At 41.0% G+C, this 57,671-nt stretch carries 51 protein-coding genes, 1 tRNA gene and 1 pseudogene (1 of these 53 running past the window's edge); 25 read left to right on the top strand and 28 right to left on the bottom strand.

What is annotated here, in order from left to right; translation table 11 throughout:
* The coding region (locus tag PN447_RS09570; RefSeq protein WP_271762653.1) for a helix-turn-helix domain-containing protein at window positions 1–392 on the bottom strand (392 nt) is incomplete at its 3' end.
* A gap of 224 nt (window positions 393–616) precedes the next feature.
* Here PN447_RS09570 and PN447_RS09575 point away from each other — a divergent pair.
* The 3 genes from PN447_RS09575 (at window position 617) to PN447_RS09585 (ending at window position 4,088) form a co-directional block, all read left to right on the top strand.
* Complete coding sequence (locus tag PN447_RS09575; RefSeq protein WP_271762655.1) at window positions 617–2,344, top strand: succinate dehydrogenase/fumarate reductase flavoprotein subunit; 1,728 nt, start codon at window positions 617–619, stop codon at window positions 2,342–2,344.
* A gap of 310 nt (window positions 2,345–2,654) precedes the next feature.
* A complete protein-coding gene (locus tag PN447_RS09580) occupies window positions 2,655–3,158 on the top strand; it encodes an SgcJ/EcaC family oxidoreductase (RefSeq protein ID WP_271762656.1) in 504 nt (167 codons plus the stop codon).
* Window positions 3,159–3,470: 312 nt separating this feature from the next.
* The gene (locus tag PN447_RS09585) at window positions 3,471–4,088 is read left to right on the top strand and encodes a TMEM165/GDT1 family protein (RefSeq protein ID WP_271762657.1); all 618 of its coding nucleotides are present in this window, start codon (window positions 3,471–3,473) and stop codon (window positions 4,086–4,088) included.
* Between the two features lie 6 nt (window positions 4,089–4,094).
* On the opposite strand, the gene PN447_RS09590 is transcribed toward PN447_RS09585, so the two are convergent.
* On the bottom strand, window positions 4,095–4,934 hold the full coding sequence (locus tag PN447_RS09590) for a tetratricopeptide repeat protein (protein WP_271762659.1): 840 nt from the start codon (window positions 4,932–4,934) through the stop codon (window positions 4,095–4,097).
* A gap of 375 nt (window positions 4,935–5,309) precedes the next feature.
* On the opposite strand from PN447_RS09590, the gene PN447_RS09595 reads away from it, so the two are divergent.
* Window positions 5,310–6,299, top strand: coding sequence for a hypothetical protein (locus PN447_RS09595; protein WP_271762660.1), 990 nt, complete (start codon window positions 5,310–5,312; stop codon window positions 6,297–6,299).
* Between the two features lie 133 nt (window positions 6,300–6,432).
* Here PN447_RS09595 and PN447_RS09600 read toward each other — a convergent pair whose 3' ends face one another.
* The 6 genes from PN447_RS09600 to PN447_RS09625 all read right to left on the bottom strand — a co-directional run bounded on the left by PN447_RS09600 (window position 6,433) and on the right by PN447_RS09625 (window position 15,496).
* On the bottom strand, window positions 6,433–7,602 hold the full coding sequence (locus PN447_RS09600) for a homocysteine biosynthesis protein (protein WP_271762662.1): 1,170 nt from the start codon (window positions 7,600–7,602) through the stop codon (window positions 6,433–6,435).
* A gap of 18 nt (window positions 7,603–7,620) precedes the next feature.
* Window positions 7,621–10,845: a type I restriction endonuclease subunit R gene (locus PN447_RS09605; RefSeq protein WP_271762664.1), complete on the bottom strand. Its 3,225-nt coding sequence runs from the start codon at window positions 10,843–10,845 to the stop codon at window positions 7,621–7,623.
* A 239-nt stretch (window positions 10,846–11,084) separates the two neighbouring features.
* A complete protein-coding gene (locus PN447_RS09610; protein ID WP_271762665.1) occupies window positions 11,085–12,410 on the bottom strand; it encodes a restriction endonuclease subunit S in 1,326 nt (441 codons plus the stop codon).
* Between the two features lie 168 nt (window positions 12,411–12,578).
* Window positions 12,579–12,839 (bottom strand): hypothetical protein, encoded by a 261-nt coding sequence (locus PN447_RS09615; protein WP_271762667.1) that lies wholly within the window; start codon window positions 12,837–12,839, stop codon window positions 12,579–12,581.
* A gap of 73 nt (window positions 12,840–12,912) precedes the next feature.
* Window positions 12,913–13,863, bottom strand: coding sequence for an Rpn family recombination-promoting nuclease/putative transposase (locus tag PN447_RS09620; RefSeq protein ID WP_271762668.1), 951 nt, complete (start codon window positions 13,861–13,863; stop codon window positions 12,913–12,915).
* Window positions 13,864–13,942: 79 nt separating this feature from the next.
* A complete protein-coding gene (locus PN447_RS09625) occupies window positions 13,943–15,496 on the bottom strand; it encodes a class I SAM-dependent DNA methyltransferase (RefSeq protein ID WP_271762669.1) in 1,554 nt (517 codons plus the stop codon).
* Window positions 15,497–15,822: 326 nt separating this feature from the next.
* Here PN447_RS09625 and pheT point away from each other — a divergent pair, with 326 nt between their 5' ends.
* Window positions 15,823–18,258, top strand: coding sequence for a phenylalanine--tRNA ligase subunit beta (gene pheT, locus PN447_RS09630; protein ID WP_271762672.1), 2,436 nt, complete (start codon window positions 15,823–15,825; stop codon window positions 18,256–18,258).
* 133 nt (window positions 18,259–18,391) lie between these two features.
* Entirely contained in the window at window positions 18,392–18,661 is a 270-nt protein-coding gene (locus PN447_RS09635; RefSeq protein WP_271733010.1) for a YciI family protein, read from the top strand.
* 224 nt (window positions 18,662–18,885) lie between these two features.
* On the opposite strand, the gene PN447_RS09640 is transcribed toward PN447_RS09635, so the two are convergent.
* The gene (locus PN447_RS09640; protein WP_271733008.1) at window positions 18,886–19,077 is read right to left on the bottom strand and encodes a hypothetical protein; all 192 of its coding nucleotides are present in this window, start codon (window positions 19,075–19,077) and stop codon (window positions 18,886–18,888) included.
* A gap of 405 nt (window positions 19,078–19,482) precedes the next feature.
* Between PN447_RS09640 and PN447_RS09645 the strand changes: the two genes are divergently transcribed.
* The gene (locus tag PN447_RS09645) at window positions 19,483–22,011 is read left to right on the top strand and encodes a mannose-1-phosphate guanyltransferase (RefSeq protein WP_271762674.1); all 2,529 of its coding nucleotides are present in this window, start codon (window positions 19,483–19,485) and stop codon (window positions 22,009–22,011) included.
* Window positions 22,012–22,177: 166 nt separating this feature from the next.
* Here PN447_RS09645 and PN447_RS09650 read toward each other — a convergent pair whose 3' ends face one another.
* The gene (locus PN447_RS09650) at window positions 22,178–23,464 is read right to left on the bottom strand and encodes an ABC transporter ATP-binding protein (RefSeq protein WP_271762676.1); all 1,287 of its coding nucleotides are present in this window, start codon (window positions 23,462–23,464) and stop codon (window positions 22,178–22,180) included.
* A 99-nt stretch (window positions 23,465–23,563) separates the two neighbouring features.
* On the opposite strand from PN447_RS09650, the gene PN447_RS09655 reads away from it, so the two are divergent.
* The 9 genes from PN447_RS09655 to PN447_RS09695 all read left to right on the top strand — a co-directional run bounded on the left by PN447_RS09655 (window position 23,564) and on the right by PN447_RS09695 (window position 31,491).
* Window positions 23,564–23,797, top strand: coding sequence for a hypothetical protein (locus PN447_RS09655; protein WP_271762679.1), 234 nt, complete (start codon window positions 23,564–23,566; stop codon window positions 23,795–23,797).
* 48 nt (window positions 23,798–23,845) lie between these two features.
* The gene (locus PN447_RS09660) at window positions 23,846–24,391 is read left to right on the top strand and encodes a single-stranded DNA-binding protein (RefSeq protein ID WP_271762680.1); all 546 of its coding nucleotides are present in this window, start codon (window positions 23,846–23,848) and stop codon (window positions 24,389–24,391) included.
* Window positions 24,392–24,429: 38 nt separating this feature from the next.
* On the top strand, window positions 24,430–26,535 hold the full coding sequence (gene pabB / locus PN447_RS09665) for an aminodeoxychorismate synthase component I (protein WP_271762682.1): 2,106 nt from the start codon (window positions 24,430–24,432) through the stop codon (window positions 26,533–26,535).
* Window positions 26,536–26,964: 429 nt separating this feature from the next.
* The gene (locus PN447_RS18715) at window positions 26,965–27,141 is read left to right on the top strand and encodes a hypothetical protein (RefSeq protein ID WP_442867089.1); all 177 of its coding nucleotides are present in this window, start codon (window positions 26,965–26,967) and stop codon (window positions 27,139–27,141) included.
* Window positions 27,119–27,199, top strand: a complete 81-nt coding sequence (locus PN447_RS18720; protein ID WP_442867090.1) for a hypothetical protein — start codon at window positions 27,119–27,121, stop codon at window positions 27,197–27,199. The genes PN447_RS18715 and PN447_RS18720 overlap by 23 nt, the downstream gene beginning before the upstream one ends.
* A 690-nt stretch (window positions 27,200–27,889) precedes the next feature.
* Window positions 27,890–29,983: a hypothetical protein gene (locus PN447_RS09680; RefSeq protein ID WP_271762684.1), complete on the top strand. Its 2,094-nt coding sequence runs from the start codon at window positions 27,890–27,892 to the stop codon at window positions 29,981–29,983.
* A gap of 17 nt (window positions 29,984–30,000) precedes the next feature.
* Complete coding sequence (locus tag PN447_RS09685) at window positions 30,001–30,270, top strand: hypothetical protein (protein ID WP_271762685.1); 270 nt, start codon at window positions 30,001–30,003, stop codon at window positions 30,268–30,270.
* 43 nt (window positions 30,271–30,313) lie between these two features.
* Window positions 30,314–30,577, top strand: a complete 264-nt coding sequence (locus PN447_RS09690; protein WP_271762687.1) for a helix-turn-helix domain-containing protein — start codon at window positions 30,314–30,316, stop codon at window positions 30,575–30,577.
* The gene (locus PN447_RS09695) at window positions 30,574–31,491 is read left to right on the top strand and encodes a hypothetical protein (RefSeq protein WP_271762689.1); all 918 of its coding nucleotides are present in this window, start codon (window positions 30,574–30,576) and stop codon (window positions 31,489–31,491) included. Before PN447_RS09690 ends, PN447_RS09695 begins: the two co-directional genes overlap by 4 nt.
* Here the strand turns inward: PN447_RS09695 and PN447_RS09700 are convergent.
* The 7 genes from PN447_RS09700 to glmM all read right to left on the bottom strand — a co-directional run bounded on the left by PN447_RS09700 (window position 31,457) and on the right by glmM (window position 38,586).
* A complete protein-coding gene (locus PN447_RS09700; protein ID WP_271762691.1) occupies window positions 31,457–32,545 on the bottom strand; it encodes a DNA methyltransferase in 1,089 nt (362 codons plus the stop codon). The two genes, PN447_RS09695 and PN447_RS09700, sit on opposite strands and share 35 nt — an antisense overlap.
* Before the next feature lie 272 nt (window positions 32,546–32,817).
* Window positions 32,818–33,582: a COP23 domain-containing protein gene (locus PN447_RS09705; RefSeq protein ID WP_271762692.1), complete on the bottom strand. Its 765-nt coding sequence runs from the start codon at window positions 33,580–33,582 to the stop codon at window positions 32,818–32,820.
* A 113-nt stretch (window positions 33,583–33,695) separates the two neighbouring features.
* Window positions 33,696–34,601 carry a DUF5331 domain-containing protein gene (locus tag PN447_RS09710; RefSeq protein ID WP_271762693.1) on the bottom strand — a complete coding sequence of 302 codons (906 nt, stop codon included), beginning with the start codon at window positions 34,599–34,601 and terminating at the stop codon, window positions 33,696–33,698.
* 57 nt (window positions 34,602–34,658) lie between these two features.
* Window positions 34,659–34,985, bottom strand: a complete 327-nt coding sequence (locus PN447_RS09715) for a (2Fe-2S) ferredoxin domain-containing protein (RefSeq protein WP_271762694.1) — start codon at window positions 34,983–34,985, stop codon at window positions 34,659–34,661.
* Between the two features lie 121 nt (window positions 34,986–35,106).
* Window positions 35,107–36,084, bottom strand: a complete 978-nt coding sequence (locus PN447_RS09720) for a cysteine synthase A (RefSeq protein WP_271762696.1) — start codon at window positions 36,082–36,084, stop codon at window positions 35,107–35,109.
* Between the two features lie 264 nt (window positions 36,085–36,348).
* The gene (locus tag PN447_RS09725; RefSeq protein WP_271762698.1) at window positions 36,349–36,987 is read right to left on the bottom strand and encodes a peroxiredoxin; all 639 of its coding nucleotides are present in this window, start codon (window positions 36,985–36,987) and stop codon (window positions 36,349–36,351) included.
* Window positions 36,988–37,137: 150 nt separating this feature from the next.
* A complete protein-coding gene (gene glmM / locus PN447_RS09730) occupies window positions 37,138–38,586 on the bottom strand; it encodes a phosphoglucosamine mutase (protein ID WP_271762700.1) in 1,449 nt (482 codons plus the stop codon).
* A 481-nt stretch (window positions 38,587–39,067) separates the two neighbouring features.
* On the opposite strand from glmM, the gene PN447_RS09735 reads away from it, so the two are divergent.
* The 4 genes and pseudogenes from PN447_RS09735 to PN447_RS09750 all read left to right on the top strand — a co-directional run.
* Entirely contained in the window at window positions 39,068–39,784 is a 717-nt protein-coding gene (locus PN447_RS09735; RefSeq protein WP_271762702.1) for a biliverdin-producing heme oxygenase, read from the top strand.
* Window positions 39,785–40,027: 243 nt separating this feature from the next.
* The gene (locus PN447_RS09740) at window positions 40,028–41,302 is read left to right on the top strand and encodes a DNA adenine methylase (protein ID WP_271762703.1); all 1,275 of its coding nucleotides are present in this window, start codon (window positions 40,028–40,030) and stop codon (window positions 41,300–41,302) included.
* 41 nt (window positions 41,303–41,343) lie between these two features.
* Complete coding sequence (locus PN447_RS09745; protein ID WP_271762704.1) at window positions 41,344–42,270, top strand: Bpu10I family restriction endonuclease; 927 nt, start codon at window positions 41,344–41,346, stop codon at window positions 42,268–42,270.
* Window positions 42,271–42,369 (top strand): annotated as a pseudogene (locus PN447_RS09750) (heme oxygenase); the annotation flags it as partial. It lies immediately after the preceding gene.
* Window positions 42,370–42,476: 107 nt separating this feature from the next.
* On the opposite strand, the gene PN447_RS09755 reads toward PN447_RS09750, so the two are convergent.
* Both PN447_RS09755 and PN447_RS09760 read right to left on the bottom strand, forming a co-directional pair.
* Complete coding sequence (locus PN447_RS09755) at window positions 42,477–43,994, bottom strand: hypothetical protein (RefSeq protein ID WP_271762705.1); 1,518 nt, start codon at window positions 43,992–43,994, stop codon at window positions 42,477–42,479.
* On the bottom strand, window positions 43,987–46,311 hold the full coding sequence (locus tag PN447_RS09760) for a hypothetical protein (RefSeq protein ID WP_271762706.1): 2,325 nt from the start codon (window positions 46,309–46,311) through the stop codon (window positions 43,987–43,989). The genes PN447_RS09755 and PN447_RS09760 overlap by 8 nt, the downstream gene beginning before the upstream one ends.
* 105 nt (window positions 46,312–46,416) lie before the next feature.
* On the opposite strand from PN447_RS09760, the gene cobW reads away from it, so the two are divergent.
* Together cobW and PN447_RS09770 are read left to right on the top strand one after the other, a co-directional pair.
* A complete protein-coding gene (cobW, locus tag PN447_RS09765) occupies window positions 46,417–47,457 on the top strand; it encodes a cobalamin biosynthesis protein CobW (protein ID WP_271762708.1) in 1,041 nt (346 codons plus the stop codon).
* A gap of 14 nt (window positions 47,458–47,471) precedes the next feature.
* Window positions 47,472–47,942, top strand: coding sequence for an ABA4-like family protein (locus PN447_RS09770; RefSeq protein ID WP_271762710.1), 471 nt, complete (start codon window positions 47,472–47,474; stop codon window positions 47,940–47,942).
* 2 nt (window positions 47,943–47,944) lie between these two features.
* On the opposite strand, the gene PN447_RS09775 is transcribed toward PN447_RS09770, so the two are convergent.
* From PN447_RS09775 to PN447_RS09785, 3 genes are all read right to left on the bottom strand, one after another.
* On the bottom strand, window positions 47,945–48,175 hold the full coding sequence (locus PN447_RS09775; protein WP_271762740.1) for an acetyltransferase: 231 nt from the start codon (window positions 48,173–48,175) through the stop codon (window positions 47,945–47,947).
* Window positions 48,176–48,269: 94 nt separating this feature from the next.
* A complete protein-coding gene (locus PN447_RS09780; RefSeq protein WP_271762712.1) occupies window positions 48,270–48,578 on the bottom strand; it encodes a DUF3181 family protein in 309 nt (102 codons plus the stop codon).
* A 118-nt stretch (window positions 48,579–48,696) separates the two neighbouring features.
* Window positions 48,697–48,954 carry a 2TM domain-containing protein gene (locus PN447_RS09785; RefSeq protein WP_271733024.1) on the bottom strand — a complete coding sequence of 86 codons (258 nt, stop codon included), beginning with the start codon at window positions 48,952–48,954 and terminating at the stop codon, window positions 48,697–48,699.
* A gap of 162 nt (window positions 48,955–49,116) precedes the next feature.
* Here PN447_RS09785 and PN447_RS09790 point away from each other — a divergent pair.
* Window positions 49,117–49,190 (top strand) — tRNA-Arg (locus tag PN447_RS09790).
* Between the two features lie 63 nt (window positions 49,191–49,253).
* On the opposite strand, the gene PN447_RS09795 is transcribed toward PN447_RS09790, so the two are convergent.
* From PN447_RS09795 to PN447_RS09805, 3 genes are read right to left on the bottom strand one after another with little or no spacing between them, the layout of a single operon-like run.
* Entirely contained in the window at window positions 49,254–50,483 is a 1,230-nt protein-coding gene (locus PN447_RS09795) for an MFS transporter (protein ID WP_271762714.1), read from the bottom strand.
* A 44-nt stretch (window positions 50,484–50,527) separates the two neighbouring features.
* Window positions 50,528–51,541, bottom strand: a complete 1,014-nt coding sequence (locus PN447_RS09800; RefSeq protein ID WP_271762715.1) for a glycosyltransferase family 2 protein — start codon at window positions 51,539–51,541, stop codon at window positions 50,528–50,530.
* Window positions 51,542–51,551: 10 nt separating this feature from the next.
* Window positions 51,552–52,256: a C40 family peptidase gene (locus PN447_RS09805; protein ID WP_271762717.1), complete on the bottom strand. Its 705-nt coding sequence runs from the start codon at window positions 52,254–52,256 to the stop codon at window positions 51,552–51,554.
* Window positions 52,257–52,262: 6 nt separating this feature from the next.
* Here PN447_RS09805 and PN447_RS09810 point away from each other — a divergent pair, with 6 nt between their 5' ends.
* Complete coding sequence (locus tag PN447_RS09810) at window positions 52,263–53,201, top strand: serine hydrolase (RefSeq protein WP_271762719.1); 939 nt, start codon at window positions 52,263–52,265, stop codon at window positions 53,199–53,201.
* A gap of 291 nt (window positions 53,202–53,492) precedes the next feature.
* The gene (locus PN447_RS09815) at window positions 53,493–54,797 is read left to right on the top strand and encodes an efflux RND transporter periplasmic adaptor subunit (RefSeq protein WP_271762720.1); all 1,305 of its coding nucleotides are present in this window, start codon (window positions 53,493–53,495) and stop codon (window positions 54,795–54,797) included.
* Window positions 54,798–54,969: 172 nt separating this feature from the next.
* On the opposite strand, the gene devC is transcribed toward PN447_RS09815, so the two are convergent.
* The 3 genes from devC to PN447_RS09830 all read right to left on the bottom strand — a co-directional run.
* Window positions 54,970–56,127: an ABC transporter permease DevC gene (gene devC / locus PN447_RS09820; RefSeq protein WP_271762722.1), complete on the bottom strand. Its 1,158-nt coding sequence runs from the start codon at window positions 56,125–56,127 to the stop codon at window positions 54,970–54,972.
* A 62-nt stretch (window positions 56,128–56,189) separates the two neighbouring features.
* Window positions 56,190–57,422 carry an ABC exporter membrane fusion protein gene (locus tag PN447_RS09825; RefSeq protein ID WP_271762723.1) on the bottom strand — a complete coding sequence of 411 codons (1,233 nt, stop codon included), beginning with the start codon at window positions 57,420–57,422 and terminating at the stop codon, window positions 56,190–56,192.
* Window positions 57,423–57,433: 11 nt separating this feature from the next.
* Window positions 57,434–57,671, bottom strand: partial view of an FAD-binding protein gene (locus tag PN447_RS09830; RefSeq protein ID WP_271762725.1) — the final stretch only. The gene runs 1,151 nt beyond the window's last position; the window shows 238 of its 1,389 coding nt (coding positions 1,152–1,389); its start codon lies beyond the right edge, outside the window; the stop codon is at window positions 57,434–57,436.

Consider the following 57,671-nt stretch of genomic DNA (forward strand, 5'->3'; position numbering starts at 1 on the left):
ATCGTCGGTAGCTTTATTGATTTGCCACCTACTGGAATCGGCTTACCTCCAGCATCAATGGTAAACGCGTCGCGATGTCCTTTCTTTTTAAACTTAGGATATCCACCTTTACCGCTAAATAATCTAGAAAAAGAATCGCCTAGATGGTCAAAAGCATATTGAGTTATTTTCTGACAAATACCCTTTTCTTTAATCCACTCAAACTCAGGTTTAACATGATTATTAAAGAATTTTTTCAGAATATATTTGTTGGGCTTTAATCCATCTTTATAAAGATTATTCCAAGTCGCTAAACCCCAGTTATAAGTAAACCTGGCAATACCTGCGTGTTTATTCATTATTATTTCTTGGGCTTTACTCAGTTTCAACTTTGTTTTAATGGATAAAAGCATTGCTCGACCTCAACACTGTGTAATGTCTTGACTGACATCCCAATTTTCTTTGCAAACTCATGAGGTTTAAACATAAATACACTTATAGGTTTGTAGATAAGTGTATAGGTTTGTCTATTTAATTGTCAACTAGGCTACTACTCACCTCACTTTTGCTGAGTGAAATAGGGAAATGAATTGCTCTACTAACATAGAACAACAGGTGATTGCACAAAGGGTTAATTATGCTCGAACATGATGTGATTATAGTCGGTGGCGGATTAGCCGGATGTCGTGCTGCGGTGGAAATTGCCCGTACTGACCCTAGTTTAAATGTGGCTCTGGTGGCTAAAACTCACCCGATACGTTCCCACTCGGTAGCAGCTCAAGGGGGAATGGCGGCTTCACTCAAAAATGTTGATTCAGGAGATAGTTGGGAAGCACACGCTTTTGATACTGTCAAGGGGTCTGACTATTTAGCAGACCAAGACGCGGTAGCAATTCTCGCCCAAGAAGCGCCAGATGTGGTGATTGACTTGGAACACATGGGTGTTTTGTTCTCGCGGTTACCTGATGGTAGGATTGCTCAACGGGCTTTTGGGGGACATTCCCATAATCGCACTTGTTACGCTGCAGATAAAACTGGTCACGCGATTCTCCATGAGTTGGTGAACAATTTGCGGCGTTATGGTGTGCAAGTTTATCAAGAGTGGTATGTGATGCGCCTGATTTTAGAATCAGGTGAGGTTAAGGGTGTGGTGATGTTTCACTTGCTCGATGGACATATAGAAGTATTACGAGCTAAGGCGGTAATGTTTGCGACTGGTGGTTATGGTCGCGTTTATAATACCACTTCTAATGATTATGCTTCTACGGGTGACGGTTTGGCTATGACTGCTTTGGCGGGGTTACCTTTGGAAGATATGGAATTTGTGCAATTTCATCCCACTGGTTTGTATCCGGTAGGGGTACTGATTTCTGAAGCTGTGCGGGGGGAAGGGGCTTATTTGATTAATAGTGATGGCGATCGCTTTATGAAAAATTACGCACCTAGTCGCATGGAACTAGCCCCCCGTGATATTACCTCACGGGCGATCGCCTATGAAATTCGCGCCGGTCGTGGTATTCATCCTGATGGTAGTGCGGGTGGTCCGTTTATTTATCTTGACCTGCGACACATGGGTAAAGAAAAAATTATGAGTCGTGTCCCCTTCTGTTGGGAAGAAGCACACCGTTTAGTAGGTGTGGATGCTGTAACTCAACCTATACCCATTCGTCCCACTAATCACTATTGTATGGGTGGTATCCCTGTGAATACAGATGGTCAAGTCCGCAGCAGTGGTGATCATTTAGTAGAAGGATTTTTTGCTGCTGGTGAAACGGCTTGTGTATCTGTCCATGGTGCTAACCGTCTGGGTAGTAACTCGCTGCTAGAATGTGTAGTTTATGGTAAGCGTACTGGGGCGGCGATCGCTGAATATGTCCAGAAACGGCGGTTACCGACTGTAGATGAGCAAAGTTATATTCAACAAGCTCACGCAGAAATACAAACCTTAATAGAACAACCGGGAAAATATCGAATTAACCAAGTGCGTCAGGCTTTCCAGGATTGCATGACTGAGCATTGTGGTGTGTTTCGCACCGCCGAATTAATGGGTGACGGTTGGGATAAAATAACACAATTGCAACAGCAGTATTCTGAGATTTATTTAGATGATCGGGGTACTTGCTGGAATACAGAACTAGTAGAAGCCTTAGAACTAAAAAGTTTAATAGTAGTAGGAAAAACAATTTTAGCCTCAGCTATAAATCGCCAAGAAAGTCGCGGTGCACATTTCCGCGAAGACTATCCCCAGCGGGATGATGTCAACTTTCTGCAACACACCATGGCTTATTATTCTCCATCGGGTATTGATATTCAATATCGCCCAGTAGTGATTAATATGTTTGAGCCAAAGGAGCGCAAATATTAGCAAGTTTTCGCACTCGAAACCTCATTACTAGTTTGACAAAACCTGGTAAAAGACCTTTTGAGGTTAAGCTTCCCCGGTTCAGCAAACCGGGGAGTGTGAATACTAAATTGTAGTATTATTAAGAAATAATTAGTTATTTTACTATTAATAGTTTATTATTCTAGAATTCCCGTTTATCTGGTAATATTCACGCTGATCACCTCAAACTAATGGGAAGCATACACCGCTATCATATTCACTCTTAAACCGCTCCTTGTCACAAGAGGAAGTATTCACGGTTCACCGTCCCGTCAAGATCCAAACAAAATTTATGCTAAAAAAATTTTTTCGCTCTGCACTAGCATCAATTTTTACTGTAGCACTTGCTAGTACAACGGTTCTACCAACGGCTCCTGTACAAGCCCAAACTCAATGTCCCGAGGTAACTAGACCACAAATTGCCCAACTGTTTGACCGATGGAACCGGTCTTTACAGACAGGTGACCCAAATAAAGTCACTCTCAACTATGCCAGAAATGCTATTTTGTTGCCTACAGTTTCTAACAAAGTGCGACGAAATCATAAAGAAATTCACGACTATTTTGTAACTTTCTTACAAAACAAGCCCGTAGGCACAATTAATTACCGCAGTATTCGCCTGTATTGTGGTGTAGCTATTGATTCAGGAATATATACCTTTAGACTTACCACTAATGGTCAGACTCAGGAAGTTCCAGCCAGATACACCTTTGTCTATAATAAAGTCGGCAATCAATGGCTCATAGCAGAACATCACTCTTCAGCTATGCCAGAACCAGTTAGCAGTGCTAAATAGTAGCTATTGACTCTGAAAAACTGGAGTTAAGCAAGAATAAATATTGCTTGACTCATAACATGAATAGGTGTATAATTAAGTCCATACAGAAGGGGAGTAGCTTTAAAATAAAGTGACTTTATTTTAAACATCTGAGTCAACATACTGGTGATGAACCTGGTTCAGATGACAAATGATAATATGATAAATATTTGATTTGGCAGCGAGACCTTCACTGAGTTTACACAAAAAATTGTGTGTAGCTCTCAGTGAAGTTTTGCCACTCTCATTGAAGCTCCACACAGGTAAAAAATCCTTCAGGAGTTAAATAGAGTGTTAACAGCATTTACAGCAGGTTTGTTACTAATTACAGTTTCCGAGTTAGGGGATAAAACATTTTTTATAGGCGTAATTTTAGCGATGAAATACTCGCGTAAGCTGGTATTAATCGGTGTAGGCGGCGCACTAGCCGCCATGACAATTTTGTCTGTAATATTCGGCAGGTTTGTATCTTTCTTACCAGAAATTTACCTGAAGTATGCGGAAATACTATTATTTCTAGGATTTGGGATCAAACTGCTCTATGAAGCTAGTAAAATGCCTGAGTCAGGCTCGGAGATAGAAGTAATCAATGAGGCCAAAGAGGCAGTATATAAAGCAGATTTACAAAGAAAGTCAAAAACCCCCTTAGCAATTTTCATAGAAGCCTTCACCCTGACATTTATAGCAGAATGGGGCGATCGCACCCAAATAGCCACAATTGCCCTAGCAGCCAGATATAACCCTGTGGGAGTAGCTGCGGGTGCAGTGTTAGGGCATATAATTTGTACTGCGATCGCCGTGATTGGAGGTAAACTGATTGCCGGGCGTATTTCGGAACGTCAACTCACTTTTACTGGCGGATGTCTATTTCTGATTTTTGGCATCCTGGCTGCTATAAATGGACTGTAAATATAGTTACTCTCCAGGTTTTGTGGGCGATGGAGTAGGCGCAGAAGTGGGGGGAGCCATAGCCCTATTAACTTGATCTTTGTACTGAGCAGGTGCTAAAGCCAGGGCGTTATCAAATAAAGGTTGAGCTTCATCTACTTTACCCTGTTCTCTGAGGAGCAATGCTTTTGCTAAAACGGGACGAAAATCTTGAGGATCATTGTTAATTGCTTGATCATAGATAGAGGTAGCTTCCCCATAGCGTTTCTGGGAAACGTGAACAGTACCTAATAGCACCTGTACAGCCGCCCTATCCAAACTTCCCGTTTGGGTTGTCTTCCCAGAAAGAGTATCTTCGAGCAAACTCACAGCCTCATCAGGACGTTGCTGTTTGAGCAACAGAGCCACCAAACCCCGTAAAGCGTTCAACTCACCGGGGTTAGTGGTTAAAACTGAGCGGTAAGCTTGGGCTGATCCTTCCTGGTCGCCTATTTGCTCCTTGGCTTGGGCTAATAGCACCCCATATTGAGACCGTTCTGGATTAAGTTGAGTGAGTTTTTCTAGAGGTTCAATGACTGCTTTAATATCACCTTGATTTAAAGCCAGAAGTTGTAGCCTCACCTGCAATAAACCATTGAGCGCAGTTTGATTTTCTGGCTCCCGTTGTAAAACCAACTCATAACTTTTTGCTTGGTCTTGCAACTGTGATAATTGCTCAGATGAGGCTGTGCTGACAGGGGTATTTTCAGTTGAGGGCGCGGGATTTTTGAAGGATCCAATAATCGGAATTAGGGAAGCACCTAGAAAAGAAATAGTTCCCAAGGCTAAAACAATCTTAATTTTCCAAGTATTGCGCGGTTGAGACACGGTTTAGTTTTACTCCAAGATTCAAACGACATGATCATTTACATAAATCACAAGGCGAAAAATTTCCAAAAGCTTGCGGAATACCGCCAATGGCCTGTGAATTTTATAACAATTAACTATTCACATTGCTAAAGAAAGTGATGACTTTAGGAGGATCCGTCAGAAATTTACTTATGATATGCTTCCCAAACCAGTGTAAAGGCTCCCAGTTACATTTGTGTTAATACATTAATGTAGCTTCCTTCCCATTGTATGGCTCGCCCTGGTGTAGGTTTGTGAACAGCTAATATATTTTCATTAACCGCACAAACCCTGTTTTTAGTTGCCTTCGTTAAATCCCATAATTGGGATGTGTCTCCGCCGCAAGGAGTTTTTATGAATTCCCACCTGATGCCCTCACCTGAATCTTCTAACATTTCTACCAACCATCAAGCTGCTAATGGTCATACAGTAGCAGTCCAGGACTCTGACCTGGAAAATTCCCACTTTCAGCCTAGTGACACCAGCTCAAATGAAACTGAGTTTCATCGGGTGCAACCAATCCCACCACCCAGTGAAACAATGCAATACCGAGCCATCGGGTTAGTCCGGGGTCGTTACCTTGCTAGCAGCGAACAATTTACTCAAGGTACCCTCACCACCACAGATGGTGTGCAACTCAACGCTGTTCTCCTGGGACGGATTATGAGCTTAGTCAAAAATCACCTAGATTTAGAGAAAGATCATTTGTGGGTAGTTTACCCACGCACCCGCCAAGAAAACGACACATTACACCTGCAAATTGTGGGGGTTTGGGATCCAGAAAATTTGGCTAAACAGCCCACAGAACAGGACAAGCAAGATTCCGTCATCCAAGATTTACACAAAACCGATGATGAGCTACCCAAAAACCAAGAAGAATCTACAAGTGAAGTGCTATCTTCCTCCGAAATAGCTGATGGTACTTTTTCCGTGCGTGGTGAGGTAGTTTACCAGTCTTTTGACGCTAAAAGTTTAGTGGTCAAAATTAAGCAAGCTCCCCGGAAAACTGGTGATAAACCCAAATATTTTAAGTTGAAACTGCGGGGTGTGTTGACCACCAAAGCTGTGAGCAAGTTCTGGGACTTTCAAGCCAAGCGGGAAGGTGACGTATTGGTAGTAGAAAAAGCTAAGGCGATCGCGGATCTACCCAAAAAACGCAAACCGCCCTTTAAAGCTAGTCCCCGTGCTCGTGGTGGTGCGAGAAAGCCATTTCCCCCTAGACGTAATGGGGAAACCCCAAAACCAATCAAGAAAACAGCCGGCGAACCATTGGCGGTATCTAAACCGATACCGAAAGCGCCCGCTCCTAAGCCCATTAAACGGGCGAAACCAGTTCAGGAGTGATATTCTAGGGTTTTCATGTCAAGTAAATTTGGCAATTCGCTGATATCCCCTCCTTAGAAACTCTTACTCATAAGTATCACGAGTCGTAAAGACGGGGAGAAGGGGGAAGATGAACACTTCCCCCTTCCCCATGCTAAAAATCTGTCCAGCGATCTTGGGGTAAAAATGATCTATCCATGGGAATTTGAGCCACTGGTTCTGTGAGGGTAAAATTACCCGCACAAATCCATTGTTTTAATTCCGTGGCGATCGCCCTGGAAAATAATATACTAGCTAGGGGAGCAACCCTGACATTTTTACCGTCAATGGTGATCCGCCCTGACTTGAGTTGAGCGTAACTCACCAGTCCAAAGGTAGGACGAACTCGCCGAGGAATGGAAAAATCCACGATGGGCGCTACTAAGTCTTTATCCTGGACGGCACAATATTTAACTACCTCTTCATTTAATACCGGGAGGGGAACACCTACACCCAACATTAATGAAGGACCATAGCTTTTAAAGTAACAACCCCGCACCCAATGGGGATTCATTTGTTTAGCATCGCCGATTAAGGCTACAGTGGCCGCCGGTCCAATGGGTGTATGATTGGGTAGGCGTTTTTGTAAGGGGAAGTGTTGAGTTCCTTCCCATGCAACATAGCCAATACCACCACCTAAGAATATCCTCGTACCAATGCCAACTAGTTGTAAATCTGGGTCGTTGAGTAAGGGAGAAATTGCACCGGGGTTAGAGTAAACCGCATTTCCTAAACTCGGTTGTAAAGGACCTAGATAAGTAAATAGTGGGCGATCGCCCCCATTAACGCCAACAATAAAGTTTTGGTAAAGATTGCGCGGATTAAATAAATAGAACTGATTGATGGTGTCACGGGTAATGGTAGTTTCAAAGCTCGCCCTGGGGTAACAATCTGTTACTTGTCCCAAGGCTCTGATCTGTACAGGTTTCCCAGCGATCAAATTTTCCATCACATGACCACCACCATGTTCTCGGACTTCTTCCCCATCCATGGTATCTACGGGACAACTAGCACCCAAGTATAAATCTACCGCCCCAAACCCTGCGTAGGCTGGTACGCCATCTATCCAACAGCGGCGAATTTTTATCGGGGGGTCAGTTTGTCCCAGGTTAATAATCGCACCACTGGACTCCATCGGCTCAAATGTACCGGTGGTAATGACATCAACTTCTTTGGCTACTTGAGTGATACCAACTTCAGCAACTCGTGCTTTTAGTTCTTCTACAGTCAATACTACTGCACTTTGGCGGCTGATTTTTTCGTTAATTTCGGCTATTGTTCGCATTTTTGAGCCAATTATACCCTAAGATTGATAAAGTAACTCGGCTTGTTCTAACACTGTGGCGGTGGCTTTTGCTTGTTTGTCTGGTGGATAGCCATACTTTTTGAGTAATCTTTTAATCTTTACTCGTAAATTAGCCTGCACATTTTCCTTAACTGTCCAATCAATGGTTAAATTAGCACGAATGGCTTTAACTAAATCCCGGGCGATCGCTTTGAGGGTATGATCTCCTAAAATCATCACCGCACTGTCATTGACTTCCAACGCATCATAAAAAGCTATTTCATCCTCAGTTAATCCCAAGTCTTGACCCTGTTTTTGTGCATCCTTCATGGCTTTTGCTAGTAAAATCAGTTCATGGATGACTTGGGCGGTTTCAATGGCACGATTTTGATATTTTTTGATGGTATTTTCTAACATTTCTCGGAAAGAACGAGATTTAATCAGATTTTTACGAGAACTGATTTTAATTTGCTCATTAATTAACTTTTGTAAAGTTTCTACCGCCAGGTTTTTGTGGGGTAAACCCCGCACTTCTTCGAGAAATTCATCAGAGAAAATGCTGATATTTACCTGATTTAATCCAGTCGATGTAAAAATATCTATTACTTGGTCACTGGCGATCGCTTTGGAGACAATTTGACGCACCGCCGCATCTATATCTTCTGGACTTTTCCCTTTAACTGTGGTATACTTAATCATAGCTGCTTTGATAGCTTGAAAAAATCCCACCTCATCCCGAATTGCGATCGCCTCATCCGTACTGCTCACCAAGGCAAAGGCCTTAGATAACTCACTCACAGCCTTAATGTAACCTTGTTTACCCTCTTCCAATCCCAGAATATGATTCAGGGCGGCGGGAATCATCGATACTCGTTCTGTGGGTTTACCTGTAAAGAACTTCTGGTAATCAAAACCCTCATACATGGCTTTGACAGTTGCCCATTTTTCCTGCATCACAGCTAAGGCGATACTGGTATCGATTGCTGTTTCGCCTCTATCCCTTTCAGTGTAATCCCTGAGCGCGTCTTTGAGTTGTTCTGCAATACCCAGGTAATCAACCACTAACCCCCCTGGTTTATCTTCAAAGACACGATTTACCCTGGCTATAGCCTGCATTAAATTGTGTCCCTGCATGGGTTTATCCACATAGAGAGTATGTAAACAAGGTGCATCAAAACCAGTTAACCACATATCCCGGACAATTACTAATTTAAAAGCATCATCGGCTTTTTTGAAGCGTTTGGCTAAGTCTTTGCGGGCTTTTTTACTGCGGATGTGGGGCTGCATTTTCTGGTCATCTGCAGCAGAACCAGTCATAATAACCTTTAACACCCCTTGGCGATCATCTTCACTGTGCCATTCTGGTTTTAGTTGAATCATAGCGTTGTACAAGTCTACACAAATACGGCGACTCATACAAACAATCATCCCCTTACCCTCCCTGAGTTCTGGTGCTGCGGTGCGATTCTCAAAATGTGTGATGATATCTTGAGCAATTTGATTAATACGTTTTTCAGCACCCACTAAAGCCTCTAATCTCGCCCATTTACTTTTGAGTTTTTCTTTAGTGATGAGTTCTTCATCTTCTGTAACTTCCTCAAAATCCGAGTCAATTTTAGGGAGTTCTGAAGGTTCTAAATTTAATTTTGCTAATCGTCCCTCATAATAAATTTTGACTGTGGCCTCATCTTCCACAGCCCGTTGAATGTCGTAAATATCTATATAATTACCAAATAAAGCAGTGGTATTTTTATCAGTTTGGGCAATGGGTGTACCCGTAAAACCTACAAAAGCCGCGTTAGGTATAGCATCTCTTAAATATTTGGCATAACCGTATTTAATATCAGCAGCTTCTGAGTTGATTTCCTGTATTTGTCTTTTCCCTTGAGTATTGTAAGTGCTAGAAGAATCAGCAACTTTCAGTTGAGATTTTCCTTTAGGTACGAGATAGGAGACTTGATTAGAGTCCTTTTTGGCAGATTTAACCACTACTTTAGCTTTTAATCCGTATTGGCTCCTATGGGCCTCATCAGCAATTAAAACAATATTGCGCCGGGGGGAAAGTTCCGGGTACTCATTACCTGTTTCTGGGGCAAACTTTTGGATAGTAGTAAATATAATTCCCCCCGCTGCTACTTTTAATAGTTCTGTTAAACTTTCTCTATTTGCTGCTTGTTTGGGTGTTTGGCGGAATAAATCAATACAGGATGAGAAAGTAGTAAATAATTGGTCATCTAAATCATTTCTATCAGTTAAAATAACTAAGGTGGGATTTTCCATTTCTGGTTGTTGAATCAACTTCCCACTATAAAAAGCCATGGTGAGACTTTTACCGCTCCCTTGGGTATGCCAAACTACCCCCACTTTTCTATCTCCATCTGGGCGAGTAGCGGCGATAGTTGCAGTAATGGCTTTATTTACGGCGTGGTATTGGTGATACCCAGCCATTTTTTTAATAATCTTATCTTCGTTGACTTCAAAAACAATAAAGTATTGGATAATATCTAATATAGTAGTATGATTAAAAATACCTTTAATAATAGTTTCTAATTCTGCTTCTTGTTTTGTGACAATATTTTCCCCATCTATGGAACGCCAAGGCATAAACCGCTCCCAATTTGCGGTTAATGTTCCCACTTTAGCGTAAGTACCATCGGAAATTACGAGAATTTCGTTATAGGGAAATAAACAGGGGATATCATGTTTATAGGTTTGCAGTTGGTTAAATGCACCTCTTAAAGTAGCGTTTTCATCGGTCGGGTTTTTGAGTTCCATCACGGCGATGGGTAAACCGTTGATAAAAATTACCACATCGGGGGTACGCGCCGTTTTACCTGTTTCTTGAACCCGAAATTGATTAACTACTAACCAATCATTCTGATTAGTTTGTTCAAAATCAATGATTTTAACTTTTTTGTGTTGAGTCCGTCCCCCTTGTTGATATTCAACATCTACCCCATCTGTGAGATATCGATGAAACCGGCGGTTATTTTCATTAAGTATTGGTGTTTCGCACCGGGTGATTTTTTTGATTGCGTCTTGGATAGCGTCAAAGGGAATATGGGGGTTTATGGTTTGTAAGGCATTTTGTAAGCGGTTAATCAGGATAACATCATCATATTCTGGGCGATCGCTCTGGGTTGCGCCAGGGGCGATTTCCGCACCGTTTAAGTAGGTGTAACCAAGTTCTGATAACCAGTCAATGGTGGCTTGTTCAACGGTAGATTCAGTAAATTTTTTCATATAATCCTCTTCTATGAGTAGCAGTTTTTAATTTTTGGGGAAGCATTGAAAATTTCAACTATAAATCTTAGTAATTCACTCGGTTTTAAATGATTAGTTAATATCATTCATACTTCTTGCAGTAGTTTTTGGTCTTTAGGGGTTTGGATTTTCATGTTCTACCTTTTGTAAGATCATCAATACTGCTTGTGTTTGCTCATCAAATGGGCGATTGTAACCGCAGGTATCAAGGTACACTCTCATTGGATATTGTTATTAATTATTTTTTCTGCTTCTTTAACCCGGACTTCTCCTGACATCAATTTGGGTAATAGGCTGTCTCGGATAGTGGCGAGTGTATGAGATTGTTGTTCATTTTTAGCAATTATATTATCTATACTTTTAATCTGTGCATCAAATACTTTAACAATTAAATCTGTAGGAGCAATTAACTTTATTTCCTGTAACTCTTTTCTGGTAACAGATGCAAATATTGTACCAGTACCTATACAATCTTCTTCTTTAAATGTATGAGTCAAATGATATAAAAGAAAAGATTGAAAGTCTTGATTATGCCTAATTGCTGCAAGACCACGACCTATAATAAGATTTTCATTAGCAATATTTATTCGACCAACAGGAGCGCGAACACTAAAAAGGATATCTCCTAAATTTGCGATTCTTTGAGAAAGACTACAGAAAATTTTGTGGGTAGGAAAACGTACTCCAAAATTAGTAACTCCTTGATGAAATGGTAATCCATCACCAGTTGTATTGTAAAATTCAGATTTGGGTGATTGTCCCATAATTAATTTACATTCAGTTTCAATTGTCCCAACCCTCCACCCCTTGGGAATTAAACCCAAAGAAGACTCTTCAAACTCATCAGGGAATAAATCCGCCGTTACTGCGTCCATACCTGGGGGTTGTTTCCCTTCCATCTTGGCGCGTACTGGGTCAAAGTTCACAAACCATGACTTAAAAATTGCCCTAGCTATGGCTTCTAGGGTTTCGTTCATCTGTTTGTTCAGTTCGATTTTATCATCTAGTGTACCCAGAATGTGTGCGATCGCTTTTTGTTCTGGTAGGGGGGGAAGGGGAACAGTAATAGACTTTAATGAAGTTAATGGAGTAGCAATCCCTGGAGTTCCTACCGTTGAAACATTTTTTAGCAGTTCATATTTTCCTTGTGGAGTTCTGAAAAAGTAAAATAAAAAAAGTGGTGTAACGAAAGACTGATTACAGGTGAGTTTCATTAAACTGCTAGAAATGACGAATCTTTTCGCCTCATTTTGAGGTACTATTCCTACTTCACCAATTGCGCCTCTATGGGGAAACACGAGGTCATTTTCTACGACATTAGATGAATATAATTCGTTTGCTTTTTGTTCAGTAATAAATACAAAATCACCTGTAAAACTTTTGGTATTAGAAATATTATTTCCTCTGATGACTGGAACACCGCTTGCAACGTAGCAGTCACTTTTCATCCGAGAACCGAAAGGACCTATGGCAATAGCATTATTACTATTTGCTTTTAAATCATCTATAGTATAAATTTTCCAGTCCACAGGTTTAATACCCATACCCCACTCCCCATAAATTCTTTTTAATCTCCCTCTCCAAATATAGCAATTTATTAAACCCTGCCATAATTTAGCTCATCACTACTTCTCAAATTGCACATTTACCACTTCTAAGTCAGCTTCCAAATGTTCACTAGTCGGTAAATGAGAGTTAACAAGCTGTGCAAATTATTCTAAAGAATTAACCCTAATTGTTGATACAAATACTTCTTCTAAAAAAGATGTATCATCAATTTTATTAACGCTTGCAACCAGATTCTCTGGAATGTCACCAAACTGCACTTGTAGCAGTTTGATAATATTTTGTTTCAGAGTTTTTTCTATAGTCCGTTGTTCAATGTTGGTTAACAATGGCATTTTTAGGTTCTCCTGATAATTAGTTAATTTTTCCTCAAAACTTAATTGCAAATCTCCAGATAAAGCCATCATTAAATCAATGAGCTTATGTAAACTATATTATCAAGTGTTGGGTTGCGCTGTCGCTTAACCCAACCTACATCTATTAATCTGCTGCTGGTAAATGAGAGTTAACAATTAGTGCAAATTCTTCTAAAGAACTAACATTAATTGTTGATATGAGAAGTTGTTTCAAAATATTTATATCCTGAATTTTGCCAATATCTTCTATTACATCTTCGGGTAAATTACCAAAACGGCTCATCAGTAAATCAGAAATATTTTGTTTCAGAGTTTTCTTGGTGGTTTTTTCTATAGCGCGTTGTTCAATGTTGGTTAACAATGGCATTTTTAGGTTCTCCTGATAATTAGTTAATTTTTCCTCAAAACTTAATTGCAAATCTCCAGATAAAGCCATCATTAAATCAATGACCTTATACAAATCCACAATCTCTTTACGGTTATAACCTCTTTCATAGAGTAATCTAGCTAACTTCCATTTCCACTGTTCCCTAGCTGACAGATTGCTATTAGTGGCTTTAGTCTTTAAATGTGCCATTACCACTATAGCAAAAATATTATTACTTCGCTCTAACTCCTCCCATTGATAATTCAGCAGCTTAACACTAGAAAAATTAAAGATTAGTTGACTACTCCCTAAACCATATCGGTAAGAATTAGGTTGCCAATTTTTCGTTTCATCTCCGAGTATAGCTAAACTAATCACTGGTTTTTGATATAAATCAAAAGCCCGATAGTTGTAGATAAACATTCGTTGGGAAAATTCTTTATCATATTGACTTTGTACTTCTACATGAATTAATACCCAAACTTCTTGATTATCTAACAACCACACCTGAAATAATTTATCAGCATGGCGGGTTTTACTGTCCGCAGATGCGCTAATCTGCTCTAATTCTTTATCAAGAGAAACGGGGGTTTTAGTCCAATCTATTTCTTGATTTATTTCTGGATAAAAGAAGGCGAGAAAGGAATCAAAATAATCTCCTATTACTTCTTTCCAGGTTTCATCATAGTTAGCTGTAATTTCGGTCATATTGATGATAATCTTCTCATACTTTGTGTAAGTACCCCTGGGATAATTTTCAGAGGTGGGTAATTGTACAAAAACCTCATCATATACTTGTATATCCTAACCCCCGGAGATTCTCCCGAATTATCGCCTCTAACTTCCCACTTTCGGCAAATTGTTGATCTAATTTGGCGGTTAAACGTAACATTTTGTCTGCAAACGGTTCATCATCATCTTCCACTTCCTCAGCGCCTACATAGCGCCCCGGTGTTAACACATAACCATGTTCCTTAATTTCCTCAAAACTCGCACTTTTACAAAAACCAGGAATATCTACATATTCTTCTTTACCGATCCAGCGCCAATTATGATAGGTTTGGGCAATGCGTTGGATTTCTTGTTCTGTTAAATCTCGATGTACCCGGTCAATTAAAACCCCCAACTTCCGCGCATCAATAAATAAAGTCTCCCCTGTGCGATTGCGGAACTTACCCCCGGATTTCTTGCGACTTAAAAACCATAAACAAGCGGGAATTTGAGTATTATAAAATAATTGCCCCGGCAGTGCCACCATACAATCAATTAAATCAGCTGCAATTAAAGCCTCTCTGATCTCCCCTTCCCCAGATTGATGAGAACTCATCGATCCATTAGCTAATACAAACCCCGCACAACCATCAGGCGCTAAATGACTAATAATATGTTGAATCCAAGCATAGTTAGCATTACCAACCGAGGGAGTACCATAAATCCAGCGTCCATCTTCTTGTAAATTTTCCCCTCCCCAATCACTCATATTAAAAGGAGGATTTGCTAGAATATAATCTGCTCTTAAATTCTTATGTAAATCATTGCGGAAAGTATCAGCATTTTCTGAGCCAATATTCCCCTCAATCCCCCGGATAGCTAAATTCATTTTGCACAGCTTCCAGGTAGTGGGGTTAGATTCTTGGCCATAAATAGAAATATCCCCAACTTTACCCCCGTGAGACTCGACAAACTTCTCAGATTGAACAAACATTCCCCCGGAACCACAACAAGGATCATAAACTCGTCCTTTATAGGGTTCGAGCATTTCTACTAATAACTGCACCACACATCGCGGGGTGTAGAACTGTCCGCCATTTTTCTTTTCCGCACTAGCAAACTGTCCTAAGAAATACTCGTAAACTCTCCCTAAAATATCCTGAGAGCGACTTTCCGCATCGCCTAAACCAATGGTGCTAATTAAATCTATTAATTCCCCCAGTAATCGTTTATCTAGGGAGGGTTTACCATATTCTTTGGGTAATACACCTTTGAGAGAGGGATTTTCCTTTTCTATGGCTTCCATCCCTTGATCAATTAATTCCCCAATTAGTGGGTTTTTAGCGTTACCCTGGAAATGTAACCATCGTGCAGGTATGGGAACATAAAATACATTTTCCGCCTTGTATTCGTCCCGATCTTCCGGGTCGGCGTATTCATCCTGTGCTAATTTATCGTAGAGTTCATTAAAAGCATCAGAGATGTACTTAAGGAAAATCAAACCCAAGACAACGTGTTTATACTCAGCAGCATCTAAGTGACCCCGCAATTTATCCGCAGCTTGCCATAATTTCTCTTCAAAGCCCAAGTTAGTGCTACCAGCTTTAGATTTAGTTTGTTTCTTGGCCACTTAGTCCCTCACCCTTTACCTGCTGTTGTCCTGGTTCTGATTGATTAAATCATACCATCAACTTAGTCAGTGATTTTACGTTGATTTTAGTAATACTTATGATTGTAAATCAATCAAGTAACAAACTCAGGGGGGAGTGTCAACAAAAATCTTTGCTCAACTCGCCATAAAACTAGGACGCTCTCACCCCAAATTTTCGGTAGGATGATTCAAGATGCAAAAGAGGCTAGGTAAAAACTAGATATTAGTATTCTCCCTCTTTGTTAGAGATACCTTAATTCCGTCTCTACAGCACTCGACAATATTTCAACAAGTAAGCACACTCCATGCGTATTTCTCTAAATTGGCTGCGGGAACTGGTAGAAATTAAACTGAGTCCAGAAGAATTAGCACAAACCCTGACAATGGCTGGGTTTGAAGTGGAAGAGATAGAAGATCGCCAAACTTGGGCTAATGGCGTGGTTGTGGGTAAAGTGCTTGAGCGTCAACCCCACCCCAATGCTGATAAATTAAGTGTTTGTCAAGTGGATATCGGCGCATCTGAGACTTTAAATATTGTCTGTGGTGCGCCTAATGTCAAGGCGGGTATTTACGTACCAGTGGCTACTACTGGTACTTATTTACCAAATATCGATTTAAAAATTAAGCCGGCAAAGTTGCGCGGTGTCCCTTCTCAAGGTATGATTTGTTCTTTAAAAGAACTCGGTTTACCTAGTGATGTGGATGGAATCCATATTTTCCCCCAGGAAAATCTACCTTTGGGTAGTGATGTGCGTCCGTTATTAGGTCTAGACGATGTAATTTTAGACGTTACTGCTACTGCTAACCGTGCCGATGCTCTGTGTATGGTAGGGATAGCCAGGGAAGTCGCGGCTTTGACTGGTGGTAAGTTAAGTATACCTCAACCTGAGACTACATCAGTATCCAAAGGTGCTAGTAATTTAAAATTAAAAGTTGCTGATACCCAGGCTTGCCCTGCTTATATTGGTACTGTAGTTGCACAACTGAAAATTGCCCCTTCTCCTGATTGGTTGCAACAGCGTTTACGGGCGGCTGGGGTAAGACCTATAAATAATGTTGTGGATATTACTAACTATGTTTTATGGGAATGGGGACAACCACTACACGCCTTTGACAAAGACCGTTTACAATCTGTTGGGGGCGGTGAGGGTCTGACTGTTGGTGTTCGCTTTGCTACTGCTGGGGAATCTTTGAAAACCCTGGATGGGGTAACACGCAAATTGTCAAGCCAAAATTTGTTAATTACTGTTAACAATACACCGGTTGCGCTGGCGGGTGTGATGGGTGGAGAGGAAACAGAAGTCTATGACGGTACTCACAGTATTGTTTTAGAAGCTGCTGTGTTTGATTCTGTGGTTATTCGTCGTTCTGCTCGGAGTGTGGGGTTAAGAAGTGAGGCTTCGGGAAGATATGAACGGGGGGTTAATAGAGCTGAGTTAGAAATAGCTTGTAACCGTGCTTTATCTCTGATGAGTGAATTAGCTGGTGGGGTGATTGTCCAACAGGAAATGGCTGACACTCGCCCAGACCCATCTACTTGGAGTCGTTCTATATCTCTACGTCTTGACCGGGTGAATCAGGTACTCGGTCCTGTGGATTTGGGAGAGGATACTGGGGAAATTACCGCCGCTGATGTGGAACGCATTCTGTCTGCTTTGGGATGTAACCTAATTTCTACGGGTGAACAAACTTGGACGGTGACAGTACCGCCCTATCGTTACCGGGATTTAGAACGGGAAATTGATTTGATTGAGGAGTTAGCCCGTCTCTATGGCTATGACAATTTTTGTGATACTCTGCCAGAAAAGTCGGAGGCTGGTTATTTACCCGTAGATCAAGAGTTAATCCGGAAGTTACGCGCTATTCTCAGGGCGGAAGGATTAACTGAAGTGCTCCATTATTCTTTAGTCAAACCAGGGGATGATAGACAAATTGTTTTGAGTAATCCCTTGTTTGGGGAATATTCCGCACTGCGAACTGATTTGATATCCGGTTTGATTGATGCTTTTCAATACAATTTAGAGCAAGGAAATGGTTCTCTGAATGGTTTTGACATGGGGCGCATTTTCTGGCAAGAAGAAGATGGTTTGGAAGAAACCGATGCGATCGCTGGTATTATGGGAGGGGACAGGTTTTTGGGTAAGTGGTCAAAAGGCGGTCGTGAACAACCTATGACCTGGTTTGATGCCAAAGGTATTTTGGAAAGTGTTTTTAATGCACTCAATTTAAAGGTAGAGTATCAACCAGATTGTCGCGATCAGCGTTTACACCCAGGACGCACCGCTTCTTTATGGGTGGGTGGTAACAGACTGGGTATATTTGGGCAACTTCATCCCCAATTACGACAGGAGCGGGGTTTACCTGATTCTGTCTATGTGTTCCAGCTAGATGTTAATGTGTTGTTGGATGCCCTGGATCAAGATGAAATTCTCATTCCCACTTTTGTGGCTTATTCTACCTATCCAGCGAGCGATCGCGATATTGCATTCTACGCACCTGTAAAGGTCTCGGTGGCAGAAATTGAAAAATCCATTCACAAAGCCGCAAAGGGACTGCTGGAATCTGTAGAATTGTTTGATGAATATCGTGGTGAGAATGTCCCCCCAGGACAACGGAGTTTAGCTTTTCGTCTAGTATATCGAGGGAGCGATCGCACTCTTACTGATATTGAAGTTGAGCCTGTACATAATAAGGTTCGTGAAGCTTTAGTGGAGAAATTTGGCGTTAGTCTCAGAAGTTAATTAACACTGATTGGAGGTTTTGACCATCAAAATCTCCAATCTTGAAACTCAAGAATTGCCCATCTTAACTGTCTCAGATATATAGTAAAATTTTGGGAAAGAAGTATATTTTCAAGATCAAAAAACAGTAATTATGCCGAAATACATCATGTGGGGAACTTACTGCGAAAACGTTTTGGAAAAACGGGATCCCTATCGTCAAGACCACTTAGATGGGTTAGCAAAACAAAAAGCATCAGGTTTACTGATTACTCTCGGTCCGACCAAGGATACTACTAAAGTGTTTGGAATTTACGAAGCTGAAGACGAAGCAACTGTGCGCCAATTAGTGGAAAATGACCCCTACTGGAAAAATGGCATCTGGACTGAATATTTTGTGAAAGAGTGGATTCAAGCCTTTTGAATAATTATAGGGTGCGTTGACGAACGCGTAACGCACCGAGAAATTTGCTCCTACTCCCACACCTTTAGATAGCCGTTGAATATTGACATACAGCACATCTCACCTGAGTGAGGTACACAAAGGCGTGTAAGATACCCACCCCAGAAAAGTTTTATCATTTATATCTGTACTTCAGATTCGGTGCAAGGTGCTGTAAATTGGCCTGGGCTTAATTAGTGAGTTTATTAGCCTTTTAAAGCTTTTCTAAAATTGCGCCGATATGACTTATTGGCAATAAATAAAGCTGGCCATAACAATGATAAACTCAGGCGATTAGATAAAGTTTGACTGAAATTAGTTCGTTCAAACCCATTCCATAACTTCCAAACACCACCCACATAAACCACTATTAAGCCAAAAATAATTAACTTGATCATTGTCATCGACTCCGTTATTGAAACTTAAAGTCTGTAATCTATGATACTTACTCTCGGCAAGTTCATACTTTACAGCTAGTTAACATTGAGCAAAATGAAGTACCTAATGCCACCATAAAACATAGAGACAAGAAAAACCAATTGAAAGTCAAAAGATCCCAAATTTTCCTTGTTCCTTTTTGTGTTATGGCTTCCTGATGAAGAGGGAATAAATCCCCCCACTATAAACTGTTGATTATGGGTGGGCGGACATGACCTTGATGAGTAAATTTGCTTATTTCTCACTAGATGCTTCTTAGGTAAGTTACTTAAATACCAATATCCATAGGAGACTAAAGAAAGAACATACAATATACTCTCACGGGTGTGTAAGCAGCAAAAACTGCAAATAACTAAGGAGAATTTATGCGTGCAGTACTGATGGCAGGCGGTTCGGGTACTCGGCTTCGCCCCTTAACTTGTGATCTGCCTAAACCAATGGTGCCTATTCTGAATCGGCCCATTGCCGAACATATCATCAATCTACTAAAGCGACATCAAATCACAGAAGTTATTGCTACATTGCATTATCTACCAGATGTCTTGCGAGACTACTTTCAAGATGGCAGCGATTTTGGCGTGCAGATGACCTATGCTGTGGAAGAAGACCAACCCCTAGGAACCGCAGGCTGTGTCAAGAATATTGCCGAACTGCTGGATGAAACATTTTTAGTGATTAGCGGTGATAGTATCACAGATTTTGACTTAACAGCGGCGATCGCATTCCACAAGCAAAAACAATCAAAAGCCACCTTAGTTTTAACCCGAGTTCCCAACCCCGCAGAATTTGGAGTGGTAATTACGGATGAAGAAAGTAAAATTAGGCGCTTTTTAGAAAAACCTTCTAGCAGTGAGATTTTTTCTGATACCGTCAACACAGGTATTTACATTCTGGAACCAGAAGTATTAGATTATCTACCATCTCATACAGAATGCGACTTTTCCAAAGACTTGTTTCCCTTAATGTTGGAAAAAAGTCAAGCCCTGTATGGTTACATTGCTAAAGGTTACTGGTGCGACGTTGGTCACTTAGATGCCTATCGTCAAGCTCAATATGACGCCTTAGATCGTAAAGTAAAACTTGACTTTGCTTATCCAGAAATTTCACCAAACTTGTGGGTAGGGCAAAATACCTTTATCCCATCCACAGCGATAATTGAAACTCCAGCCCTAATTGGTGATAATTGCCGCATTGGGGCCAGAGTGCAAATTGAAGCGGGAAGCATCATAGGAGATAATGTCACCATTGGCGCTGATGCCAATCTGAAACGACCGATTTTATGGAATGGGTCAATTATCGGAGATGAAGCACATCTGAGCGCCTGTGTGATTTCTCGTGGTACCCGTGTTGATCGCCGCGCTCATGTGTTAGAAGCGGCTGTAGTGGGTTCCCTGTCTACTATTGGGGAAGAAGCACAAATCAGCCCTAACGTCAGGGTTTGGCCTAGTAAGAAGATTGAATCAGGTGCAGTGCTCAATATTAACTTGATTTGGGGTAACACTGCTCAAAGAAACTTATTTGGGCAGCGTGGTGTACAAGGATTAGCTAATATTGACATCACCCCAGAATTTGCTGTGAAGTTGGGATCTGCTTACGGTTCTACCCTGAAACCCGGTTCTAAGGTGACAGTTTCCCGTGATCAACGCAACATTTCTCGCATGGTTACCCGGTCATTAATTGCTGGTTTGATGTCTGTAGGTATTGATATTCAAAATCTCGATGCTACAGCTATCCCCATAGCACGGACAGTTATACCCACAATGTCCGTCGCCGGTGGAGTTCATGTACGGGTACACCCAGATCGCCCTGATTATATCCTGATTGAATTTATGGATGCTAAGGGGATTAATATTACCAAAGCTCTGGAGAAGAAAGTTGAAGGAGCTTATTTTAAGGAAGATATGCGTCGATCGCAAATTCATGAAGTTGGCGATGTAGCCTATACCAGTCAAGTAATTGAACGCTATTGCACAGCCTTTGAGAAGCTGTTAAACGTTGATACCCTGCGCAACAGTCGAGCAAAAGTAGTAATTGACTATGTTTATGCTGTATCTGGGGCGGTTTTACCACTAATGTTAGATAAATTTGGCGCTGATGCAGTGGTACTGAATGCGAGTGTGAATAAATCGGCTATGTCAGTTACCGACCGCGAAACACTGCTGACTCAGCTGGGTCATGTAGTGGAGGCGCTCAAAGCTAATTTTGGTGTGCAAGTGTCGGCTAATGGGGAACAGTTGATTTTAGTTGATGAATCAGGCTTTGCCATTCGGGGGGAAATTTTAACAGCACTGATGGTAGACATGGTATTAACATCTAATCCCAGAGGCACGGTAGTTGTACCTGTTCATGCTTCTAGTGCTGTGGAACAAGTCGCCCGTCGTCACGATGGCAGGGTAATTCGCACTAAAGCTAATCCTACAGCTTTGATGGAAGCTTGTCAAAAAAATTCTAATGTCGTCTTAGGCGGTAGTGGCGAAACTGGTTTTATTTTCCCCCATTTACATCCGGGTTTTGATTCCATGTTCTGCATCGCTAAGTTAATTGAGATGCTGACTATTCAAGAGCGATCGCTGGCTACGGCGCGTTCAGAATTACCCCGTGTTGTTCATAAAGCTTATACAGTCCGTTGTCCTTGGAGTGCTAAGGGAGCGCTGATGCGTTATTTAGTGGAAACACACCCAGCCCAAAACCTAGAGTTAATTGATGGGGTGAAAATTTGCCAACCCTACGATGATAGTTGGCTATTAGTTTTACCAGACGCCAGCGAGCCTTTAGTACATTTGTATGCCAACAGTAATGATCGCGATTGGGTAGATGAAACACTCAGAAACTACCGCACCCGTGTTCAGACCTTCGTGGAAAGACAACAAGAATACCAGCCAACAGAAGTATAAATAAAGACTACAGTATTGATTGCCTCAGTGATAAAACTGCTTACATACAGCAGATTACAAGTCAATAGGTACTATATGAATCTTAAAACTCTTGTGGTGTGGGCATTCTGCCCTAGTATGCTAACACAAGAGATTAAATCCGCTGTAGCATGGAACCTCCGCCACGCTACCCTATCGCTAACTCAGTTTGAGGATCAAAAAAGTGCAGTTTTTCTGGATTTAACGAGAACCATAATTCCTCACCAACCTTGACTAACCTATCCGGTGGAACTCGCACCTGTAGATAATTGTCTGTATGCTCAATTTGAGATTCAGGTGGGGAAATTCTCACAGACACAAAAGAATCATTGCCCAGATTTTCTACCAAGTCTACTTTGACGGGTAAATTTTTGGTCGCTGGTACACTCAACATGAAGTGTTCGGGGCGAATACCTAAAATGATGGTTTGCTGATCATATTTCCGCAGGGGTGTCGCCCAAACTTCTGGGAGAGTGAGGCGAAAATGGTTATGGGTAATTAATAACGGAGCATGGAACCTCACCGGAATAAAATTCATGGGCGGGGAACCAATGAATTCGGCCACAAACCGGTTAGCAGGATGGTTATAAAGTTCTAATGGGGATGCGACTTGCTGAATTTGACCTTGATTCATAATGGCAATGCGATCGCCCATAGTCATAGCTTCGGTTTGGTCATGGGTGACGTAAATGGTGGTGGTTCCTAGTTGGCGTTGCAATTTGACAATTTGGGCGCGGGTTTGGGCCCGCAATTTAGCATCCAAGTTAGAAAGGGGTTCATCCATTAAAAACACTTGGGGGTCACGGGCGATGGCTCTTCCTAAAGCTACCCGTTGTCTTTGACCCCCCGATAGCTGTTTGGGTAAACGATTCAGCAAGGTTTCCATTTGTAATAATTGGGCAACATTTAGTACCTGCTGATCTACCTGCCTTTCTTGAGCAGAAATGTAACGTAGTCCTTTAGGTAACTTTCTGGTGATTCCTACAAGGAGATTTGTCGCCCATGTTGGGAGTGAGGAGTTTTGACTTTCCCCATTTCCTAATGGGCGGCGACGGAGTCCAAAAGCAATGTTGTCATAGACAGTCATGTGGGGGTAGAGGGCGTAATTTTGAAACACCATGGCAATGTCTCTTTCTTTGGGTGGTAGGTGATTAATTAAGCGATCGCCCACCCAAATATTCCCTGCTGTCATCGATTCTAGCCCAGCAATTAACCGGAGTAGAGTGCTTTTACCACAACCTGAAGGACCCACCAGCACCATAAATTCACCATCGGCGATGGTCAAATTAATTCGCCGTAAGACATTGATGACTTCTGCCGGTTCAGGGGTAGCATTTTTTTTGTTCCTATGACTAGGAAAGGTTTGCGATGCTACACTTTCCCCTTTCCGCTGGGGAAAGGTTTTATAAATATTTTCTAAAACAACTTGCGCCACGAGTATCTGAAGTAACGGTAATTATGTGGCTGACTCCGCACAGGGGAAGATATGGCTTACCCCACGCTACGCTATCAGCACCCATGATATATGTTACCTGTGACTAGGAAAAGTAAAAAAACTGTAACCAAAAAAGCAGAGTATTTTTTGCCCATGAAGTGGTATGATTGTACTACTCATGCAGAATTTAATGCTCGTTGTAGTCAGGCGAAGGTAGGGAATGGTATCGCAAGTACTATTCAAAGCGATCGCTTGGCTTTTATGCTAGAAAAGACTCAAAGCTCAAAGTGTATGTCAGGAATTCATTTAGGCAAATTAAATATAGTTAGCTAATTAAAATCTTATTGCTTGATCAAAAACTTGTCCAATTAGGAGGATTCAATGAATAGCTGCGTTTTAATGGTGGAAATCATTCAAGAACCACAATTACGCTATACAGCCGATAACTTAGCCATCACGGAAATGCTGGTACAGTTCCCCAATTCCCTGCGTGCGGAAGACCAGTTAGTTACCTTAAAGGTAGTGGGCTGGGGGAATATGGCTACAGAAATTCAGCAAAACTACCACCAAGGCGATCGCGTGATTTTAGCAGGACGCTTAGGGATGCACACTGTTGAGCGTCAAGAAGGGTTTAAAGAAAAACGGGCTGAATTAACAGTACAACAGATTCAACCTCTTGGAAGTAATTTTACATCATCCACAACGGTAAATTCGTCAGTCACCTCAACACCCCTACAAACAGCATCCCCTGTTGTTTCACCTTCACGCAACGAAGTTGAATTACCTCCAGTCAGCGCCCCGGCTCCCGTTGGCGCTGCACCTCAGAGGACCAACTTCCCATCCACACAGCCAGTCCAAAATTTTGAACGCACTGCTTATCCCCCTGTGAACGAGCAAGAACAAGATCCCGATGACATTCCTTTCTAAGTCGGGGATGGGAACTGGGTCAAAAGAACCGTTGAGTAATGAGCAAGGGGAAACATGAAGTGCGATCGCTGATTATTGATAACTACGACTCCTATACATTTAATCTCTATCAGATGCTCGCTCAGGTGAATGGAGAACTTCCCCTGGTAATTCGCAATGATCAGATTGATTGGAAGGATCTAATCAAACTCACATTTGACAATGTTGTGATTTCCCCTGGTCCGGGTCGTCCAGAAAAGGTCTCGGACTTTGGTATCTGCGGCCAAGTGATTCAAAATCTCCAAAATCTTGATGTACCCCTGCTGGGTGTTTGTCTTGGTCACCAGGGACTAGCTCATGTATACGGCGGTACTGTAACTCATGCACCGGAGGTTATGCATGGACAATCTAGTAAAATATATCACAATGATTCTGCTCTATTTGAGGGAATTCCCCAGGGCTTCTCTGTGGTACGCTACCATTCCTTAATGGTTGCCCAAGAGTTACCCAACTGTTTAGAAAAAGTTGCTTGGACAGAAGCCGGATTGATCATGGGGCTGCGTCATCGGTATTTACCATTTTGGGGTGTGCAATTTCATCCCGAATCAATCTGCACTGAATACGGCTGGAAGATTTTAGAAAACTTCCGTAATTTTACTAATAAATTATCCCAGAATCGAGCAAGAGAAACTAAGTATCAAGACATTGCCAAAAAATGGAATCGACAAAATCCTATTCTTCCTTGCCAGTACCAAGTTCATAGTCAAAAACTGGATATCTATCCAGATCCAGAACAGGTGTTTGTACATCTGTATGGCCACGCCACACAAGCGATCGGGAAAGATACTCACGCCTTTTGGCTTGATAGTAGCTTAGTTGAGTATGGTCTTTCTCGCTTCTCTTTTATGGGAGGAAGTGACGGTTTAAATAGTTTGTTGGTTGAATACCGCACGGAAACTAGAGAATTAACTATTACTGAGTCTGGTCAAAAGAAACAGATAAATATTAGTATTTTTGACTATCTTCAAAGTCAAATTAATGAGCGTAGTTATCAGTCTGATGAGCTACCCTTTGACTTCAATTGTGGGTTTGTGGGCTACTTTGGTTATGAAATCAAGGCAGAATGTGGTTCTGAGTTAATTCATTGTGCACCCCTTCCCGATGCTATGTTTCTGTTAGCTGATCAAATCATTGTGTTTGATCACCAAGAACAAACTACCTATCTGGTATGTCTGGCCAAACAGCATCAAACTACAGCAGCAAAGGAGTGGTTAGAGTCAACAGAAAAACAACTGCGCACACTCCCAGACCTTCCAGGTATTTTACCGCCCCTTAGTCATACCCCCATCAATTTCCGTCTGAGTCGTTCTCACGAGACCTACATAAATGATATTTACCAATGTCTGCACAAAATTAAGGACGGGGAAAGTTATCAAATTTGTTTGACTAATAAACTTTACACAGATGCTACTCCCGATCCATTATGCTTTTATCGTACCTTACGCCGAGTTAATCCGGCTCCTTACTCTGCATTTATGCGCTTTGGTGAAGTCGCTATTGCTTGTTCATCCCCAGAACGATTTTTACGTATTGACCGCGCTGGGTGGGTAGAAACTAAGCCGATTAAAGGAACTTTAGGGCGTGGTCAGACTCCAGAGGAAGATAAAATACTGCGGGAAAAACTGCTCAATAGTGAAAAAGACCGCGCCGAAAACTTAATGATTGTGGATTTGTTACGCAATGATTTAGGTTTGGTGTGTGAAGTGGGTAGTATCCAGGTGACAAAGTTGATGGATGTGGAAACTTACGCCACAGTACATCAACTTGTGAGTACAATTCGGGGTTATTTACGCGCGGATATGACTGCTACTGATTGTATTAGAATGGCGTTTCCCGGTGGTTCGATGACGGGTGCGCCGAAAATTAGAACTATGAAGATTATTGATGAGTTAGAATCTGAAGCTCGTGGAGTTTATTCCGGTGCTATTGGGTTTTTAGCTCTCAATGGTGCAGCAGATTTAAATATTGTCATTCGTACCGCAGTGTTGACTCCTAGTGGGACTTCTATTGGGATTGGCGGTGGTATTGTGGCTTTATCTGAACCGGAAGCTGAGTTTGAGGAGGCTGTTCTCAAAGGTAAGGCGTTGATTCAGGCCTTATCGTAATTAGGACTTACGCATTGATGTCCCCAGCGAGTGGGGACTCCTCCATTCTAAACACATACCCTGTAAGAAGTCTAGAGGCACTTTCCGATAGCGATAGCGTGGCGTTAGCCAGGTTCAATAAACTTAACCTCCCAAATGGACTTAAGCATACTAACAAAACTCCTGAAACCCTTATATAGCAAGCGACTGAGGTTAATCGGCACTCGCTAGATTGACGATGTCAATACATCAGAATCACTATTTCAGCTTTTTTGATTGAACTTCGGTAATAGTTAACTAGTGCATTACAACAGCATTTAGGCGATCGCGCTACTGTAAGCCATTGCATATACTCCCATCCCTTTGTAAGGGGAGGGGTTGGGGGTGGGGTCAAACCTCATCAAACTATTTGCAAAGGGCGAAGCGCTACTGTAAGGCGATCGCCATTTCATAGTTGGTTTAGTAGCCTTCAGCCCGGATGTTAAAACCTTAGCTTCTTCTGAGAGGAGGGATACAACCATCAAACTGTGGGATGTAGCAACCCTGCGGTCAATTGCCACTTTCACGGGACATTCAGATTGGGCACTTCCATGGGGTTCGTTCAATAGCATTCAGCCCAGATGGTAAAACCATGCTCTCTGGAAGTAAAGACGGTACTATCAAGATTTGGCAAAGGCGTAATTAATTCACAGCTGAGTAAGTCGGTGGGGAAATTTGTAAGTATGTAATGGAAAGTTAACAAAAGCAAAAGTTGTTAAATATAACACATTCTATACTATAGTTTCTTCTTTCTTTGTTACGGGGAAACTAGATCCTCAGTTTAGTTAGTGTCACAGTAAAAGCATCTGTTGTAAGCAGATTGTGCAATATACAGGAAACTTACCCAGCTATCATAAACATTGAACACAGTACCACGCAAATAATTTTGTATTCTGAAAAATCCATCTTTAGGCAGATGACAAAATTACGTCAATGTAGATATGGGATCCAGGTATAAATAAAATATTTATTTACATATGCTGTAAAAGCAAATGTGATATTATCAGTCTAATTTGATTCAATATATACTTTGTGAGCTTTCTCACAACAGCCTCCTACTTTTAAAACATCCTCTAACAGGGAGATCACAAACTATCTGGTAGTTGCTGTTCTATTGAGTACTGTTGCGGGAAAACTTAGCTATAGAGTCACCCTATGGAAGACACAATTTATGTAGTTTACCCTTAATATTGATAACGCTGCGACACCAAGAGCTAGCCAAATTACTAGAATTATTCAAAAGCGTCGCCCACTATCTCAAAAAATTGAAACTGTAGAGACTAATCTCAAGACTCTTTCTACTACCTTACGCCAACTTGAAAGGCAACGTGACCAGTTGCTCGGTAGAGTTGGTGATATTGGTACAGTTGGAAGCCTTAGAGAAATTGATTTTTCTGCGATTCAAAAAAGTATTGATATCGAGCTAACGACTCTCAATAGTCTTAAATCTCGATTTTCGCGTAATACTCTCAACATAGGAGTTGTAGGACGAGCCAGACAGGGTAAGAGCCGTCTTCTCCAAAGTTTGACAGGGCTATCAACGGCTGAAATACCAGACGGTGATGATCAACACTGTACAGGAGTTCGTAGTAACGTCCATCATAATTCAGAGATCAAAGAAACTTATGCCCAAGTTTGGTTTCACACTGAGCGTTCTTTCTTAGATGAAGTGATTGCTCCTTATTATGAACAACTTCACTTAGGTTCTAGACCACGTTCAATTCAAGATCTTGCTGATATTCCTTTACCAGAGCTTCCTAAAGAATTGGCGGAAAAAAGACAGGCTGCGGCTAAGTATGACCATCTTTGTAGGTATCATCAAAACATTGACAAATATCGTAATGCTTTATCAGAATCTTCTCCGCGTCGCATTTCACGGCATGAAATTAGGGAATATGTTGCTCAAGACACGCTAGAAAGAAAACGAATTTACTTTAATTACCTTGCAGTTAGGGAGGTTAAAATTGTTTGTTCTTTTCCCAATGTAGATGTTGGTCAAATCGCTTTAATTGATATGCCGGGGTTAGGAGACACTGGGATTGGTGATGAAGAGCGTATGATCAAAACATTAGGACAAGATATTGATTTAGTTCTGTTTGTCCGTATGCCTAAATCCACTGGAGATTTTTGGTCTAAAGAGGATGTTGAACTCTATGACATGGCTAATAGTGCTTTGATTGACCTTCCTATCAAAGAATGGTCTTTCATGGTACTTAACCACATTGGAGGAAGTGCTGACAATCGAAGAAATTGTGAAAGCCTAGCTGCTACAATTACGGAAAAGCACATTGATGTTCAAGATATTATAATTGCAGACTGTGCTAATTCTGAAGAAGCGCAAATTGAAATTTTAGATCGAGTTTTGCATTATCTAGGGCAAAAAATAGAGATATTAGATCGGCAATATGCTTCTGCTTGTCAGGACAGACTAATTCAGCTTCAGAAAACTGTTGTTATCGAACTGGACAAAGCTAAGGATGCTTGGAGGCAAGCATCAAAAGATGACTGGTTTCCTAAATTTCTCGAACTTTTTGGCAAGTTTTGGAACGATTTGACAAGAGAACTTGAACGTTTGAGTTCATCCATGATCTCCGAACGAGATAGTGATGATAAAAATTTTCAATCAGCTGTCGATGCTGCTATTGCTGCTTGTCGTTCTGAGCCAGGTATTCCCACATCTAACGAAATTGAACAAAAATGCTATGCTGCTGGGGCATATATGACTGCCTATGCTGAATCTTTGCATGAAGTCCGTACTCATCTTTCAAAACAATTCTTGTCTCTAGATATCGCGTTAAAGGAATCTCTGGAGGAAGCAAAATTTCGTGTAGTGGAAGTTTTAGTCAATCACGGTAGATTAGGGAAAATAGCAGAGGGACGCGGAAGCGACTTTTTAAAGCAATTAGCCGAAAAAATTCCCGAAAATTTAACTGGCTTAAAGCTTGGTTTTCAAACACTTGCAACATTTGACCTCCAGTATCGCGGACTCGTTCAACATAGAATTAGAAGGCATTTAGATGTCTTAACTCCTAATAGAACTACCTACAGGCTGGACGGAGGTTTTTGGGATAAATGGATGGATGTAAAAACAGGACGAGTGAACTCAACTCCTCCCGCAGAAAAAATTGTATATAATCTGTGTAAGGCTCAAGCTGAAGCAGTTAACAATTGTGAGAAAGAACTTAAAAGCCTTTTAAAAGAGCCAAGCCAAGCAGGTTTCGCCATTGTTGAAGAATTTATTGACCGAGTATTGCGTGCTGAAAACGTTCGTACTGAATGGCAAATTTTTTTACAGGAAGTCGCTGCTGATGTTTGGATCGATGAGTTTGGTACAACATTGGAGCGCACTCAACTCAGACGAGATTGGATACAGAAAATAGGAGAGGTCGAAAACGCAAAACAGCTAGATGCCTTAAACTTTTTGCGATAGGCTATTGCGTTGTTTATATGAACAAGCAAGAAGCATCTGACTATCTGGGTGTAAGTGTCCGGGCGCTGGAGCGTTATGTGCAGCAGGGACGAATCAGCGTTAAATACGAGAAGGGTAAGACTTGCCCCACAGCTAACTTTGAACAAGCTGAACTGGAAGCTTTTCGAGAGGAGTTAAACCAGCCCACTGTTAAGCCAGCTTTTGAATCTCGCCAAACTGCGACAGACCAACAGCAGGAAACAGGTATTGCAGTCCAATTATCCTGTTTTGGGATTATCCGAAAATAGGTTTATTGTACTGACATACATATAGTGCTAAAGCCAAAGCCCTATGAAATCTATCTCCAGCCATGAGTATGAAATATTCCGGCGCTGTATGATTGCGGCACGCAAGGAAGCACAACTTACTCAGGAATCTCTCGCTAAATCTCTTCAAAAACCCCAATCTTTTGTTGCTAAATATGAGAATGGCGAGCGGCGCTTGGATGTCGTCGAGTTTATCATAGTTACTCGGGTAATTGGCGTCGATCCTTGTGCCATTCTGAGGAAGGTTGAACAACAAATATCTAAAGCATCTTGTGAAGAAAAATTATGAACACACAAGATGTAATCAAACTCGCTGCTGAGTATTTAGCTAATTTATCGTGGCATACATTTGATGTTTTAAACATATCTAAACCTATGACAGTTAATGCAGCAGTCAATTTAGCTAAAGTGATATCGAAGCTTTCACCATTACTGGGAAATCTAATCGAATTTAACACTGTTGAGTTTTTAAATAAGCAGGATGATTTTGCTGAATTTGGAACATGGCAGAGGCAAGATCCGGGATTCCCTGATGCTATCTTTGTGGGAAACATTCAACCAATACCAGGATTAGAGATTAAAGCATGGTTTCCATTGGCAACAGAGATAACAGCACGATTCAAAGATAGCCAGAATCACTTTCAATTTGATCAAACTCACGTTGCGATATTGGCATGGCTACCTGAGAAGATTATTTACGGAAAACCTCGTATTTTAGATGTGTGTGTTGTATCTGGCTTGTCCGTAGCTCTAGCTAGAGACAGTCATTACCATAATCCGCCAGACTATCTTGTTTTGGAGCCAGAGGATACAACCCAAAGGACGGCAAATTTACAGCAAACGAACACTAATGGCTATAAATTTCAAGGTTCTGACAGTGAATTTTTAGAGGCTCAGAAAATAGTTGACTCATGGGGATCTGAAGCCAAAATTTACAAGCCGACTAAGGAATATCAGCACCTTCTACGGGAATTACTAATACGATATAAATACAGGCTAGACACTAACTTTGCTAAAATAGACAGAATTATGCACCCCGGCATTGAGGAATTCAAGAAACGTGTTTACAGAGTTGAAGTTTGTGGTATGCCAGTTAAACAATGGAACAGGATTCTATCAAGCCACCAACAAGTCACTATAAAAAAATCATTGCAGGAGTATCTAGGGATTAAAGAAGAGAGCATTGATGAACTTCTGGATTAAATCGCTCGACTCCATAATAGAAATAATCTGGATCAATTTCACACGAGTAGGCTTTGCGCCTGAGTTTCCGGGCTGCTAAAGACGCACTAAACAGTCCCCCGAAGGGTTCCCAGACTACATCATATTCATCACTTGATGATTGAATAATCATGGTCATCAAATCGAGAGGCTTTTGGTTAAGATGCAATGCCTTTCCAGATGTTGTTTTAACTCTTTCATCACCTCGTAGGGGTTGGCGTTCCCATACATTGGTAAAACCATGAGGACATCTAAACTTTGATCGCATGTTACTCCATTGTGCTCCTGTCAATGGTTGATTACCATCTAGAGAAAAATAAGGTTTTCCTTCAGAGCTACCATGCTCATTCGCATAATTTACTAGCCTTTCAAACATCTCTGGAGGCGGAAAGTACCATAAATGTCCTTGATCAAAATATTTCCTAGTGGCTGCATCTACCACACCACAAGCATCGTTTGCTCTTCGTAAAGGCAATCTAGACCGTTTCCATTCTTTGAGTAACCAGGCTTTTAAGGTAAGTTCGTTAATTCTAACTTCTCTTACATATTGAACACAAACTTCTGTAACCACCGGAAATCTGCGAATTTTTTCTGTGTTAACATTCCCTGCAATGTGACCTTTGCCTTTATTCCAAATATTGCAGTTAATATAGCGCCAACCATACTTTTCTAAAATTGGATGTACCACAGCCCAGCCAATTTCTGAGTTCCAAAACCAGAGTGTTGTGTATGGCATCGCTGCTTTTGACCACTCCTCAATATGAGGCTCATACCAATTGGGCAAATCAATATGATCGGATGTGTCTCCTTCAAAACCAAGAATACCATAAGCCCCATCTGAAATGATTACACTAGGCTGCTCCCAATCTTGATAATGTTCAAAGCTATTACCTAGAAATAAAGCAACGTACTCATCTCTCCATTCCGAAAAGTTAAGTTTGGTGTTTGGGCTAACGACCTTTCCGCGCCCAACTGTACTGGTGGCTTTACTTTTCAAGGTAACTGTAGAACTAGCTTCTGGATTAGATTGGCTCATTGATTCTTTCGGCTCTTCAAATCATGATATATGTAAATATATCCTATTTTAGGATAATACTCTAGTGAGAGACACTAAAATAAACGCCAACCGCACTTCATTCTCAATCGATCAATTTCATATATATTTCTACTCAATACCTACGTTTAGCTGAATAGGTTGATTAGATTTCTTGAACACAAATACTTTTGATGCCTGGGATTTTTCTTAGGGTAAGTCTAGATAAATCTTACCCTAGAGATAGCCTTGGGGACTAATCAAAATTGCCAGTGTTAAGGGAAACTATTAGGATTCAAGCGACGGCGGTTTGCAGGTGCTGACTCAGGGTTTTGGGTAGTGCTACGGGTGAAAGTTCCACCATCTTCACGGGTGAGGAAAGGTTTTAAATTAATACCGCTTCTAGATGCAGTCATGGGATTGTTACCACGACCTAGAACTGTGCGCCCTAAGTTATCTAATCCATTTACTCTTCTACCACTGGTAATATAAGTATTCACCGGTACTGTCTGTCTTCCACTATCAGCGGTAATCAAGTTTTGGAAAACGTCATTGAGTACTACAAATGGGTCTTGACCACGGGGTACAGTCAACACAATGCGACACAAAGGATTAGCCCGTGTAGTCACGCAAACAATGTTTTCATTATTTTGTACAGATGTTTGCAGTTCTTCCAGACCATCTGGGCGATATAATTCTAATCTACTGGCAATAGCTTCACAGCGTCTTTGGGGAGTCCAACCACCACCTAAAGTCCTAGGTGCAGCCCAAGGGAAGAATTCTCCTGGTATACTTTGTGGCTGGTACATGACAGTGTACTGTCCATTATAAAATTGACAAGTAAACCGGGTCCCACTAGTTACCGGTGGTGTCTTGATGGGTGGAGTGGTTGGCGTTGATGTACCCCCTGAGGGTATGGTGGGTACAACCACCTCACCGGAACTAGAATCATTAAATTGAGCTAGTGCTGCAGAATTACTCATTAACAATGATAAGCCAAGACTGCCCAAAGATCCAAACTTGAAAAGTTGTGCAAACATAAATGATTTCCCACTCTCAACGTAGTTAGGTATTGATAACTTCAGTGACGAATAATTGGGGATTTTTGATTCATCAAAGATGCTGCTTTTTTGTAGAAGTAGCGACCTCAAGATTACATGGAAATAGCTTGTTCTGGGTTATAGTTTCTACCCTGACAAAACTCATCTATCCAATTCGCCAGACTACGACTATGGGTACTAGGTGATGGGGTGAGTTGAGGGCGAACATTTTTCGGTTTTGGCGATATTTCCCCCTGACTCCGGGAAACTGGGCCTTTGAGGTAGTCACGTAAGAATAAAACCCCAGTTAAATAGTTTTTTTGTAGTAAAAGAGTCCAAAACTTCATAGGTAGATGATCAAACCGAGGATCTCGGACTTTTGCACAAGGTCGAGTTTTGGCTTTGTGAATTACCTCCATTGTCATTGCTAGGGGCGATCGCCTTTCCCCTACTGTCAGAGGTAATCGCACTGGTTGATATTGACGTAGTAAATTGGCAGGTAGTTTAGTAGAATATGCTATTTTAGCAACCGGTGCAGAAGTAACCTTAGTCGCCATTGCAACCGTGGGAATAATTTCATGATTTTTTGTATACGGTGCAACAGATTCTGGCAAGCGCGGCAGATTAACATTTGCAGTGGCAGGACTAGCAATCTTAATAGTAGGTGCAACTAAAGCCACATCTTTGGTTTCAGTATAATTTTCTTCTAAAGATTCGCTTTCCCACTCACTTGTAGAACCCTCAGAGTTAATTACATCTAATTCTTGGTCAGGATTAAAGTTAAGACCTAAAGCTGTAACTATCTGATCGGGATTACTATTTAAATCCACCATAAAAGAAAGATAATCCTGAAATTGCGGCTCTAAAACCGACAAAGTGGCCAAAATCAACCCAGATGAAGGACGACGCAGACCATTGTAAGTACCCCAAACTCTGATTTTTTCCAGCCAAGAACGATTTTGCTGGTAGTAACTCAGCCACTTAATTTTCACAGACTGGCGCAGCTGCTGAATATTCATGGATTTTCCCCTTGGTCAGAAATTGAGTAGTATTTTATATTTTGGATTTACTTAATATTAGCGATCAAAGCGACGATATACCATTTTTTTGACACTTTCACCACCTAACAAATGTTGTTTTACCAGTAGAGGTACTTCATCGGGTTTAACGCCGCTATACCAAACCATATCGGGTAAAACTAGCACCATTGGCCCGTTACCACACTGTCCTAAGCAGCCACTGGCTATTATCATCACATTGGCAACTGGTAAACTTGTAAAAGCGGCTAATACCTTTGCTGCACCTTGCTTTTTACAAGTACGATTTTGGCACACCCGCACACATCTAGTCCCAGACTGTGGGTCTATCTTTGGGAAGTTGGATGGTTGACTTATATTTGACATTGCTCTATCAAGTGGTAGACATACAGCAAAAATATTGACTGATAAGCTCCCTCTCCTTACCTAGGAGAGGGTGGGGCTAAGGTTTAATCAGGTGAGATATTCCTAGCGCCATAACCAACTACTAATCACTAATGACTAATCCTTTTGAGGCTAGCCATTGGCGATTGAATATGCGTGACTGATACCGGGAACCACTATCACATAATATGGTAGCAATAGTATGTCCTGGTCCCATCTGCTTTGCTAAAGCTACAGCCGCGCCAACATTAATCCCCGTGGAACCGCCCATTAATAGGCCATCTTTTCGCAGCAGTTGATATACCACCCGTAAAGCCTCTGTGTCATTTATCTGGATGGCGTCGTCAATGGGTACGCCTTCCATATTGGCAGTGATGCGGCTATTACCGATGCCTTCTGTAATAGAACTACCTTCAATCTTGATTTCACCGGTTTTGATGTAGCTATACATTCCGCTACCTAGGGGGTCGGCAACTACACATTTAACAGATGGATTTTGTGATTTTAGGTACATTGATACACCAGCAAAAGTACCACCAGTACCAGTTGCAGCTGTCCAAGCGTCAATCTTACCCTTTGTCTGTGCCCAAATTTCTGGGCCTGTGGTTTCGTAGTGGGCGCAGCGGTTGGCTAAGTTATCAAACTGATTAGCCCAAATAGCATTATCTAACTCGGCTGCGATTCTCCCAGATAGTTTAACGTAGTTATTGGGGTCTTTGTAGGGAACTGCGGGAACCGTGCGCACTTGTGCCCCCAGGGTCGTGAGTGCATCTATTTTCTCTTGGGATTGGGTGTTGGGAATAATAATTAGGCATTTATAGCCTTTGGCGTTACAAATATGCGCTAGTCCAATACCAGTATTACCGGCGGTTCCTTCAACCACAGTACCACCGGGCTTGAGTAGGCCTTTTTTTTCCGCATCTTCAATAATATAAAGTGCAGCGCGGTCTTTGACGGAACCCCCAGGATTCAGAAATTCTGCCTTACCAAGGATTTCGCAACCCGTTTCTTCACTAAAGCTGTTTAGGCGAATTAGTGGTGTGTTACCAACGGTGCCAACAAATCCATTTTTGATATCCATTTTGATTTTACCTGAGTTCTTGTCTATAAAAATTTTGCCTGATGGCAGTGTTCAGATGTACAGATTCTGCCATGAATATCTCTTGCTTTGGGTGGGTCTCAAGACCAGCTATTGAGCGATCGCTTTTGTTGTGTTATTAAACGATTTGCACCCTTGGCAACTGTGACAAGAAGACGGTTTAATCTAGATTGATAGGCAAAAACGCCAAGGTATCGTCTGGTCTTGGCGCTGGGTTTAATATTGTAAGTGGACTAAGGAGCAGTTTTACTTGTTAGGCTGAGGGGTCATTCTCAGATAAGGCTTAATTTCTTGGTAGCCTTTGGGGAATTTCTCTTTGAGAACTTCTGGATCTTTGAGTGAGGGGACTATGACACAATCATCCCCATCTTTCCAGTCAGCAGGTGTAGCTACGCTGTAATTATCGGTCAGTTGTAGAGAGTCAATTACCCGTAAAAGTTCATCAAAGTTGCGGCCAGTGCTGGGGGGATAGGTAAAGCTCAGGCGCAGTTTCTTATTGGGGTCGATGATGAAGACAGAACGCACTGTGATGTTAGCAGCTGCGTTGGGGTGAATCATATCATAAAGGTCAGAAACCTTTTTGTCTGCATCGGCGAGAATTGGGTAATTGAGAGCGGTTCCCTGAGTTTCTTCGATATCTCCTACCCAGCCATTATGGGAGTCAAGATCATCAACACTCAGGGCGATCGCTTTGACGTTACGTTTGTCAAATTCCGGTTTGAGTTTGGCCACTGTGCCTAGTTCAGTGGTACAAACGGGGGTGAAATCAGCCGGGTGAGAAAACAGCACTACCCAGCTGTCACCTGCCCATTCATAAAAGTTGATATCGCCGTGTGTGGATGCTTGTGTAAAGTTAGGTACTGTATCACCAAGACGGAGAGTCATGCAAGATTCCCTGTAATTTAGAAAGGCATATGTATTCTACTTTGCCATCATGACACAATACACGGTTTTCCTAGAGGCTTTTAGCACTTTTTAACAAAATTTCATTTTCCAGTCTTGACGGGAAAATCAACTTATGAAAATTTAACAGTCTTAAACTGCTAGGTGCTGCCGGACTTGAGATACTAATTCATCTGTCCAGTGGTTAGCCAATTCATCATTAACAGCTTCTACCATGACTCTGATTACCGGTTCTGTACCCGAAGCCCGGACTAATATTCTCCCCGCATCACCCATTGCAGCTTCGGCTTGGGCGATCGCTTGTTGCAAGGGTTGGCAATCTTGCCAATTTAATCGCCGCTCACGATCTGTAACTCGCACATTCCGCAATAATTGGGGGTAAGTTTGAAAACTTTCATCTACCATTTGACTGAGGGGAACACCCGCGGCTCTCACCAACCCGGCTAGATGTAATGCTGTTAACAACCCATCACCGGTAATGGCATAATGGCGGCAGAGAATATGACCAGATTGTTCACCACCTAACATCCCCCCTGTGCGCATCATTTCTGCTTGCACATATTGATCACCTACGGCGGTGCGAATTAACTTCCCACCCTGTTTTTGCCAAGCCCTCTCAAAGCCTAAGTTAGCCATGACTGTGGAAACAATCAGGTTATCTGGTAGTTGTTGCTGTTGTTTTAGGTGTCTACCCCATAGGTAAAGGATGTAATCGCCATCTACTGGCCTACCAGTATGATCTACAGCTAAAATGCGATCGGCATCGCCATCAAAGGCAAAGCCCAAGTCTGCGTTATGTTCTTTGACTGCGCCTTGCAGAATTCCTAGGTGAGTCGATCCACAGTTAACATTAATGCGATCGCCATCAGGTTCATTATGTAGGCTGATCACCTCCGCCCCCATGGCGGTAAATACTTTGGGTGCTAACCCAACCGCAGCACCCCAAGCTAGGTCTAAAACAATTTTCAGTCCTTGCAGATTTACCTTTTCCGGCAAGGATTGCTTTAAGATGTCCCCATACTGGTCTACTAGTTCCCGGCGAGAATAATGCCGTCCACAATTAGTAACTTTACCTGCAACTCCATCACCCCTTACTCCCGCCTCGATTTCCGCCTGCAAGGCTGGAGATAATTTAGTACCATTACCATTAAAAATCTTAATCCCGTTGTCTTCTGGTGGGTTATGACTAGCAGAAATCATCACTCCACCTATGGACTCACTCATACTGGTGAGGTAAGCCACGGTAGGAGTGGGACATAACCCCAAATACCAAACCTCCACCCCGGACGCTGTTAACCCCGCACTCAACGCCATTGCCAGCATATCACTAGAGTTTCTGGAATCTTGCCCCAGGATAACTGGCCCTGTCTGACCACCATGTTTTTGCAAAATCACACCCGTCCAGAAACCCACTTCCAAAGCTAAGGGAGCATTTAGTAATTCTCCTACTTGCCCACGAATACCGTCTGTACCAAATAAGGGGGTATTGGCTACTGAACTTAGGTTTAACCTCCAATTGTGAGATTCAGATGGATAACTACCTTGAACGTTACTTTGGTTTGTGTTGATAGATGTCACCATAAGTTCAATATCCCACGTAATTACAGGTTGACTCAGCAGTTATACTTGAGTTAAGTTTCTCTGTGTAAGTTATATATGCGCTTTTTTTGGCGAAAATCATTTGAATCACACATTATTATGTGACAATACTGTATTATCCTTTCTCAATTGTCAATATTTAATATTTACCGAGTTTTATCTTATTTAATGGTTTTCAATTCAATTATTCCTTTCTACACTTGTTAGCTGCTATTTAGCAATTTGAACACAGGCTGAATAACCAGGATTGATACCAGGATGGTAAAAATCAGATGTTTTACTTTTGACTTCACCCTGGTGGTAGTGGTCTATAGACCCTTGGAGCAACCTACAAATTCAAGATACTTAAAAAAAATTAATATAAATTCTCATCAAATAGTTCTAATCTAACATCTTAATGGCTTTTTTAGTCATTCATAAATCCTAAATTCGGCAATTAACCTTTTAACTTGAGAGATTTAGTATGAGCAGCAATTTAGCAAGCAAATTACGTATAGGTACTAAAAAAGCCCATACCATGGCAGAAAATGTGGGTTTTGTCAAGTGCTTTTTAAAGGGAGTTGTAGAGAAAAACTCCTACCGAAAACTAGTTGCTAACTTTTACTTCATCTACTCGGCCATGGAAGAAGAGATGGAAAAACACCGTCAGCATCCCATTGTCGGCAAAATTAACTTTCCCCAACTCAACCGTAAGCAAACTTTAGAGCAAGACCTAAGTTACTATTTTGGTGCTAACTGGCGGGGGGAAATACAACTATCGCCAGCAGGTGAGGCTTATGTGCAACGCATCCGCGAAATTTCCCAAACAGAACCAGAATTATTAATCGCTCATTCCTATACCCGCTATTTAGGTGACCTATCAGGGGGTCAAATCCTCAAAAACATTGCAGTCACAGCCATGAACTTGTCCGAAGGTCAAGGTACTGCTTTCTATGAGTTTGCAGACATTACCGACGAGAAGGGATTCAAAACCCAATACCGTCAAACTCTCGATGAATTACCTATTGATGATGCTACAGGCGATCGCATTGTCGATGAAGCTAACGCCGCCTTTGGGATGAATATGAAGATGTTCCAGGAATTGGAAGGTAATTTGATCAAGTCCATCGGTGTCATGTTGTTTAATAGCCTCACCCGTCGTCGTCAACGTGGTAACACCGAACTAGCTACTGAGTCGTAATTTTTTGGAGTTTGAGTGACTATATATGGGGGTAGTGGCCCTGTGATTGTTTTCTGTATATGAAGACAACCAGAGGGAAATTACCCCCAAAAAATTAACCAATTTAGTAAAATAGTTTTTAGGCGACATTGAAAACACTGATGAAGGCAAAAACTGTTATCAAGAACTCCCCTATTGCTATAAGCTATAGGTTTTTGCTAGTCAAGTATACAAATCTATTGTATCTTAGGGTTTCATATTAAAATGACATCAATAGTATTCCCAAATATTGAAACTATAGTGGAGCGTGTAGCACAGATTCAGATAGATAAAAACAGTGCTACACAATCATTTCTGAATATAGAAAATAAGAAAAGAAATAGCTTATTTCCATGGCGCGGTCAATTTTCGCCCCAGTTAGTTGAGTATCTTTTAGCAGAAAACAGATCTAATGATTTTTCTATACTAGATCCTTTTTGTGGTGGTGGAACTACTTTATATGAGGCAGCAAGAAAAAACTTTACCTGCTATGGAACTGATGTAAATCCTGCTGCCTATATTTTTTCATCAATAATCAATTTTTGCGCAATTGAATCAGGTCATAGACAGTCTATTTGTAGAGAAATTAGAAGTTTAGCTAGTAAAAATATATCCTACTTTGAGGAAGATTCACTATTAAAATTTGATGATCAATATATCGTTGATTTCCAGAATGAATTACTAGATTTTTACAAAGAATGCCAAAGTTCATTTGAAAATTGTATAATTGTAACTCTCTGTGTTATGTTAGCAATGGGTAACCAAGACACAGCCGAGCCTGGGAAGTTTTTTAAATCACTCAATTCAGTTTTAGATACTATACAAATGCTTCCTTATAGGAAGAAAAAATATACCGTATTACTTTGTGACGCTCGGAATATAGAAGTAATTAAAGATTCAACTATAGATTTAATAGTTACATCTCCTCCTTACATTAATGTTTTTAATTATCATCAAAACTATCGAAAAGCACTAGAGTTTTTAGGATGGAAACCACTAGAAGCAGCAGTTTCAGAGATTGGTGCTAACAGAAAACATAGAGGAAATCGATTTTTGACAGTGATTCAATACTGTATGGATATGTGTAGTGCTTTTCTGGAGATGAGAAGGGTATTAAATGAAGAAGGTAAGGCAATTATTGTAGTTGGCCGAACATCCTGTGTTAGAGGAGTAAGCTTTGAAAATAGTCTGCTATTAGTAATAATAGCTTTAGGAATTGCAGGATTTGCAGTAGAGAAGTGGCAAGAACGGTTTTTTAGAAATCGCTTCGGAGAAAGGATTTATGAAGACATATTTACGCTCAAGCCTGAGAGTAGTCCAGTGTCTAATCACCTTGAAATTGCACGCTCGGTTGGTGTGTGGGGACTACAGAGTTCGATTAAACAGGCAACGGGAGAAATTAAAACAGATATAGATAGCGCAATAGCATCTGCATCTCAAGTCCAAGTATCTCCAAGGTTAAGCGTTGAAGTTCCATCTCATTGGCGCTTAAGTACATAGCGTGTTAAAAATGAACTGTTAAGACCAAAAGTCGAGTAAAAATGGTTAAAGTTCAAAAATCAAATCCTCATGGAGATAAACTTAAAAAACTTTTAGAAAATAACAAGCTTCCCTCTGTGGACAAGCAGAAGGTAGAACAAGCTCTAAATAAATACAAAAATTGGGTAAATGAGCTAGATAGTTGTGAGCTATCAGGTGATGATCTTTTAAACTTCATGGTTAAAAAACTAAATGAATATAAAAATTTTATTGATATAGATTTAATCTTCGATTCAAAAGAGGATTTTCTCCATAGACAAAGGGGACAATTAAAACTTGATAACACAATTTTAGAAGAATTTTTACCAAGGCTGTTTGATATAAGATTAGTCCCTGGCTTTAGCAGACTGCAAAATTTTGAGTGTGGCTCAAAAACTTCTTTTGCAGGTTTAAGCTTTAATTCTCCATTTATAGCTCTTCAAGATGGAGGAGCATTTATAAAAACAAAGAATCAAGATTTTTCAGTGAGTAAGTCTCACCAGATAATTATTAAAGAAAATCCACCAGGACAAGATAACTTCACAACCACTATAGAAGTTTCATATTTTGCTACTGAAATAAAAACCAATTTAGATAAGACTATGTTTCAGGAAGCATCACAAACTGCCAATGAATTGAAACGAGCAGTTTCGGGGTGTAAATACATACTACTTTCTGAGTGGCTTGATATGACTCCTATTAATACGAAGCTTACTTCTATTGATGAAGTAATTATACTCAGAAAAGCAAAAAGACTTTCATCTGATATACGAAGTAAATTTAGAAATTCTAATGACAGAAGAGAAAATAGAGACACCTATGTCAGTTATGTTAATGAACATCCTCTTAATTTAGATTGTTTTAAAAGATTTATTTTTCACCTGAATGAATGCTTTCCTGATTCTGGACATGATCAGGTAGAAGTAGTGCTAGATAGAGGATATTTTTAATTGGAAGGTAATTTGATCAAGTCCATCGGTGTCATGTTGTTTAATAGTCTCACCCGTCGTCGTCAACGTGGTAACACTGAACTAGCTACTGAGTCGTAATTTTTTGGAGTTTGAGTGACTATATATGGGGGTAGTGGCCCTGGGATTGTTTTCTGTATATGAAGACAAGCAGGGGGAAATTACCCCCAAAACCTTATCTTTACTACCTATATTTTTCTGTTGGGAGTTAGTAAGTGAAGTACGTAAACTATCAGTCCTATAAATCCTAACTCCTGTCTTAAAAACTGCCTAAGTTGTTTATGATTACGAACCCTGCCAAAATCTTGTAAATAGTCCTCCAAATATTGGATCTGGCTTATTTCCCCTTGTAACAATGACAATTGATGGTTTGAATTCCTCAAATCTACGCGGGTATTATCTACCTGTTGCAGTAGGGTTCTAACTTCTTCTAAACCTCCTATACCGTCTATTTCAGCCTTAATAGAGTCAAGTTGTGTTAAAATACCTTTGGCATCGTGAATATTTTCATTATATCTATCAATAGCAGCATATATTGCCAGATTTTCTTGCTGAATTTTTTCAGATTCTGCTCTGACATTATTTATGTCCTGCAAAATTAATCTTGCTTCTCCCACAATACTGGTAACACCTATTTCCTCCAGTTCTCTTTTTGCTTCCCTTAATTCATGTAGAATATTGCTAAAACTTTGTAAATATTCTAAGTTGTGGAATACTTGGGCTTCAAGTTGTCTAATATTGGTTTCAAGAGTTTGTAAATCATGTAATTTCTGGGATAGTTGAGGTTCAATGTTTTGATAATATCTATCAATTTGTGAGATGGCCTCATTAATACTTGTAGCATTCTCCGCATATATTGCCAGATTGTCTTCCTTGATTTGTTGAGATTGCTCTAAATAATTTTGTGTTGTAAGTAAAATTCTCTGGGATTCTGCTCTGACATTATTTACATCCTCCAAAATTAATATTGCTTGTTCCACAAGACTGGTAACACCAATTTCCTCCAGTTCTCTTTTTGCTTCCCTTAATTCCTTGAGAATATTGCTAAAACTTTGTAAATATTCTAAGTTCTGGGATACTTGAGCGTCAATATTTTGATTATATGTGTCAATTTGTGAGATGGCCTCATTAATGCTTCTAGCATTAGCAGTAGATATTGCCAGATTGTCTTCCTTGATTTGTTGAGATTGCTCTAAATAATTTTGTATTGTTAGTAAGATTTTCTGGGATTCTGCTCTGACATTATTTACATCCTCCAAAATTAATATTGCTTGTTCCACAAGACTAGTAACACCAATTTCCTCCAGTTCTCTTTTTGCTTTCGTTAATTCATCGAGAATATGGCTAAAACTTTCTGCAGCTTGTAATTTCTGGGATAGTTGAAATTCAAGTTGTTGAATATTTGTTTCAATAATTTGTCCAGCTTGTAATTTCTGGGATAGTTGATCTACAATTTCTCTAGCGTTGCTTTGAGATTCTATAAGTTGATCACGACTAGTGCGAACTTGTTGATCAACTTCTCGGGCTTGTTCAAGAGTTATGTTTGCTCTCTCTACAGAATTATTAATTACATCGGTGAGTTTTTGAAGTTGTTGGGCTTGTTCAAGAGTTTTTTTTGCTTCCTCTACAGAATTATTAATTACATCGGTGAGTTTTTGAAGTTGTTGAGCAACTTCTAAATCTGTCGGGTTTTGAGGATTAGTCATTGGTTTCTCCTTGATAAATTTGGTTGATAGCAGCCTGACACAGTACAGATACAATGGAACCACGTTGATCGGCAATTATATCTCGGAATGGATAATCTTGAGGAATATCTTTACCAATCCTCATTCTCACTCTAGCTGCTTCATATATAAGTCCTTGTTGCTCAAGTTTATCTGCAATATTCAGTATGACTAAAGAGCGATATTCTTCCAGTTCTCTGTCTTGTAATTGGGATATTTCTTCTACTGCATCCCAGTATCTACCTAAAGCCCTGAATAATAGGCATTTGAGGGGAACGATATCAATGGGACTCCAAAAACTATTAGTTTCTAGTAGTTTTAATTCTGTTAATTCTTGCAGAATAATTTTATCCTTTTGAGATGCTCGTAAAATTTCAATAGCTGTCTGCTCAATTTCTAATACTGTTTGATTGTCAACTCTGGCTGCTCTCAAAGCTGCATAGGTATCCCAGTAAAGTCTCAAAGGCTGACTGCGTAAACCTTTATCAATGAGGTTACGTATTGCCTCAAAATCTTGGGATATCTGTTCTCCATTACCAAACTCTGTAATCCATGCTAATGGTTGATCAGCATCAGAAAAATTGAAAAACTGACATTGATTAAAATGGGTTCTACCAATCCTCTCAATTTGATCAGTAGTGCTAATGATTAGTAATCTATAACGAGGTCTAGTAAAAATTGTATATAAATTACTTGCTTCTTCCATTGATAGTGTTCCTTGTCCCTCGAATACGGAAAAAGCCACACAAGCGTCAAACTCCCTCCCTTTAGCTTGGGCAACATTCAGGTAATCTATTCCCGGTAAATTCTGATATTTTGGAGCAATATCTTGATGGATTAACTTGACACGGCTAGAAATTCTTTGCAGAAGATAGCGATCATCTCGATTTAATACCCTGTCATTGAGTCGAGAGAGAACTTGTGATAATTCTTCTGGTGAGTTGCACTCTAAAATCCTTACGGGTTCACCCTCTTCAAAACAGTTTTTAGGATCACTGGGATCAGGTAACCATCTTCCTTGGTTTTGTGAGTTAGCTTGTCTTGCGAAATCGTGAAAAATATTGGCAAATTCTAAAATACGCCGGGTATTGCGATAATTATATGTCAGAGAATGTGTTGTATTCAGTTTTAATTGTCCCCAATCAAAACCAGTGGGTTTAATCCTTTGATTCATATCTCCTAACAGCCAGAGGACATGAGAATGGTTATGTTGATGCCATCTTAACAACATTTGTTTGATAGCTTCAATTTCAGCCATTAAATAATCTTGAGCTTCATCAAATATCAACAGCGTTCTAATCCCTTCTGGTGGAGGAATAGTTTCTGTAATTTCTTCTAACCCATCTAGCCAAGTTGTTTTATCTCCTAGTCTTTGTTTCCAGTCGTTTATATTAACTCTTCTTAGTTGTTGGATTACTGCTTCATTTTCTATGTAAGTTCTATTATTGTTTAGGTCGCCTAAATTATGTTCCTTGAGTACAAACGCCCTAAATAACACCAAATCGCGATATTTGATGTTGTCAGAGTGAAAAGCAGTTAACTCTTCTTCATCCGTGGAAATCTGAGCATATATGTTTGGTTCCGCCTGCTGTAACCACTCTTTAAAAGTACCTAGGAAAAAATTTGGCCTTTGCTCCTGTGAATTTAAATCTTGCTCCTGTAAAATTGATTTTATCTCGGTAAAGTTTTCCAGATCAGAGCGTAAAGCTTCGGGAACAATTAAGGCAACATTCCAACCTTGGTTAGAAAATAATTCACAAGCTATTAAAGCAGCACATACTGTTTTACCTGTACCTGGTGCGCTCTGTAATAAAAAGCTATTAATTGGGGTATGATTTGGTGGTAAAGCGGTTATTAATTCCTGAGAAATTGCTTGTTGCTCAGGAGTAAGAAGAGGTGAATACAAGTAACCACCATAAACAAACTCATACCAGGAAGTAACTCGTTTATGATCAAATTGGTAAGTGGGGAGATGCTCTACACGTGTTGGTTCAACTCCCAGTAACTCCGCGAGTGTGATTGCACCTTCTGGATTTACATTCTCGGAAATTATATCATAAACATAATCCCTTAACCCCGCCGCAATTACTAAAATTTCATAATTATTTCGAGTCCAAACAACTCTAATATCACCTCTTTTAGTGCGCCATAAATCTTGGTATCCCCGTAATTTTTTTTTATCTCCCAGGTTTCCCTGACTTATGTCTCTCAAGACTTGTGCTATATCCTCAAAATAATTATGTAACTTGAGGATATGCCGAAAAACAGACCTGGTGATTTTGATAGTATAATTACACATGAAATACTCGAAAAGTATTATATCAACTATGTAAAAATTTAGTCTAAGTTCCAGTTTATCATGAGTATATAATTTTTGTCGCGCAGGGAGTAAAGGTAGTATATAATGTCCGGTAAAATACCAGTAACAGTGATTACAGGTTTTTTAGGCAGTGGTAAGACTAGCCTAATTCGCCACCTACTACAAAACAACCAAGGTCGCCGTATTGCGGTGTTAGTCAATGAGTTTGGGGAACTGGGTATTGATGGTGAGTTGTTAAAATCCTGTGAGATTTGCCCTGAAGATGGGGAAGAGGGGAGTAATATCTTTGAGTTAACTAACGGCTGCTTATGCTGTACTGTGCAAGAAGAGTTTTATCCCACGATGCAGCAGTTAATTAAGCGACGAGATAGAATTGACTGTATTTTGATTGAAACTTCTGGTTTAGCTTTACCCAAACCTTTAGTTAAAGCCTTTCGCTGGCAAGAAATTCGCGCCGCTGCTACAGTGGATGCAGTAATTACCGTGGTAGACTGTGCGGCGGTAGCATCAGGTACATTTGCTAGCGACCCGGAGGCTATAGCTGCTCAACGCCAAGCAGATGATAGCCTAGAACATGAAACACCCTTACAAGAACTGTTTGAGGACCAATTGGCCTGTGCAGATTTGGTGGTGTTGAATAAAACTGATTTAGTGGATCTGGAGACAAAGCTGGAAGTTGAGGAACTAATTAAGCAAGAGTTACCCAGAGTGGTGAAGATTGTGGAAAGCGATCGCGGTCAAGTGGATGCTTCCATCTTACTGGGATTTCAAGCCGCAGTTGAAGATAATTTAGATAGTCGTCCCAGTCATCACGACACGGAGGAAGACCACGAACACGACGAAGAAATTACCTCGACTCACCTAGTATTAGACCGGAGCTTTGACCCGGAAAAGCTACAACAGCAACTGCAACAACTAGCACATCAACAAGAAATCTATCGGATTAAAGGCTTTGTCTCCGTACCGAATAAATCTATGCGCTTAGTAATGCAAGGTGTAGGAACCCGGTTTGACAAATTTTACGATCGCCCCTGGAAAGTCCAAGAACCTAAACAAACCAGTTTAGTTTTCATTGGTCGTGATTTGAAACCTGCGGAAATAGCATCTCAATTAGTAGCTTTATAATCACCCCAAATTGTATGAACATCTCTCAACTATTTGACATTGCCAATATTTTCGTTTTACCCTTTTGGGCGTTAATGATTTTCTTACCTAACTGGAAATTTACACGGTGGGTAATGGCATCATATCTACCTTTTGTAGTTTTAGCTAGTGCATATTTGTATCTGTTTGTCAATAGTATTACCCCAGAAAATGCTGCCGCTTTATCTAATCCCCAGTTAGCAGATATTGCGCGATTTTTTACTGATGAAACAGCAGCTGCAACAGGATGGATTCATTTCCTGGTGATGGATTTATTTGTGGGTCGTTGGATATATTTAGAGGGTCAGAAAACAGGTATCTGGACAATTCATTCTCTGGCTTTATGTTTGTTTGCTGGACCGCTGGGTTTATTGTCTCATATAGTCACCTATTGGATCACTAGGGCATTTTTCCCCAATTCACAGACTAAGGATGTGGGAGAACCAGCGGTTTCTTCCAGTAATTAGATTTAGTGAGCAGAGGTGCAAAGTTGAGGATGTCGATAATTGGGATCAACCCAACAAAGCGGTAGGCTTTCACCAGAGGGAAATACAAGATTCTGTTTTTGATAGGTTTCAGGTTCTTGTTCTTCTTGACCTAATTGGTCTTGGGCGCGGATGATCCGACTATTAGGATCAATTAATTCCTGAAAATCAAGGACTTTAATAAGATCACCTGAATCTTTGAGTTGTAAAAACATATTCATCACCTCAATAAATTTGAAGGTAGAATGGAAAATACTCCTCATCCTTTTGTTGGGGAAGATATACCGCCTCACCTCAACTGAGCAGAACTTAAATCTGGCGTTGATATTTCTCTAAAATATCTACCAAGTTGACTTGACATTGTAGTGGGAGGAGATCATTTAAAGGTAATTCTTTCCTCCCACCGCCAATTTTGACTGGGATAGATGTTAATACCGCTATAACTCTGTCTTCATTGACAGTCTGGGAAGTAATTAAGGGATACATCTGTTCAGCAACTACAGTATGTAGTTTGGCATCAGATAAATAAAGATGCCATTTAGCAATATCTATATATACCGCTTCGCCAATTTCAGCAGCTAGGGCTTCCAGTATTTCAGCGGTGTTGGTTGTAGCCATAAAAATCACCTTATATCAACAAAGAGCGTTAAATGTCAGGGTTTCTTGCATGATCGCACAATTATGTATTGGGATCTACCACCACAGGTTACAATCCCCTAGCCGCAATAATCAATCTTCAGGTAGATTTGGGTGGAGTTTCGCTATAGTTGGCGATCGCACTAATATAAATCAGATGCACCAACAATACTAATATCCAACCTGCGGTTAACCAGGGTAGCCATTCCCAGGTGGCCGATTTTAAGTTGTGGACAAACCATAAACCGGAATTAACAGCCGTAGTCAATGCTACATGGACAGCAAAATTCATCCGGTCATCTAACTTGCGGAAATCTGGATCTTTGCGGTCGGGTTTGCGAGGCCAACGAGGAGGCATAAGGATTTATTTGAGACTTGAGCCATGTACTTACTCAACTTTAGCAGACACATTCACCATCTGTGCTTACCCATCATGATTCAGGTGTGTTAGTTCGGCAGAATTAAATAAAAAATGGCCTTGCATTATTTTAATAGTAGTGTTAGGATTATTTTGTTGTAAGGGTGTGTAGCTCAGTGGACTAGAGCACGTGGCTACGGACCACGGTGTCGGGGGTTCGAATCCCTCCTCGCCCGTTGAGAAAGGCAAAAATGATTTTTACTTTTACAAATCATTTTTGCCTTTTCCTATAATTACAATTATCTATCTAATGCGTAACTATCTTCACCACGCCCCAAAGCAAAGCGGAGAGAATTATTCAGGTTATGACTGGACTGGGTGAGAAATATAATCATGGCTAGAAAGGTCAAAGCAGCACCATAACCAAACATCTGGCGGTAACCTACTTGTTCAGCAATCGCACCGAGAACAGGACCAGCGACGCCAATACCAATATCTAATCCTACTAAAGAGACCCCAAATATCCGCCCGCGTTCGTGGGGTTGGGCGCGGTCTGTCATCATCGCCGCCATCATGGGAATTACGGTTCCCGAAGCAGCACCTTGGACAAATGCTGAGAGTAAGAAAATAGGGGCGCTGTTAGCTTTCCATATACCAACCATAGCTAAGGTGAAGGCAATTAAGCTCAGGGTGATAAATAAACCCCGTCCATATTTATCAGAAGCGCGACCAATAAATAGCCTGACATTAAAACTGGCGATCGCTGCTACTGTGTAAAATAGTCCTGGGTTCAAATCTACATTAGTGGATTTGATAAATAAAGGCACAAAAGTATGTAAAGTTCCTAAAACCATGCCAATCAACAGCATGACTATTGCCGGAACACGCACACGAGGAGCCCATAATAATCGCCAGAATAGATTATTTTCAGGGTTATTGTCCAGCTTGTGATCAACAGATGGATTCACCAGGGGGACAATACATAACATTCCCGCAAAACCCAAAGCCGCGGACAACAGAAATAAGGGAGTATAACCAGCAGCAGCTTGTAAATATCCCCCCATAGCCGGCCCAATAGCCACACCAAGGGGATTGACTAAACTCATGTAGCCAATCACCTCACCGCGATTGTGAGGAGGGGCTAAATCTCCCACCAATGCTACATAAGCAGTACCAAAAGCGGCAATACTGATACCGTGAAAGGCGCGTAACACCATTAATGGGATAATTGACTTTGCTAACACATAACCCAGAGGTGCAATAGCCACTGCTGACATCCCAATGAGCAAGACAATCTTACGACCCCGACGGTCTGCTAAACTGCTACACCAAGGGCGAAATAGTAGCATCCCGATGGCAAAACTGCCCATAATAATGCCAATCTCTTGACTGGTAGCGCCAATATCTTCGATATATAGGGGCAGAGTGGGTAATAATGAGGCAAGGCTAGACCAGAATAATAAACCTGCGGTAAACAAAACCAGCAGGTTACGTCTGAGTTCGCTGTCTAATGTCTGAAGAACTTTCAAAATAAATGTCAGTTTATTGTTAGATTATTTCTCATATTGTTACGTTACTTAACATTTTTGGCTACTACTTCCCGCACCCGATAGATGGGACGACCTTGGGATTCATGGTAAGTACGCATCAATAACTCAGCCAACAGACCAAAGCAAAACAACTGCATCCCGGTGACTAACAGCAGCACCGCCAAAATTAACAAAGGACGACTACCAATTGACTCCCCTAAAGCCAATTTAATAAAACTCAAGTAAATACCCAGCAGCATACCTGTAACTATCGAACCTAAACCCAGCAAACCAAAAACGTGCATGGGACGGGTGAGAAACTTTTTCATAAAGTAAATAGTCAACAAATCCATCATGACGCGAAAGGTTCGCCAAATACCATACTTACTGCGACCAAAACGCCGCGCATGATGACGTACGGGAATTTCAGTAATTCGCGCCCCCTCAATGTAAGCCAAAGCCGGTAAAAATCGGTGCAGTTCCCCGTAGAGATTCATATCAGCTACAACCTCAGACCGATAAGCCTTGAGGGAACAACCATAATCATGTAACTTGACTTCCGTCACCTTACCAATTAGCCAATTAGCAACTTGAGAAGGAATTAGGCGGGAAACTAGAGCATCTTGGCGTTGATGTCGCCAACCACTCACTAAATCATAGCCTTCTGCCAATTTAGCTAATAATAAGGGGATATCCGCCGGATCATTTTGCAAATCAGCATCCAATGTGACAATCACTTTACCGATCGCATAATTAAACCCAGCGGCCATTGCTGCACTTTGCCCGTAATTACGCCGTAATAAGACAGACTTTAAATCACTACGTATTAAGGCTTGTGACTTGAGAAATTCCGCCGATCCGTCTGTAGAACCATCATCCACGCAAATGATTTCATAACTGAAATTACTGGCGCTGACACTAGCAGCGATCGCTTCGAGCAAAAGTGGTAAACTTTCCACCTCATCCCGTACTGGTACTACTACCGAAACATCGGGGACAGCTACCCCACTTGAACCATTTTCCTGATTTAAACCCTGGGAAATTAACCCACTCCTCATATTAACGTCCTTAGTTTCTGTATGGTTGATAACTCTGAATCACCCGACCTGCACCCCGCAGCTGGTGATAATATGACTGACTTACCCTATCCCCCTGTTCCGAGAGAATATCAATGCCAATACCATTGCGTCCCTGGTCTTTTCCCGAACTATGAATGTAAGAATTATCGCCTAAATATAGCCCTACGTGAGTAGCTTTTTTGGCAGTACCAAAAAAAACTAAATCCCCTGGTTGTAATTCATTTAGATTAATTTTCTGGGTAAAGCCTTCCTGTTGATAAGCATCTCTGGGTAACCAAATCCCTACAGAAAAAAACGCCGCCTGCATTAACCCGGAACAGTCGTAATTCGGACCGACTGTACCACCCCACAGATAATAATTAGACTGTTCCATTGATTTTTGGGTAAAATTAATCACATTAGGGAGTAATTTTGTAATCTCAGACTGATAAAATGATTTGGCCTGATAAAGTGTGGTAGCAGGTTGTAATATATCCAAGTCGGCAAAAGATACCCACCCTGGATAGTCATCTTCACATAAATACACCTCAAATGCTGAGAACTGATGATTTAATGTGATCCGCAAATGTCGCCCTGAAGCTGCTTGAGTGCTCAGGCTTGTACATTCAGGAGAATCATATAAATTCAAATTAGCAATACACTGGTATTCTTGAGCCGATGTCTTGACGATTGGGGATTCTGAATTAGAGAGCATTCTGCAATGATTTTCTTTAGAAAAGACGAACAACTCGAAAATCTTGGTAATGATATTTTAGAGGCAACTTGGGCAACATTTCCCACTTTAGCCCGTAACCAAGTGGCTCTAACTTGGATTGTTTATGATCCTCCAGTACCTGTAAATACTGGTGGTGCTTTGACTCCTGATGCTTTTTGGAGCCATACAGCTCGTGGTTTTACTTATAGGGGGGTTGAGCGGATTTATCCCGCTAGCGTGGTCAAATTGTTTTATTTAGTCGCTGTCCACGAATGGTTGGAAAAAGGTATGACCCAACCTTGCCAGGAGTTGGAACGCGCCTTAAGTGATATGATTGTGGACTCTAGCAATGATGCTACTAGCTTAATTGTAGATATCCTCACTGGCACTACTTCCGGACCAGAGTTACCAACTGGACCGTTTGAAACTTGGAAATATCAACGTCATATTATTAACCGCTATTACCAGTCTTTGGGTTGGGAAGAGTTGGAGACAATTAATATTTGTCAAAAAACTTGGGGTGATGGTCCCTATGGTAGAGAACGAGCATTTTATGGGGAGATGCTCGATAATCGCAATATGGTGACCACTAATGCGGTGGCCAAGCTAATTCATAGTATTGTGGGCGGGGTGGCAGTGTCTAGTAAGCGATCGCAAGCCATGATGAATTTGCTCAAACGTAGTCTTAACCCCAATCATTTACCCACCGATGTGGAAGAGGATCAGGTAACAGGTTTTTTGGGGGGTGGACTTCCCCAAACTAGTCAAATTTGGTCAAAAGCCGGTTGGACAAGTCAAGTGCGTCATGACGCAGCTTATATTGAGTTATCAGAACAGCTTCCCTACGTCTTAGTTGTATTTACTGAAGGTAAAGCTAACGCCAAACGCCGGGATATCTTACCTTTTATTTCTGGGCTATTTGCCAAGGGGATGAGTAATTTATAATTTGTAATTCGTCAGAAAAAATATACAAGGGAATATTGCCAATATTCCCTTGTATTCATGTCGTTTTGAATACGAATTATGAAACCTCACCCCAACCCTCTCATGAACTAGGAGAGGGATTAATAATCTTGTTAATTATTGAACCTGGGATAGATTTAGAGATAATTGATTCAAGATTATATTAAAATATATGACACAAAATTTTTAAGTAAGTATGATACTAAATGAATGGTTATGATGGCAAAATATCGAATCATGACTTACTATTGAGTTATTTATATTTAGTTAGCCATGACATTGCCTGAGCCGCCAAATAATTTTGGAGAGAATCATTCGCCAAAGTCATATCAGCCACGGTTACCAGAAAGAAGATGGCAGGGATTATTGTTAGCTTCTATACTAATTATTGCAGGTGGGAGCGCTATATTTTGGCGTGTGTTGACTCCTACACATCAAGCAGTACCTACTAATATTAAAACTCCCGGCGTCAGAGTCAAGGTGTTAAGAGTACGGTCTGGTATAGTCGATGAAAGTTCAAATTTTGTTGCTAGCTTAAAGTCTGGGCGTTCGGTAGAGATCAAGTCGAAAATTCCCGGACAAGTTACCCAAATATTTCTCAAACCAGGGGATCAAGTTACAGCCAGAACGGCAATTATCCAAGTAGATTCTAGACCAGCAACAATTGAGCTTAATGCTACTTATCAAGCTGCTGTGTTACAAAGGAAAAATGCCCGTGCTAAACTTGAGTCTCTGGAAGCAGCACGCCAATCTCAAGTTGCTGATTTGCAATTACAGGAACAGGACTATCAAAAGTCTGCTTACCTAGCAACCCAGGGAGCTATATCTCGACGTGCGCGAAATCAGTATGCTAATCGGGTGGCTACAACTAAGGCTGATCTAGGGGCGATTAATGCTCAGATTCAAACAGAGCAACTGACTATCTCACAAGCTGAAAAAACCTTGCAACAAGCCCAATCCCAGATTCGCAGCCAAGGACTCCACCCCCAGAGTTATACAATTACAGCACCTTTTAGCGGTACAGTTGGTAATATTTCTGTGAGAGTAGGTGATTTAGTCAATACTTCTACACCACTAGTTAGTGTTTCTCAAAATCAACCCTTAGAACTGCATATTTTTGCCCCGGTGGAACAAAGCACCCAATTACGTCAGGGAATGGCTGTGGAAGTGTTGAATCCACAAGCTGAAGTGATAAGTAGTAGTAAAATATCTGCAATTACTCCTGATGCTAAAAATGAGCGGCGAGAAGTTTTGGTTAAAGCACTTTTTAATAATTCGGAAGGTAAGTTACGACCTGATCAATTAGTACAGGCGAGAGTGATTTGGAATCAGCGTTCTGGGGTATTAATCCCTACCAAATCAGTGTTTCGCGTAGGTGGGGAAACTTTTGTCTATGTGATGACAACAGAGGAATCATCACAAGGGATATCTCAACTTATAGCTCGCCAAAGACGGGTGCAATTAGGTAATATTAGAGATGATCATTACCAAGTTTTGGCAGGATTACAACCAGAAGATAAAATTGTTACTTCAGGCTTTTTGAATCTGAAAGATGGTATGCCAATAGTGCCTGAATAGTTTTATAAAGCCTTTTTCAGGCTCATGAAGTACACACCTATTCCCTATTCCCTATTCCCTATTCCCTATTCCCTATTCCCTATTCCCTATTCCCTATTCCCTGTTCCCTCAAACTAAAAAAAAATGTACCTCACGAGCATGGGAAATGCTATAATTATAGACTGATTCTTGTTTAAAAAATATCTGCTGGATCTGCTGAGTTTAATTTACCCATGGCGATCGCACCGGAGATTAAACACATGATCACTGTTAATAACAGTACAAAAATGAGTCGATCAGGGGTCATAAATAATGGTAATTTAGTAATATTACGTGTAAAATTATACATAAAAAACGATACTAAACCACCGGGAATAAAACCGCATATAGCTAATATTAATGTTTCCTGAATAACAACAAACATTAAATATACATTGCGATAACCCATAGCCTTAAGTGTGGCATATTCCGGCAAGTGATCCATAACATCACTATAAATAATTTGATAAACAATAATCACACCCACTAAAAAGCCAATGGTGACACCCAGGGAGAAAATAAAACCAATCGCCCCATTTTCTCGCCAATATTGCTTTTCAAAATCAATAAATTCTTGATGGGTGAAAACTCGGACATCATCACTCAGGTAGGACTCTAAAGCTTTGGCGACTACCTCAGCGTTGGTACCAGGTCTGAGGTTGATTAAACCTAAGTTAACTTGACCAGGTTTTTGTCCGGAAAAAATCCGTAAATAGTTCTCGTCACTAGTGATGACACTACCATTGGCCACAAAAGAAGCGCCCACCTCGTACAAACCCTTAATTTGAACTTGACGCCCTTGCAGTTCTGTGATGACAGGTTGACCTTGAGATATTTGGGCGATCGCTTGTTCATATTTTCCGCTAGAATTGCGGTCAAATAATAGAGTATGAGGATATTTAATCGTAGCCAATTGTTGATTGACTTCCGGTAAATTAAAAGCAGGGTTTTCCGGATTAAAACCAATCACTAAAATTGACTCATCTAACTTAGTTTGGGGACTCTTCCAAACACCTAAACGAGCATAGACAGGATTAACCGACTCAACCTCCGACAAATTAGCAGCTTGAAACAAACGCCGGCGAGGAAAACTACTCAGAAGTCCTAAATTTTGCCCTTGGCGACTAACCAAGACTAAATCCGCTTGTAAAACCTCATGAAATCTGGTATTACTATCATATAAAGCCGACTGAAAGCCCAACTGCATCAACATCAAAAAATCAGCGAAAGTAATACCACAAATAGCGACTAAAAACCGCCCCTTTTGCTTCATAAATTGTCGCCAAGCCAAAGGGATTCTCCGTTTAAACATAAATATTTAAGGAAAAAAAAAGGATAAAAAAACTAGAGCAACACTCAGTATGTTTATTACTTTCACCTACTTAACTTACTGAGGTTTTGACTGGTAAATATTTCTACATCCACTTGGAGATTAGTCAAATTAGCTACCTGCTGACTAGATGCTGCATCTAAACGAATTTTAGCCTCAATTACCCTAGCATCCGTAGCTGCTGTGGGGTCACTGTCTAACACATCTTTCTTCGCCACTTGGAAGCCAATACCATCCACTGTTCCCCTTAATTCACCCTCAAAAGCATTACTAGGACTAGTAATAGTCGCAATTTGACCAGCGCGAATGTTACTGATATCACTTTCATAGATCTCAGCGATCGCATACATTTGATTAGTTCGACCAAGTTCCACAATTCCCCCATCACCGATGGTTTCACCAGGACGAGCTTGAACCCGGAGAATTTGACCTGCTTGTGGGGCGCGAATATATGCTGAATCTAGTTCTACTTGCATTTTTTCCACAGTGGCGATCGCCCGATCTACTTCTGTTTGTGCTATGTCCACATCTGTAGGACGTATCTCTGCTGTTTGGGCTAAAATAGCCTTAGCTTCTTCAATTTGGGCGGTGAGGGTGCGTTTTGTTCTAGCTAAATTAGCCTGCGCACCATTCAATTCTTCCCGGGCGGATTTTAAAGTTAATCTGCGAGTATCAAGAGTGGAAATCGCGATCGCACCTTGTTTGTAAAGATTTTCATAACGGCGAAATTCTATCTGTGCATTTTGTAACTGAGCTTCTAAGCGAGCGATGGTAGCTTGCTGGGTTTGGATTTCACCATCTAACTGTGCTTGGAGATTACTCACAGTTGCTTTTCTTGCGGAAATTTCACTTGGTTGTGCGCCAGCTTTTACCTGAGCTAACCGTGATTTCATCACTCGCACTTGTTGCTGTGCTTCCTTAAGATTAGCTTCTAACCGTTGGCGATTGTCCAAAATAGCAATCACATCTCCAGCGCCTACTTCCTGACCTTCCGTCACCAAAAGTTGCGCCACACGACTAACACCAGTAACATCCGTAGGAGCCGAAATTCTCATGACTTCACCAGCAGGTTGCAATCTTCCCAGCGCATTCACTTTTGAAATCACAGGTTGACTAACTTTGGTAGTCACCCCTGGGGTTTGAGTATTGAGCGGACGAGTTATAGACAGGATACCCACCCCCATAGCTGTGAGCGAGGTCATACCCAGAGCCAATAACCAGCGAAAATTGGGGGGGAGTAGAGAGGACTTTCTCACAGGTGAAGAATTTCGCAACATTCTCTATTTCCTTACATAGCACCGACAGGGTGTTCATACTTGAAGAAACCAGGATTAAGAATCCCACGCGGGTCGTATTTCCTTTTGATTTCATTGACGGTCAACCAGTAATCACCAAATTGCGATCGCCATTTTGGTAAATCAAATTCCGCCCAAGTCGCCATATATCTTTTACCCCCCATTTGGAAGCCCAAATCAGTCAGTAAATTTAACTGCTGTAACACAACTTCCACCTGAGTTTGGGGAATA

Origin of the sequence: Anabaena sp. CS-542/02, assembly GCF_028331085.1 — a bacterium.
Classification (GTDB): Bacteria; Cyanobacteriota; Cyanobacteriia; order Cyanobacteriales; family Nostocaceae; genus Anabaenopsis; species Anabaenopsis arnoldii.

What these genes read in the sequence shown, in the direction of transcription:
- PN447_RS09810 (WP_271762719.1), top strand. Translation starts at nt 52,263, where the DNA reads ATGATTTTCTTTAGAAAAGACGAACAACTCGAAAATCTTGGTAATGAT.
- PN447_RS09605 (WP_271762664.1), bottom strand. Translation starts at nt 10,845, where the DNA reads ATGAAAAAATTTACTGAATCTACCGTTGAACAAGCCACCATTGACTGG.
- PN447_RS09685 (WP_271762685.1), top strand. Translation starts at nt 30,001, where the DNA reads ATGAACAAGCAAGAAGCATCTGACTATCTGGGTGTAAGTGTCCGGGCG.
- PN447_RS09640 (WP_271733008.1), bottom strand. Translation starts at nt 19,077, where the DNA reads ATGATCAAGTTAATTATTTTTGGCTTAATAGTGGTTTATGTGGGTGGT.
- PN447_RS09760 (WP_271762706.1), bottom strand. Translation starts at nt 46,311, where the DNA reads ATGTGTAATTATACTATCAAAATCACCAGGTCTGTTTTTCGGCATATC.
- PN447_RS09770 (WP_271762710.1), top strand. Translation starts at nt 47,472, where the DNA reads ATGAACATCTCTCAACTATTTGACATTGCCAATATTTTCGTTTTACCC.
- PN447_RS09610 (WP_271762665.1), bottom strand. Translation starts at nt 12,410, where the DNA reads ATGGGTATTAAACCTGTGGACTGGAAAATTTATACTATAGATGATTTA.
- PN447_RS09825 (WP_271762723.1), bottom strand. Translation starts at nt 57,422, where the DNA reads ATGTTGCGAAATTCTTCACCTGTGAGAAAGTCCTCTCTACTCCCCCCC.
- PN447_RS09695 (WP_271762689.1), top strand. Translation starts at nt 30,574, where the DNA reads ATGAACACACAAGATGTAATCAAACTCGCTGCTGAGTATTTAGCTAAT.
- PN447_RS09635 (WP_271733010.1), top strand. Translation starts at nt 18,392, where the DNA reads ATGCCGAAATACATCATGTGGGGAACTTACTGCGAAAACGTTTTGGAA.
- PN447_RS09720 (WP_271762696.1), bottom strand. Translation starts at nt 36,084, where the DNA reads ATGGATATCAAAAATGGATTTGTTGGCACCGTTGGTAACACACCACTA.
- PN447_RS09725 (WP_271762698.1), bottom strand. Translation starts at nt 36,987, where the DNA reads ATGACTCTCCGTCTTGGTGATACAGTACCTAACTTTACACAAGCATCC.
- PN447_RS09710 (WP_271762693.1), bottom strand. Translation starts at nt 34,601, where the DNA reads ATGAATATTCAGCAGCTGCGCCAGTCTGTGAAAATTAAGTGGCTGAGT.
- PN447_RS09800 (WP_271762715.1), bottom strand. Translation starts at nt 51,541, where the DNA reads ATGAGGAGTGGGTTAATTTCCCAGGGTTTAAATCAGGAAAATGGTTCA.
- PN447_RS09705 (WP_271762692.1), bottom strand. Translation starts at nt 33,582, where the DNA reads ATGTTTGCACAACTTTTCAAGTTTGGATCTTTGGGCAGTCTTGGCTTA.
- PN447_RS09785 (WP_271733024.1), bottom strand. Translation starts at nt 48,954, where the DNA reads ATGCCTCCTCGTTGGCCTCGCAAACCCGACCGCAAAGATCCAGATTTC.
- PN447_RS09715 (WP_271762694.1), bottom strand. Translation starts at nt 34,985, where the DNA reads ATGTCAAATATAAGTCAACCATCCAACTTCCCAAAGATAGACCCACAG.
- PN447_RS09740 (WP_271762703.1), top strand. Translation starts at nt 40,028, where the DNA reads ATGACATCAATAGTATTCCCAAATATTGAAACTATAGTGGAGCGTGTA.
- devC (WP_271762722.1), bottom strand. Translation starts at nt 56,127, where the DNA reads ATGTTTAAACGGAGAATCCCTTTGGCTTGGCGACAATTTATGAAGCAA.
- PN447_RS09755 (WP_271762705.1), bottom strand. Translation starts at nt 43,994, where the DNA reads ATGACTAATCCTCAAAACCCGACAGATTTAGAAGTTGCTCAACAACTT.
- PN447_RS09735 (WP_271762702.1), top strand. Translation starts at nt 39,068, where the DNA reads ATGAGCAGCAATTTAGCAAGCAAATTACGTATAGGTACTAAAAAAGCC.
- PN447_RS09620 (WP_271762668.1), bottom strand. Translation starts at nt 13,863, where the DNA reads ATGACCGAAATTACAGCTAACTATGATGAAACCTGGAAAGAAGTAATA.
- PN447_RS09690 (WP_271762687.1), top strand. Translation starts at nt 30,314, where the DNA reads ATGAAATCTATCTCCAGCCATGAGTATGAAATATTCCGGCGCTGTATG.
- PN447_RS09775 (WP_271762740.1), bottom strand. Translation starts at nt 48,175, where the DNA reads ATGTTTTTACAACTCAAAGATTCAGGTGATCTTATTAAAGTCCTTGAT.
- pheT (WP_271762672.1), top strand. Translation starts at nt 15,823, where the DNA reads ATGCGTATTTCTCTAAATTGGCTGCGGGAACTGGTAGAAATTAAACTG.
- PN447_RS09580 (WP_271762656.1), top strand. Translation starts at nt 2,655, where the DNA reads ATGCTAAAAAAATTTTTTCGCTCTGCACTAGCATCAATTTTTACTGTA.
- PN447_RS09600 (WP_271762662.1), bottom strand. Translation starts at nt 7,602, where the DNA reads ATGCGAACAATAGCCGAAATTAACGAAAAAATCAGCCGCCAAAGTGCA.
- PN447_RS09815 (WP_271762720.1), top strand. Translation starts at nt 53,493, where the DNA reads ATGACATTGCCTGAGCCGCCAAATAATTTTGGAGAGAATCATTCGCCA.
- cobW (WP_271762708.1), top strand. Translation starts at nt 46,417, where the DNA reads ATGTCCGGTAAAATACCAGTAACAGTGATTACAGGTTTTTTAGGCAGT.
- PN447_RS09615 (WP_271762667.1), bottom strand. Translation starts at nt 12,839, where the DNA reads ATGATGGCTTTATCTGGAGATTTGCAATTAAGTTTTGAGGAAAAATTA.
- pabB (WP_271762682.1), top strand. Translation starts at nt 24,430, where the DNA reads ATGAGCAAGGGGAAACATGAAGTGCGATCGCTGATTATTGATAACTAC.
- PN447_RS09745 (WP_271762704.1), top strand. Translation starts at nt 41,344, where the DNA reads ATGGTTAAAGTTCAAAAATCAAATCCTCATGGAGATAAACTTAAAAAA.
- PN447_RS09805 (WP_271762717.1), bottom strand. Translation starts at nt 52,256, where the DNA reads ATGCTCTCTAATTCAGAATCCCCAATCGTCAAGACATCGGCTCAAGAA.
- PN447_RS09700 (WP_271762691.1), bottom strand. Translation starts at nt 32,545, where the DNA reads ATGAGCCAATCTAATCCAGAAGCTAGTTCTACAGTTACCTTGAAAAGT.
- glmM (WP_271762700.1), bottom strand. Translation starts at nt 38,586, where the DNA reads ATGGTGACATCTATCAACACAAACCAAAGTAACGTTCAAGGTAGTTAT.
- PN447_RS09645 (WP_271762674.1), top strand. Translation starts at nt 19,483, where the DNA reads ATGCGTGCAGTACTGATGGCAGGCGGTTCGGGTACTCGGCTTCGCCCC.
- PN447_RS09575 (WP_271762655.1), top strand. Translation starts at nt 617, where the DNA reads ATGCTCGAACATGATGTGATTATAGTCGGTGGCGGATTAGCCGGATGT.
- PN447_RS09660 (WP_271762680.1), top strand. Translation starts at nt 23,846, where the DNA reads ATGAATAGCTGCGTTTTAATGGTGGAAATCATTCAAGAACCACAATTA.
- PN447_RS09780 (WP_271762712.1), bottom strand. Translation starts at nt 48,578, where the DNA reads ATGGCTACAACCAACACCGCTGAAATACTGGAAGCCCTAGCTGCTGAA.
- PN447_RS09595 (WP_271762660.1), top strand. Translation starts at nt 5,310, where the DNA reads ATGAATTCCCACCTGATGCCCTCACCTGAATCTTCTAACATTTCTACC.